63 protein-coding genes (2 of these 63 cut by a window edge) are annotated in these 54,446 nt (G+C 72.5%); 13 read left to right on the plus strand and 50 right to left on the minus strand.

The annotated features are described in order from the left end of the window. Together ACYVKX_RS17040 and ACYVKX_RS17045 are read right to left on the minus strand one after the other, a co-directional pair. A protein-coding gene (locus ACYVKX_RS17040) for an ABC transporter ATP-binding protein (RefSeq protein WP_460834869.1) crosses the window boundary here: on the minus strand, positions 1 to 319 show its 5' portion. The gene continues 845 nt to the left of window position 1, outside the view; only the first 319 of its 1,164 coding nucleotides appear in the window; the start codon lies at positions 317 to 319; its stop codon lies off the left edge, out of view. Continuing rightward, positions 303 to 1,496 (minus strand): polyamine ABC transporter substrate-binding protein, encoded by a 1,194-nt coding sequence (locus tag ACYVKX_RS17045; protein ID WP_460834870.1) that lies wholly within the window; start codon positions 1,494 to 1,496, stop codon positions 303 to 305. The genes ACYVKX_RS17040 and ACYVKX_RS17045 overlap by 17 nt, the downstream gene beginning before the upstream one ends. 163 nt (positions 1,497 to 1,659) lie before the next feature. On the opposite strand from ACYVKX_RS17045, the gene ACYVKX_RS17050 reads away from it, so the two are divergent. Both ACYVKX_RS17050 and ACYVKX_RS17055 read left to right on the plus strand, forming a co-directional pair. Next, on the plus strand, positions 1,660 to 2,133 hold the full coding sequence (locus ACYVKX_RS17050; RefSeq protein ID WP_460834871.1) for an Lrp/AsnC family transcriptional regulator: 474 nt from the start codon (positions 1,660 to 1,662) through the stop codon (positions 2,131 to 2,133). Next, complete coding sequence (locus ACYVKX_RS17055) at positions 2,118 to 3,518, plus strand: NAD(P)/FAD-dependent oxidoreductase (protein WP_460834872.1); 1,401 nt, start codon at positions 2,118 to 2,120, stop codon at positions 3,516 to 3,518. Before ACYVKX_RS17050 ends, ACYVKX_RS17055 begins: the two co-directional genes overlap by 16 nt. On the opposite strand, the gene ACYVKX_RS17060 is transcribed toward ACYVKX_RS17055, so the two are convergent. Continuing rightward, a complete protein-coding gene (locus ACYVKX_RS17060; RefSeq protein ID WP_460834873.1) occupies positions 3,519 to 4,967 on the minus strand; it encodes a M1 family metallopeptidase in 1,449 nt (482 codons plus the stop codon). A gap of 164 nt (positions 4,968 to 5,131) precedes the next feature. Between ACYVKX_RS17060 and ACYVKX_RS17065 the strand changes: the two genes are divergently transcribed. The 3 genes from ACYVKX_RS17065 to ACYVKX_RS17075 are packed head-to-tail and all read left to right on the plus strand — an operon-like array spanning position 5,132 to position 8,534. After that, positions 5,132 to 5,998 carry a serine protein kinase RIO gene (locus tag ACYVKX_RS17065; protein WP_460834874.1) on the plus strand — a complete coding sequence of 289 codons (867 nt, stop codon included), beginning with the start codon at positions 5,132 to 5,134 and terminating at the stop codon, positions 5,996 to 5,998. Between the two features lie 10 nt (positions 5,999 to 6,008). After that, complete coding sequence (locus ACYVKX_RS17070) at positions 6,009 to 6,872, plus strand: LOG family protein (RefSeq protein WP_460834875.1); 864 nt, start codon at positions 6,009 to 6,011, stop codon at positions 6,870 to 6,872. Between the two features lie 27 nt (positions 6,873 to 6,899). Next, positions 6,900 to 8,534: a TIGR03767 family metallophosphoesterase gene (locus ACYVKX_RS17075; protein ID WP_460834876.1), complete on the plus strand. Its 1,635-nt coding sequence runs from the start codon at positions 6,900 to 6,902 to the stop codon at positions 8,532 to 8,534. A gap of 5 nt (positions 8,535 to 8,539) precedes the next feature. Here the strand turns inward: ACYVKX_RS17075 and ACYVKX_RS17080 are convergent, their stop codons facing one another. The 4 genes from ACYVKX_RS17080 to ACYVKX_RS17095 are packed head-to-tail and all read right to left on the minus strand — an operon-like array spanning position 8,540 to position 11,005. Continuing rightward, positions 8,540 to 9,286, minus strand: a complete 747-nt coding sequence (locus ACYVKX_RS17080; RefSeq protein ID WP_460834877.1) for a hypothetical protein — start codon at positions 9,284 to 9,286, stop codon at positions 8,540 to 8,542. Next, on the minus strand, positions 9,286 to 10,458 hold the full coding sequence (locus ACYVKX_RS17085; RefSeq protein WP_460834878.1) for a hypothetical protein: 1,173 nt from the start codon (positions 10,456 to 10,458) through the stop codon (positions 9,286 to 9,288). Before ACYVKX_RS17085 ends, ACYVKX_RS17080 begins: the two co-directional genes overlap by 1 nt. Beyond that, on the minus strand, positions 10,458 to 10,739 hold the full coding sequence (locus ACYVKX_RS17090; RefSeq protein ID WP_460834879.1) for a hypothetical protein: 282 nt from the start codon (positions 10,737 to 10,739) through the stop codon (positions 10,458 to 10,460). Before ACYVKX_RS17090 ends, ACYVKX_RS17085 begins: the two co-directional genes overlap by 1 nt. Continuing rightward, positions 10,736 to 11,005, minus strand: coding sequence for an SAV_915 family protein (locus tag ACYVKX_RS17095; RefSeq protein ID WP_460834880.1), 270 nt, complete (start codon positions 11,003 to 11,005; stop codon positions 10,736 to 10,738). The genes ACYVKX_RS17090 and ACYVKX_RS17095 overlap by 4 nt, the downstream gene beginning before the upstream one ends. Positions 11,006 to 11,071: 66 nt before the next feature. Between ACYVKX_RS17095 and ACYVKX_RS17100 the strand changes: the two genes are divergently transcribed. Together ACYVKX_RS17100 and ACYVKX_RS17105 are read left to right on the plus strand one after the other, a co-directional pair. Then, positions 11,072 to 11,695 (plus strand): GyrI-like domain-containing protein, encoded by a 624-nt coding sequence (locus tag ACYVKX_RS17100; protein ID WP_460834881.1) that lies wholly within the window; start codon positions 11,072 to 11,074, stop codon positions 11,693 to 11,695. A 79-nt stretch (positions 11,696 to 11,774) separates the two neighbouring features. Continuing rightward, complete coding sequence (locus ACYVKX_RS17105) at positions 11,775 to 12,005, plus strand: AbrB/MazE/SpoVT family DNA-binding domain-containing protein (protein WP_460834882.1); 231 nt, start codon at positions 11,775 to 11,777, stop codon at positions 12,003 to 12,005. Between the two features lie 188 nt (positions 12,006 to 12,193). Here ACYVKX_RS17105 and ACYVKX_RS17110 read toward each other — a convergent pair whose 3' ends face one another. The 8 genes from ACYVKX_RS17110 to rpsB form a co-directional block, all read right to left on the minus strand. After that, positions 12,194 to 12,427 (minus strand): addiction module protein, encoded by a 234-nt coding sequence (locus tag ACYVKX_RS17110; protein WP_460834883.1) that lies wholly within the window; start codon positions 12,425 to 12,427, stop codon positions 12,194 to 12,196. 52 nt (positions 12,428 to 12,479) lie between these two features. Further along, positions 12,480 to 13,628 (minus strand): dual-specificity RNA methyltransferase RlmN, encoded by a 1,149-nt coding sequence (gene rlmN, locus ACYVKX_RS17115; RefSeq protein ID WP_460834884.1) that lies wholly within the window; start codon positions 13,626 to 13,628, stop codon positions 12,480 to 12,482. A gap of 34 nt (positions 13,629 to 13,662) precedes the next feature. Then, on the minus strand, positions 13,663 to 14,028 hold the full coding sequence (locus ACYVKX_RS17120) for a hypothetical protein (protein ID WP_460834885.1): 366 nt from the start codon (positions 14,026 to 14,028) through the stop codon (positions 13,663 to 13,665). A gap of 76 nt (positions 14,029 to 14,104) precedes the next feature. Continuing rightward, positions 14,105 to 14,959: a phosphatidate cytidylyltransferase gene (locus ACYVKX_RS17125; RefSeq protein WP_460834886.1), complete on the minus strand. Its 855-nt coding sequence runs from the start codon at positions 14,957 to 14,959 to the stop codon at positions 14,105 to 14,107. Between the two features lie 13 nt (positions 14,960 to 14,972). After that, on the minus strand, positions 14,973 to 15,527 hold the full coding sequence (gene frr / locus ACYVKX_RS17130) for a ribosome recycling factor (protein WP_460834962.1): 555 nt from the start codon (positions 15,525 to 15,527) through the stop codon (positions 14,973 to 14,975). A 41-nt stretch (positions 15,528 to 15,568) separates the two neighbouring features. After that, positions 15,569 to 16,282: a UMP kinase gene (pyrH, locus tag ACYVKX_RS17135; RefSeq protein WP_460834887.1), complete on the minus strand. Its 714-nt coding sequence runs from the start codon at positions 16,280 to 16,282 to the stop codon at positions 15,569 to 15,571. 117 nt (positions 16,283 to 16,399) lie between these two features. After that, positions 16,400 to 17,209, minus strand: a complete 810-nt coding sequence (gene tsf, locus ACYVKX_RS17140; RefSeq protein WP_460834888.1) for a translation elongation factor Ts — start codon at positions 17,207 to 17,209, stop codon at positions 16,400 to 16,402. 45 nt (positions 17,210 to 17,254) lie between these two features. Continuing rightward, positions 17,255 to 18,184: a 30S ribosomal protein S2 gene (rpsB, locus tag ACYVKX_RS17145; RefSeq protein WP_460834889.1), complete on the minus strand. Its 930-nt coding sequence runs from the start codon at positions 18,182 to 18,184 to the stop codon at positions 17,255 to 17,257. Between the two features lie 388 nt (positions 18,185 to 18,572). On the opposite strand from rpsB, the gene ACYVKX_RS17150 reads away from it, so the two are divergent. From ACYVKX_RS17150 to ACYVKX_RS17160, 3 genes are read left to right on the plus strand one after another with little or no spacing between them, the layout of a single operon-like run. After that, positions 18,573 to 19,166, plus strand: coding sequence for a M23 family metallopeptidase (locus ACYVKX_RS17150; RefSeq protein ID WP_460834890.1), 594 nt, complete (start codon positions 18,573 to 18,575; stop codon positions 19,164 to 19,166). Positions 19,167 to 19,174: 8 nt separating this feature from the next. Then, positions 19,175 to 19,465 (plus strand): type II toxin-antitoxin system Phd/YefM family antitoxin, encoded by a 291-nt coding sequence (locus ACYVKX_RS17155; protein ID WP_460834891.1) that lies wholly within the window; start codon positions 19,175 to 19,177, stop codon positions 19,463 to 19,465. After that, complete coding sequence (locus ACYVKX_RS17160) at positions 19,462 to 19,848, plus strand: type II toxin-antitoxin system VapC family toxin (protein ID WP_460834892.1); 387 nt, start codon at positions 19,462 to 19,464, stop codon at positions 19,846 to 19,848. Before ACYVKX_RS17155 ends, ACYVKX_RS17160 begins: the two co-directional genes overlap by 4 nt. 8 nt (positions 19,849 to 19,856) lie before the next feature. Here ACYVKX_RS17160 and ACYVKX_RS17165 read toward each other — a convergent pair whose 3' ends face one another. The 16 genes from ACYVKX_RS17165 to rpsP form a co-directional block, all read right to left on the minus strand. Then, positions 19,857 to 20,756, minus strand: a complete 900-nt coding sequence (locus ACYVKX_RS17165; RefSeq protein WP_460834963.1) for a tyrosine recombinase XerC — start codon at positions 20,754 to 20,756, stop codon at positions 19,857 to 19,859. A 46-nt stretch (positions 20,757 to 20,802) separates the two neighbouring features. Further along, positions 20,803 to 21,918: a DNA-processing protein DprA gene (gene dprA, locus ACYVKX_RS17170; RefSeq protein ID WP_460834893.1), complete on the minus strand. Its 1,116-nt coding sequence runs from the start codon at positions 21,916 to 21,918 to the stop codon at positions 20,803 to 20,805. Continuing rightward, entirely contained in the window at positions 21,915 to 23,501 is a 1,587-nt protein-coding gene (locus ACYVKX_RS17175) for a YifB family Mg chelatase-like AAA ATPase (protein ID WP_460834894.1), read from the minus strand. Before ACYVKX_RS17175 ends, dprA begins: the two co-directional genes overlap by 4 nt. Beyond that, positions 23,501 to 23,875 (minus strand): YraN family protein, encoded by a 375-nt coding sequence (locus ACYVKX_RS17180; protein ID WP_460834895.1) that lies wholly within the window; start codon positions 23,873 to 23,875, stop codon positions 23,501 to 23,503. The genes ACYVKX_RS17175 and ACYVKX_RS17180 overlap by 1 nt, the downstream gene beginning before the upstream one ends. Positions 23,876 to 24,002: 127 nt before the next feature. Next, positions 24,003 to 24,401, minus strand: coding sequence for a type II toxin-antitoxin system VapC family toxin (locus ACYVKX_RS17185; RefSeq protein ID WP_460834896.1), 399 nt, complete (start codon positions 24,399 to 24,401; stop codon positions 24,003 to 24,005). Continuing rightward, a complete protein-coding gene (locus tag ACYVKX_RS17190) occupies positions 24,388 to 24,618 on the minus strand; it encodes a FitA-like ribbon-helix-helix domain-containing protein (RefSeq protein WP_460834897.1) in 231 nt (76 codons plus the stop codon). Before ACYVKX_RS17190 ends, ACYVKX_RS17185 begins: the two co-directional genes overlap by 14 nt. Positions 24,619 to 24,670: 52 nt before the next feature. After that, positions 24,671 to 26,152 (minus strand): pilus assembly protein TadG-related protein, encoded by a 1,482-nt coding sequence (locus tag ACYVKX_RS17195; protein ID WP_460834898.1) that lies wholly within the window; start codon positions 26,150 to 26,152, stop codon positions 24,671 to 24,673. Beyond that, complete coding sequence (locus ACYVKX_RS17200; RefSeq protein ID WP_460834899.1) at positions 26,152 to 26,607, minus strand: TadE/TadG family type IV pilus assembly protein; 456 nt, start codon at positions 26,605 to 26,607, stop codon at positions 26,152 to 26,154. The genes ACYVKX_RS17195 and ACYVKX_RS17200 overlap by 1 nt, the downstream gene beginning before the upstream one ends. A 72-nt stretch (positions 26,608 to 26,679) precedes the next feature. Continuing rightward, a complete protein-coding gene (locus ACYVKX_RS17205; protein WP_460834900.1) occupies positions 26,680 to 26,988 on the minus strand; it encodes a DUF2469 domain-containing protein in 309 nt (102 codons plus the stop codon). Next, positions 26,985 to 27,662 (minus strand): ribonuclease HII, encoded by a 678-nt coding sequence (locus ACYVKX_RS17210; RefSeq protein WP_460834901.1) that lies wholly within the window; start codon positions 27,660 to 27,662, stop codon positions 26,985 to 26,987. The genes ACYVKX_RS17205 and ACYVKX_RS17210 overlap by 4 nt, the downstream gene beginning before the upstream one ends. A gap of 19 nt (positions 27,663 to 27,681) precedes the next feature. Then, positions 27,682 to 28,500 carry a signal peptidase I gene (gene lepB, locus ACYVKX_RS17215; RefSeq protein ID WP_460834902.1) on the minus strand — a complete coding sequence of 273 codons (819 nt, stop codon included), beginning with the start codon at positions 28,498 to 28,500 and terminating at the stop codon, positions 27,682 to 27,684. A gap of 35 nt (positions 28,501 to 28,535) precedes the next feature. Next, complete coding sequence (gene rplS / locus ACYVKX_RS17220; RefSeq protein WP_460834903.1) at positions 28,536 to 28,886, minus strand: 50S ribosomal protein L19; 351 nt, start codon at positions 28,884 to 28,886, stop codon at positions 28,536 to 28,538. Positions 28,887 to 29,078: 192 nt separating this feature from the next. Continuing rightward, positions 29,079 to 30,254: a tRNA (guanosine(37)-N1)-methyltransferase TrmD gene (trmD, locus tag ACYVKX_RS17225; RefSeq protein ID WP_460834904.1), complete on the minus strand. Its 1,176-nt coding sequence runs from the start codon at positions 30,252 to 30,254 to the stop codon at positions 29,079 to 29,081. After that, positions 30,251 to 30,793, minus strand: a complete 543-nt coding sequence (rimM, locus tag ACYVKX_RS17230; protein WP_460834905.1) for a ribosome maturation factor RimM — start codon at positions 30,791 to 30,793, stop codon at positions 30,251 to 30,253. Before rimM ends, trmD begins: the two co-directional genes overlap by 4 nt. Before the next feature lie 79 nt (positions 30,794 to 30,872). Next, positions 30,873 to 31,115, minus strand: coding sequence for an RNA-binding protein (locus tag ACYVKX_RS17235; RefSeq protein WP_460834906.1), 243 nt, complete (start codon positions 31,113 to 31,115; stop codon positions 30,873 to 30,875). A 5-nt stretch (positions 31,116 to 31,120) separates the two neighbouring features. After that, on the minus strand, positions 31,121 to 31,663 hold the full coding sequence (rpsP, locus tag ACYVKX_RS17240; RefSeq protein ID WP_460834907.1) for a 30S ribosomal protein S16: 543 nt from the start codon (positions 31,661 to 31,663) through the stop codon (positions 31,121 to 31,123). 182 nt (positions 31,664 to 31,845) lie between these two features. On the opposite strand from rpsP, the gene ACYVKX_RS17245 reads away from it, so the two are divergent. Beyond that, positions 31,846 to 32,439: a hypothetical protein gene (locus ACYVKX_RS17245; protein ID WP_460834908.1), complete on the plus strand. Its 594-nt coding sequence runs from the start codon at positions 31,846 to 31,848 to the stop codon at positions 32,437 to 32,439. On the opposite strand, the gene ACYVKX_RS17250 is transcribed toward ACYVKX_RS17245, so the two are convergent. The 8 genes from ACYVKX_RS17250 to ACYVKX_RS17285 all read right to left on the minus strand — a co-directional run bounded on the left by ACYVKX_RS17250 (position 32,436) and on the right by ACYVKX_RS17285 (position 40,819). Next, positions 32,436 to 33,506: an amidohydrolase family protein gene (locus ACYVKX_RS17250; RefSeq protein WP_460834909.1), complete on the minus strand. Its 1,071-nt coding sequence runs from the start codon at positions 33,504 to 33,506 to the stop codon at positions 32,436 to 32,438. The genes ACYVKX_RS17245 and ACYVKX_RS17250 overlap by 4 nt on opposite strands. A gap of 92 nt (positions 33,507 to 33,598) precedes the next feature. Next, positions 33,599 to 33,745 (minus strand): hypothetical protein, encoded by a 147-nt coding sequence (locus tag ACYVKX_RS17255; protein ID WP_460834910.1) that lies wholly within the window; start codon positions 33,743 to 33,745, stop codon positions 33,599 to 33,601. Then, positions 33,742 to 35,325: a signal recognition particle protein gene (gene ffh, locus ACYVKX_RS17260; protein WP_460834911.1), complete on the minus strand. Its 1,584-nt coding sequence runs from the start codon at positions 35,323 to 35,325 to the stop codon at positions 33,742 to 33,744. Before ffh ends, ACYVKX_RS17255 begins: the two co-directional genes overlap by 4 nt. A 41-nt stretch (positions 35,326 to 35,366) precedes the next feature. After that, positions 35,367 to 37,601, minus strand: coding sequence for a [protein-PII] uridylyltransferase (locus tag ACYVKX_RS17265; RefSeq protein WP_460834964.1), 2,235 nt, complete (start codon positions 37,599 to 37,601; stop codon positions 35,367 to 35,369). Between the two features lie 79 nt (positions 37,602 to 37,680). Then, on the minus strand, positions 37,681 to 38,019 hold the full coding sequence (locus ACYVKX_RS17270; RefSeq protein ID WP_459968830.1) for a P-II family nitrogen regulator: 339 nt from the start codon (positions 38,017 to 38,019) through the stop codon (positions 37,681 to 37,683). Continuing rightward, positions 38,016 to 39,332, minus strand: coding sequence for an ammonium transporter (locus tag ACYVKX_RS17275; protein ID WP_460834912.1), 1,317 nt, complete (start codon positions 39,330 to 39,332; stop codon positions 38,016 to 38,018). The genes ACYVKX_RS17270 and ACYVKX_RS17275 overlap by 4 nt, the downstream gene beginning before the upstream one ends. A gap of 179 nt (positions 39,333 to 39,511) precedes the next feature. Then, entirely contained in the window at positions 39,512 to 40,606 is a 1,095-nt protein-coding gene (gene ftsY, locus ACYVKX_RS17280; RefSeq protein ID WP_460834913.1) for a signal recognition particle-docking protein FtsY, read from the minus strand. Between the two features lie 24 nt (positions 40,607 to 40,630). Next, positions 40,631 to 40,819, minus strand: coding sequence for a hypothetical protein (locus ACYVKX_RS17285; protein ID WP_460834914.1), 189 nt, complete (start codon positions 40,817 to 40,819; stop codon positions 40,631 to 40,633). A gap of 244 nt (positions 40,820 to 41,063) precedes the next feature. On the opposite strand from ACYVKX_RS17285, the gene ACYVKX_RS17290 reads away from it, so the two are divergent. Continuing rightward, on the plus strand, positions 41,064 to 41,411 hold the full coding sequence (locus tag ACYVKX_RS17290; protein ID WP_460834915.1) for a type II toxin-antitoxin system HicB family antitoxin: 348 nt from the start codon (positions 41,064 to 41,066) through the stop codon (positions 41,409 to 41,411). A gap of 30 nt (positions 41,412 to 41,441) precedes the next feature. Here the strand turns inward: ACYVKX_RS17290 and smc are convergent, their stop codons facing one another. Continuing rightward, a complete protein-coding gene (gene smc, locus ACYVKX_RS17295; protein WP_460834916.1) occupies positions 41,442 to 45,026 on the minus strand; it encodes a chromosome segregation protein SMC in 3,585 nt (1,194 codons plus the stop codon). 289 nt (positions 45,027 to 45,315) lie between these two features. Beyond that, positions 45,316 to 46,575: an MFS transporter gene (locus tag ACYVKX_RS17300; RefSeq protein WP_460834917.1), complete on the minus strand. Its 1,260-nt coding sequence runs from the start codon at positions 46,573 to 46,575 to the stop codon at positions 45,316 to 45,318. A 191-nt stretch (positions 46,576 to 46,766) separates the two neighbouring features. On the opposite strand from ACYVKX_RS17300, the gene ACYVKX_RS17305 reads away from it, so the two are divergent. Beyond that, positions 46,767 to 47,183 carry a DUF2147 domain-containing protein gene (locus tag ACYVKX_RS17305; protein ID WP_460834918.1) on the plus strand — a complete coding sequence of 139 codons (417 nt, stop codon included), beginning with the start codon at positions 46,767 to 46,769 and terminating at the stop codon, positions 47,181 to 47,183. Positions 47,184 to 47,219: 36 nt separating this feature from the next. Here ACYVKX_RS17305 and ACYVKX_RS17310 read toward each other — a convergent pair whose 3' ends face one another. The 9 genes from ACYVKX_RS17310 to ACYVKX_RS17350 form a co-directional block, all read right to left on the minus strand. After that, positions 47,220 to 47,426, minus strand: a complete 207-nt coding sequence (locus ACYVKX_RS17310; protein WP_460834919.1) for a hypothetical protein — start codon at positions 47,424 to 47,426, stop codon at positions 47,220 to 47,222. Between the two features lie 121 nt (positions 47,427 to 47,547). Beyond that, positions 47,548 to 48,495 carry a bifunctional DNA-formamidopyrimidine glycosylase/DNA-(apurinic or apyrimidinic site) lyase gene (mutM, locus tag ACYVKX_RS17315; protein ID WP_460834920.1) on the minus strand — a complete coding sequence of 316 codons (948 nt, stop codon included), beginning with the start codon at positions 48,493 to 48,495 and terminating at the stop codon, positions 47,548 to 47,550. 17 nt (positions 48,496 to 48,512) lie between these two features. Next, positions 48,513 to 49,343, minus strand: a complete 831-nt coding sequence (rnc, locus tag ACYVKX_RS17320) for a ribonuclease III (RefSeq protein WP_460834921.1) — start codon at positions 49,341 to 49,343, stop codon at positions 48,513 to 48,515. Then, on the minus strand, positions 49,264 to 49,449 hold the full coding sequence (gene rpmF, locus ACYVKX_RS17325; protein ID WP_181644900.1) for a 50S ribosomal protein L32: 186 nt from the start codon (positions 49,447 to 49,449) through the stop codon (positions 49,264 to 49,266). Before rpmF ends, rnc begins: the two co-directional genes overlap by 80 nt. 9 nt (positions 49,450 to 49,458) lie before the next feature. Beyond that, entirely contained in the window at positions 49,459 to 50,007 is a 549-nt protein-coding gene (locus ACYVKX_RS17330; RefSeq protein ID WP_460834922.1) for a YceD family protein, read from the minus strand. Positions 50,008 to 50,112: 105 nt separating this feature from the next. After that, on the minus strand, positions 50,113 to 50,586 hold the full coding sequence (coaD, locus tag ACYVKX_RS17335; RefSeq protein WP_460834923.1) for a pantetheine-phosphate adenylyltransferase: 474 nt from the start codon (positions 50,584 to 50,586) through the stop codon (positions 50,113 to 50,115). Next, the gene (gene rsmD / locus ACYVKX_RS17340; RefSeq protein ID WP_460834924.1) at positions 50,583 to 51,158 is read right to left on the minus strand and encodes a 16S rRNA (guanine(966)-N(2))-methyltransferase RsmD; all 576 of its coding nucleotides are present in this window, start codon (positions 51,156 to 51,158) and stop codon (positions 50,583 to 50,585) included. The genes coaD and rsmD overlap by 4 nt, the downstream gene beginning before the upstream one ends. A 7-nt stretch (positions 51,159 to 51,165) precedes the next feature. Beyond that, the gene (locus ACYVKX_RS17345; protein ID WP_460834925.1) at positions 51,166 to 53,406 is read right to left on the minus strand and encodes an ATP-dependent DNA helicase RecG; all 2,241 of its coding nucleotides are present in this window, start codon (positions 53,404 to 53,406) and stop codon (positions 51,166 to 51,168) included. Positions 53,407 to 53,416: 10 nt separating this feature from the next. Continuing rightward, positions 53,417 to 54,446, minus strand: partial view of a DAK2 domain-containing protein gene (locus ACYVKX_RS17350; protein ID WP_460834926.1) — the 3' portion only. Its footprint extends 632 nt past the window's final position; the window shows 1,030 of its 1,662 coding nt (coding positions 633-1,662); its start codon lies off the right edge, out of view; it ends in the stop codon at positions 53,417 to 53,419.

Consider the following 54,446-nt stretch of genomic DNA (forward strand, 5'->3'; position numbering starts at 1 on the left):
GGTGCGGGAAGAGCGCGTAGTTCTGGAAGACCGTGTTGACCGGCCGCCGGTAGGGCTTGGCGTAGGTGATGTCCTGCCCGGCCAGCGTGATCGAGCCGCGGGTCGGGGTCTCCAGGCCCGCGACCATCCGCAGCGTGGTCGTCTTGCCGCAGCCCGAGGGCCCGAGCAGCGCGAAGAACGCACCGCGGGGTACGTCGAGGTCGAGGTCGTCGACGGCCGTGAAGGCACCGAAGGACTTGGTGACGTGGCGCAGTCGCAGCCCGTCGAACGAGTCGTCGCTCGTGGGCGCCTGCTCGGCGAGGTCAGCCGGCGATGACATCGTTGAACTCTCCTTCGTACTGCTGGGACTGCTGGTCGGACAGGGGCATGAAGTCGAAGGAGTCGGCGAGGGCCTCCTCGTCGGGGAAGATCAGCTTGTTGTCGACCAGCGACGGGTCGATCTTCTCCATCTCCTCCTTGGCCCCCTCGACCGGGCAGATGTAGTTGACCCAGGCCGCGAGCTTCGCCGCGACGGCCGGCTCGTAGAAGTAGTCGATCCACTTCTCGGCGTTCGCCTGGTGGGTGGCGAGGTTGGGCACCATCATGTTGTCGGCCCAGAGGGACAGCCCCTCCTCGGGCGTGACGAACTTGATGTCCGGGTTGTCGAACTGCGCCTGGATCACGTCGCCCGACCACGCCTCGCAGGCCACGATGTTGCCGGCCGCGAGGTCCTGGATGTACTCGTTGCCGGTGAAGGAGCGCACCTGCCCGCTCGCGACCACCTGCCGGAGCCGCTCGAGGGCCTGGCCCCACTGGTCCTCGGTGAACTCGTCGGGGTTCGCGCCGACGACGCGGAGCATGAACGCCATCGTGTCGCGCATCTCGCTGAGCAGCGTCATCCGGCCCTTGAGGTCCTCCCGGGTCAGCAACTCCTCGAAGCTGCGCACCTCGTCGACCTTGGCGGCGTTGTAGGCGATGCCCGTCAGGCCCGCCTGCCAGGGGGCGCTGTAGGTGCGCTCGGGGTCCCACTGCCGGCCGCGCAGCGCCTTGATCAGGTTCTTGTGGAGGTTGGGCACCGACTTCGCCGCCAGCGGCTGGATCCAGCCGAGCCCGATCATCCGGGCGGCCATCCAGTCGGTCATCATGATCAGGTCGCGGTCGATCGGCTGGCAGGCGCCCATCTGGTTCTTCACCTTGGCGAAGAACTCCGCGTTGTCGTTGATGTCGTCGGTGTAGTCGACGGTGATGCCGGTGCGGTCCTGGAAGACCGAGATCGTCGACGTCGCCTTCTTGCGCGGGTCGATGTAGGCCGGCCAGTTGGAGACGATCAGCTCCTTCTGGCTGGCCGACACGTCGGTCGCCCGGCACTCCGCCGGGTTGACCTTCGCCGCCGCCACGTCGAAGAGCGGCAGCTTCAGCGCGGCCAGGCTCGCCCCCGCGAACGCGACGGCGCCGCCACCCCTGAGCAGGCTGCGGCGGGAGAGCCCCGAGCGGTGAACGGGCGAGTCCGGCGGCATGCGGCTCCTCTCGGGCGGTCCAACGCGACCATCGGATGGTGCCACGCGATGGGGCCACCGACAAGCGAAACCGTCGAGAAGAAACATTCCCGCAACGAAATCCCTCGTCCGACCCGCGTCGAAGCCTTTGACCCCGGCGGCGCGGTGCGGGACCATGCCGCCCATGAACCGGAAGTCGGGGCGCCCCGCGTTCCAGCTCGACGAGGTGTCCAAGGCGATCATCGAGCAGCTCCAGCAGGACGGCCGGAGGTCGTACGCCGCCATCGGCAAGGTCGTCGGGCTCTCCGAGGCCGCGGTCCGCCAGCGCGTGCAGCGGCTGATCGAGAGCGGCGTGATGCAGGTCGTCGCGGTCACCGACCCGCTGGAGATGGGCTTCGCCCGCCAGGCGATGGTCGGCATCCGGGTCACCGGGCCGCTGGAGTCCGTGGCCGACCGGCTCGCCGAGCTCGACGAGGTCGACTACGTCGTGGTCACGGCCGGCTCCTACGACCTGCTGGCCGAGGTCGTCTGCGAGAGCGACGAGCACCTGCTCGAGCTGATCTCCGGCCGGATCCGCGCGATCGACGGCGTGGTCGCGACCGAGACCTTCATGTACCTCAGCCTGCGCAAGCAGACCTACTCGTGGGGTGTGCGCTGATCTTCGACCGCGACCCGCACTGGGAGCGGCTCTCCCTCTGGCACGACACCGTCGACACCAGCTGGGAGCCGCGTCCGGCCCTGCCCGGCGACGTCGACGCCGACGTCGCGATCGTCGGCGCGGGCTTCACCGGGCTCTGGACGGCGTACTACCTCGCCGAGGCCGACCCCGCGCTGCGGATCGTGGTGCTCGAGGCCGAGACCGCGGGGTACGGCGCCTCCGGCCGCAACGGCGGCTGGTGCTCGGCCCTCTTCCCGGCGTCGCTGTCGACGCTCGCGGGGATGGGCGGCCGCGACGCGGCGCTGGCCCAGCACCGGGCGATGCGCGCGACCGTCGACGAGGTCGTGCGGGCCGCGGCCGCCGAGGGCATCGACGCCGACGTCGCCAAGGGCGGCACGATCTCGCTGGCCCGCAGCCGCGCGCAGTGGCGGCGGGCGAGGGCCGAGGTCGCCGCGGCCCGGACGTGGGACCGCGGCGAGGACGACCTGCGGCTGCTGGACAGGAGGGAGGCGACGGCGGTCCTCGACGGCAGCCGGACCGTCGGGGCGACGTACACCCCCGACTGCGCCGCGGTCCACCCGGCCCGGCTGGTGCGCGGGCTGGCCGACGCGGTCGAGCGCCGCGGCGTCACCGTCCACGAGCGGACCCGGGTGCGGTCGATCCAGCCCGGCCGGGCGCACACCGGCGACGGCGACGTCCGCGCCGACGTCGTCGTCCGCGCGACCGAGGGCTACACCCCGTCGCTGCGCGGGGAGGACCGCACGCTCGTCCCGGTCTACTCGCTGATCATCGCGACCGAGCCGCTGCCCGAGGAGACCTGGGCCGAGATCGGCCTCACCCGGCGCGAGACGTTCAGCGACCACCGGCACCTGATCGTCTACGGGCAGCGCACCGCCGACGACCGGCTGGTCTTCGGCGGCCGCGGGGCGCCGTACCACTTCGGCTCGCGGATCAAGCCGGAGTTCGACCGCGACCAGGCGGTGTTCGCCCGGCTCTATGCCACGCTCGTCGACCTGTTCCCGGTGCTCGAGGGCACCCGGGTCACCCACGCGTGGGGCGGCGCGCTCGGCGTCCCGCGCGACTGGTGCGCGTCGGTCGGGCTCGATCGCGAGACCGGCCTGGCGTGGGCCGGCGGGTACGTCGGCGACGGCGTCGCCACCACCAACCTGGCCGGCCGCACGCTCCGTGATCTCGTGCTCGGCCGCGAGACCGAGCTGACCGCGCTCCCCTGGGTCGGGCACCGCTCGCCCCGCTGGGAGCCGGAGCCGTGGCGCTGGCTGGGCATCAACACCGGGCTGCGCGCGATGACGCTCGCGGACGCCGAGGAGTCGCTGACCCGGCTGCCGAGCGTGGTGGCGAAGGCGGTGTCACCGCTCCTGGGCTGATCAGCCCAGCCCGTTGGCCGCGGTGTCGGCGGGCTTCGCCCTCGTGCGCAGCCAGGTGTCGAAGAACGCGCCGAGCTCGAGGCCGGTGACGTCCTCGGCCAGCGCCTCGAACTGCCCGGTGTTGCCGGTCGTGCCGGCGCGGTCGGTGGCCCAGCGGCCGAGCAGGTCGAGGAAGACCTGGTCGTCGCCGATCACGTTGCGCAGCGCCTGCAGCGTCATCGCGCCGCGGTTGTAGACGAACGGCGCGAAGATGCTGCCGACGCACTGGCGGTTGTCCGGGCACGGCTCGGCGACCTGGTTGTCCCAGAAGTCGTTGCCGGCGCCGTAGAACTCGTACATCCGGCGCAGCCACGCGTCGCCGGTCTCGCCGCCCCGCGTCTCGGTGTAGTAGCTCTCGAAGAACGACGCGAACCCCTCGTTGAGCCAGATGTCGCGCCAGCTCTCGAGGCTGACCGAGTCGCCGAACCACTGGTGCGCCTGCTCGTGCACGACCGTCACCGGGTCGAGGCTGTACGGCGAGTACGTCGGTCGCGTCTGGTTCTCCAGCGCGAAGCCGGGGTCGAGGCTGGTGGCGAGGCCACCGGTCGTCGAGAACGGGTAGGGCACGTCGAGCACGCCGGCGATCCAGGTCGCGAGGTCGGCGGAGTCCCGGAGCAGGCGCATCGCCTTCTCGCGCCGGTCCGCGGGCAGCCGCTTCGACACCGCGACCAGCCAGGGCAGGCCGGCCTCGCTCGTGCCCTTCGCCACCCGGAAGTCGCCGGCGGCGAAGAACGCCAGGTAGGGCACCATCGGCTCCTTCGGTCGCCAGGTCGTGGTGGCGAGGCCGCCCTGCACCTCGCGTCCGGCGAGCTCGCCGTTGGCGATCACCTGCTTGTCCTTCGGGGCCGTGATGCTGATCGAGATGCGCGCCCGGTCGCGCGGGTGGTCGTTGGCCGGGAACCACCAGGGCGCCATGTGCGGCTGGTTCATCGCGACGACCTCCTCGTCGCTCGCCAGCCAGTTGCTCTCGCCGGCGTACGTGTAGCGACCGGGCCGTCCGGCGTACCGGACGACGAGCCGGAGCCGCTCCCCCGCGGCGACGCGGCGGTCGATCGCCAGCTCGTGGTAGCGGCGTTGGTCGAAGCGGACGTCCTTCCCGCCGACCCGCACCGACCTCACCGGCAGCAGGAAGTCCAGGTTGAAGCCGGACAGCGTCTCGGTCGCGACCAGCGTGATCCGGGTCCAGCCGGACAGGCGGCCGTTGCCGAAGGAGTAGCGGTCGTGCACGTCGTAGCGGAGCACGTCGATGCCGCCGTTGCCGTCGAGCGGGAAGTACGGATCGCCGATGCCGGCGGAGCCGCGCTCGGGCGCGACCTGCGCCTCGGCGGGCGCGGCGACGGCCAGCGAAGAAGCCAGCGAGGAGGCCAGGGAGGAGGCCAGCGCGAGGGCAAGCAGGCGGCGTCGGATCACGCGAGCACCCTAATCCAGTTGCGGCCCGTCGGCCGGGCGCCTCAGAGTGGGCGCAGCGGCCCGGATCGCCCGGGTGCTCCCGAGAGGAGGCGTGACATGTCGACGACCGTCCTTGGCCTGTCCGCAGACCACACCCTCCTCTCACTCCCGGAGCACCCCTACCGATGTCCGACACGCACGACTTCCCTGAAATCGACCCTTCCTTCGTCTTCGACTTCCAGGCCTACGACGACGTCGAGGACGGCCAGCGCTGGTCGACCTGGCTGAGCGTCGAGCCGCTCTGCCGCGGCCCGGAGCCGCGACCGGACTGGGTCGTCACCTCCCAGGCCGCGATCGACACCGATCTCGGCGTCCTCAAGACCGGCAAGGAGGCCGACGCGTTCCTCCTCGAGCGCGCGGTCCCCGGCAGCCCTCCACCCGACCAGGGCGGCGACGGCGAGTCCGTCGTCATGGTGGCCAAGCGCTACCGGGGCGAGGACCACCGCGACTTCCACCGGTCCTCGTCCTACACCGCCGGCCGCACGATGCGGAACACCCGCGACACCCGCGCCCTGCAGAAGAAGTCCGCGCACGGGCGCGCGGTCGCCGCCGGCCAGTGGGCGCTCGCCGAGTGGGGCGCCCTGGTGCGCTGCCACGAGCTCGGGCTCGCGGTCCCCTACCCCGTGCAGATCGACGGCACCGAGATCCTGATGGAGTGGATCACCCACGACGGCGAGACCGCGCCCCGGCTGGCCCAGGTCCGGCCCGACCGGGCGCTGCTGGCGTCGTACCTCGACCAGCTGCGCGACTTCCTCGCCGAGCTGGCCCGGCACAGGCTGGTGCACGGCGACCTGTCGCCGTACAACGTCCTCGCGGCCGGCGAGCGGCTGGTCGTCATCGACCTGCCGCAGATGGTCGACCTGGTCGGCAACCCTGCCGGGATGGACTTCCTCCTGCGCGACTGCGCCAACGTGTGCGGCTGGTTCCGGGCGCGCGGGCTCGAGGTCGACGAGCACGAGCTGTTCGGCGAGCTGATGGCGCACGCGTTCTAGAGTCACTCGCGTGAAGCCACGCGCGGTGCCCTCGTCCACCGAACCGGTCCGCACCTCGCTCTACACCGCCGGCGAGCTCTACGACACCGAGCGGTACGCCGACTCGCTCGACGCCCGGGCCTACGCGGACTCGCGCCGGCCGGTCACGCGGGAGGCGGCGCTGGCCCGGGCGCTGCACGACCACGCGATCGACCTCGCACTCGAGGCGTGGATCGGCGAGCGCCGGCTGGTCGGCGTGATGGGCGACCACCGGCTCGAGCGCGGCCATCCGGGCTACGCCGCGACCGCCCGGCTCGGTGCGTCGCTCGGCAGCCGCCACGTCGTCGCCACCGGCGGCGGCCCGGGCGCGATGGAGGCGGCCAACCTCGGGGCGCGGTACGCCGGACGGCCCACCGATCTCGACGACGCGCTCGCGATGCTGGCCGGCGTGCCGTCGTACCTGCCCGCGGTCGACGCGTGGGTGGGCCGGGCGTTCGAGGTCATGGCCCGGCACCCGGGCGGCGCGGACACCCTCGGGATCCCGACCTGGCACTACGGCCACGAGCCACCGAACCCGTTCGCCACCGCGATCGCGAAGTACTTCCGCAACTCCACCCGGGAGGCGATCCTGCTGGCGGTCTGCGACGCCGGGATCGTGTTCCTCCCCGGGCGCGCCGGCACCGTGCAGGAGATCTTCCAGGACGCCTGCGAGAACTACTACGCCGAGGAGTCGGCGGTCGCGCCGATGGTGCTCGTCGACGGTTCGTACTGGACCGAGGAGCTGCCCGGCTGGCCGCTCCTGCAGGCGTTGGCGCGGGGCACGGCGATGGAGCCGCACGTGCACCTGGTCGACTCCGTCGAGGAGGCCGCGGACCTGCTGGTTTCGGGGACGTGAACGGCCTGCGACGCCTAGATTGACGCGATGCAGATCTCTCGTCGCGACCTCGTCCGCTCCACCGCCGCCGTGGCCGGCGCCACCGCCGTGGGCGGCCTCGCCGGACCCGGGGTCGCCGCCGAGGGGGTCGCCGGTCCGGCGGGCCGCCGCGCGGCCGGCCCGACCACCCGCGCCGCCACCCTGGCGCGCGGTGCCGGGGGCGCCGGGGGATACCGGCCCGTCGTGGCCGGGGCGGGAGAGGGCTGGCTGGTCCGCTCCGACCTCGGCGCGAAGGCGAAGCCCGGCCGGGCCGGTCGGCGCCGTCCGCTGGTCGCGTTCGTCCAGGTCAGCGACGTCCACATCATCGACAGCGAGTCGCCGATGCGCGTGGAGAACGCCGACTCCTTCAGCAGCTCGGCCTACCGGCCACAGGAGTTCCTGACCCTCCACGTCGCGGAGTCGATGGTCCAGGGCATCAACGCCGTCGGCTCCGGTCCCGCCACCGGTCGCTCGATCGCCTTCACCCTCCAGACCGGCGACAACGCCGACAACGCGCAGTACAACGAGGTCCGGTGGAACATCGACGTCCTCGACGGCGGCACCATCCAGCCCGACTCGGGCGACCACACCCAGACCGAGAGCGTCGCCGACACCGACCCGCGGCTCTACGACACGCCGTTCTGGCACCCCGAGGGGACCCCGGAGGGGAAGGCCGACGACGCCCCGCGGGCGACGTACGGGTTCCCGACCATCCCCGGCCTCCTCGCGAAGGCCCGGGCGCCGTTCGAGGCCACCGGCCTGGCGATGCCGTGGTACAGCGTGATGGGCAACCACGACAAGCTGGTCCAGGGCAACAACCACCCCGACGCGTCCAGCCAGGCACGGGCGACCGGGTCGGTCAAGGCGGTGGGCCTGAAGAGGCGCGACGTCACGCCCGACCCCGACCGCCGGGAGCTCACGACGGCCGACATCGTGGCCGAGCACTTCGCCACCACGGGACTGCCCGTCGGGCACGGGTACACCGAGCAGAACCTCCAGGACGGCACGGCCTACTACACCTTCGACCGGGGCCGGGTCCGGTTCGTGGTCATGGACACCGTGAACCTCAACGGGAACTACACGGGCTCCCTCGACCGGACCCAGTTCGCCTGGATCAAGGACGTGCTGGCCACCTCGAGGCGCAAGCTGCTGGTCTTCTCCAGCCACCACCCGTCGTGGAGCATGACCAACGACCTGACCGGGGACATCGACCCCGGCAAGCGGATCCTCGGCCCGGCCCTGCTCGCGGAGCTGCTCAAGCACGACAACGTGATCGCCTGGGTCAACGGCCACACGCACGCGAACAACGTCCGCCCCCATGTGCGCGAGAACAAGAAGAAGACGCAGATCCTCAACGGGTTCTGGGAGATCAACACCGCGTCCCACATCGACTGGCCGCAGCAGGGCCGCATCATCGAGATCGCCAACAACGACGACGGGACGCTCTCGATCTTCACCACGATGCTCGACCACGCGGCACCGACGGCGTGGGAGGAGTCGCAGCTCGACAGCCCGCTCCAGCTGGCCGCCCTCTCGCGCGAGCTCTCGGCCAACGACCCCCAGGAGCGGGACCGCGATCGCCGCGGCGCACGCAACGCCCGGAACGTCGAGCTGCTGGTCCGGACGCCGAGGTTCCTGCGGTAGCGAAGCTAGCGCGCCCGACGGATCTCGGCGACGACGTCTGCCGTGCCCATCCGGGCGCGGAAGGCCGGGTCGGCCACGCAGCGGCCCACGACCGCGGCGACCACGACCGGCCGCTCGGCCAGGTAGCGACCGTCGACCGCGAGGACACCGACGGGTGCCGTCGGCTCGCGGCGCCACAGCCAGCGAGTGCGGGCGACGGGCTGCGGCGGTGGCCCGCTGAGCGTCAGGGCCAGGGGCTCGCCCGGCACCACGCCGGAGACGTGCTCCCACGGGACCGACCAGCTGACGGCCTCCTTGCGCTGCTCGATGCCGGCCGGCGTGAGGTAGAGCCCGCCCGCGGCGACGCGGCCGCGCAGGACGGCGACCAGGGGCGTCGCGGCGCCGACGGCGACGAGCAGCAGGATCACCCGGGTCGCGACCTGGTCCGCGACCACGCTGCAGACCAGCGCCCAGAGGCTGAACAGGACGGGCATGACCACCGACATGACCACGGGCACCGGGGAGCGCGGGAACGCGGTGGCGGGCGTCCCGGAGGGGGCGGTCGCGGTGGTCGGGCCGGGCCGGTGACCGACGTACCAGCTGTCGAAGCCCACGAGGACGAGCCCGCCCGCGGCGATGAGGAGCAGCAAGGTGCCGCCGGCGAACCCGAGCGTGCGGTCGCCGGCGTACCCGACGAGGCCCGCCCCGAGCAGGGCGAGGAGGACGTAGCCGAGGGCGTAGACCAGGTTGCGGCCGTTGCACGCGTCGTCCATCAGTCGAACAGCCCGCCGATGCCGTCGACGACCGCGCCGACGCCGTCGCCGATCGCCTCACCGGTGTCGGCGAGAGCGTCCACTCCGGAGTTGAACGCCTCCCCGACGTCGGGGCCGTTCTCGAAGAGCGAGTCGATCGCGCCCGAGGTGAAGATGCCGACGCCGGCACCGATGATCGCGCCGGCCGCCGTACCGACACCGGGGATCGGCACGAACGTGCCCACCACGGCCCCCGCACCGGCGCCCGCGGCGACCGAGGCGAGGAAGCCGCCCCCGCCGGAGGCGACGGCCTGGACCGGGTCCTCGCCGCTCGCGATGTCGAGGCCGATGCCGGCCACGGCCAGCGCGCCGCCCAGCTTGAGCGGGAAGGTCCTGCTCGACCGGGCCAGGTCGTCGGCGTTGCGGGCGACGTCGTCGGCGTTGCGGGCGACGTCGTCCCAGTAGTTGAGGTCGGCGTTGGTGAAGGCACCGGGATTGGCGCGGATCCGCTCGAGGTACTCCTGGGCCTGCCGGGCCAGGTACTCGCTGGTGCCGCGCAGCGCCGAGGAGTTGAACTCCATCGCCGCCCCGGCGAGACCACCGGCGATGTCGGCGGCGGTCAGCACCCAGTCCGGGCCCTCGAGTCCGGTGTACTCGTCTTGGACGGCCTGGGCCGCCGCGGTCAGCTCGGTGCGGACCGCCGCGGCGTCCGTGGCCGCGGTGTTGTACGCCTGGACCTTCGCCTGGTAGTCGTTCCAGGACGCGACCGCGCCCTCGTAGGCGTCCGCCGCGGCCGGTGAGACCGCGCCGGCCGGCGGCGGACCCGGGTTCGCGGGCCCCGGTCCGGGATCCTGGATCACGTACGCCGTCACCGTCAGCCCGGCCGTCTGGGCCGCGCCGCGGATGTCGGCCATCCGGTTCTGGAGGGTGCTCAGCCGGGAGGCGTAGGTCTCCAGGGAGCCGGCCACGGAGGTGATGCCGGCCTCGAGGGTGTCGACTCGTCCCACGGCGCTGCCGATCCGCGCCGTGAACGCCTCGCCGGCGGCGCCGTCCCAGTCGGAGGACGCCGTCGACCGCGCTCCGGCGAGCTTGTCCGCGCTGGAGCTGACCGCCTTCCCCAGGTCGCTGCGCAGCCAGCTGGCCGCCGACTCGACCGACGCCGGCGAGCCCTGGATCTCGGTGTCGATCGGCATCAGGGCGCCCCGGGGAGGGTGAGGCCCTGCTGGGCGGACAGGTCGGCGTTGAACAGCGACCCGCTCGCCGTACGCACGTTCTGGCTCGCCGCGGAGAGCCCCTCGCTCAGGCCGGCCGCGCTCTCGCTCACCCTGGCGATCATCGCGTTGATGGTCGCGGTGGCCTCGCCGCCGTCGACGCCGGCCGGGGCCGAGCCGGCGCACTCGTCGAGCCCCGCCCGCGCCGAGTCGAGGGCGCCTGCGATGGACTCTGCGGTCGCCCAGCTGAGGTCGATCGTCACGACGACACCGCCTCGGGCTGCGGCCGCTTGTCGAGGAACAGGAGGTCGTACGGCGCCGCGTCGTGGGCGCGCTGGAGGTCCTCGACGGTGAGCAGCACCCACGGCGCGTCGGCCCGGTAGAACTCGGCGAGCCGGTCGAGCGCGGAGTAGACGAACACCGCGATCCGGCCGTCGCTGGTGGGGTGCATCGCGAGCCGGGCCTCGCCGCCCTCGGCGAGCTCGGTCGTCGGGGCGTAGACGACAGGGGGGAACCGGGGTGTGCTCACGGTGCCAGGCTGCCCCGGCAGGCGGCCGCGAAACGCGCGGCCCCGTGGGGCACCTACCATCGGCGGGTGAAGCTCGACTTCAAGAGGTCGCTCGACGCCTACCGCGCCCGCGCCGGCGAGTTCAGGGTCGTACGCGTCCCGCCACTTCCCTTCCTGATGGTCGACGGGCACGGCGACCCGAACGTCGCCCCCGCGTACGCCGACGCGCTCGCGACGGTGTACCCCGTCGCGTACCGGCTGAAGTTCGCCAGCAAGCACGAGCTCGGGCGCGACTACGTCGTGCCTCCGCTGGAGGCGCTGTGGTGGGCCGACGACATGGACGCGTTCACCTCGGCGCGGGACAAGTCCGCGTGGGACTGGACGGTGATGCTCATGGTCCCCGACTGGATCACCTCGCAGATGCTGGACACCGCGATCAGCAAGGTCGCGGCGAAGGGGCCCCCGGCGGCTCTCGACAGGCTGCGGCTCGACCGCCTCGACGAGGGCACGTCGGTGCAGACCCTGCACGTCGGGCCGTACGACGCGGAGGCCGCGACGCTCGCCGAGCTCCACCACCGGTTCCTCCCGGACAACGGCCTGCGGATGACCGGCAGGCACCACGAGATCTACCTCAGCGACCCGCGCCGGACGGCCCCGTCCCGGCTCCGGACGATCCTCCGGCAGCCGGTGGAGCGGGTGGCCTCCGAGTGACCTACCGGGCCGGCCGACTGGACCGCCACGTCGGCCGTGTCAGGTATCCTGCGTAATACGCGACACGGAGGGATCGCCGATGAGACTCAACAGCAAGGGCCAGGTCACGATCCCTGCGGCACTTCGCCACAAGCACGGCTTCGCCGAGGGCGACGAGGTGGACGTCGTGGAGGACGGGACCACACTGCGCATCGTGCACCGCAGTCCGGGGACCACCCGAGGCGGGCGTGTCGTCGAGCGCCTCCGCGGTTCCGCCCCGAAGGGCGGTCCGAGCACGGATGAGTTGATGGAACTGCTGCGTGGCGACTGACCAGGCCACCTTGGTCGACTCCAACGTCCTCCTCGATCTGGCCACCGGCGATCCGACCTGGTCGGACTGGGCCGTCGCATACAGGGCCTGCTCGAACTCGTCACCAAGCCCAGGCTGTTCGCCGTTGAGGTAGTCAACCTCGGCGAGGAACTCAGCGCGGGCCTCAGGGTGGAACCCCGGGTCAGCGGTCACGCTCCGCGTACAGCCCGTCGAGCAGCGAGTTCGGCCTTGATCTCCGACAGCGGGATCGTCTCGACCCGACCACTCACGATGTCGTCCATGCGGCTGCTGATCTCGTCGTTCCACGCCGGGTCTGCCGCCGGGCTCCCCTGCCGACGAGCCGCAAGCTCGCGCACCAACTCGTCCTGCACGGTCTCTGGCAGACCAAGGACTGCATCCAGGACCTCAGCGGGAACGGTCATGGGTCCAATCCTACGCGGAGCGCCGAAGTCTGCCGGACCATCAAGACCACGATCAGCTCTCAGAAGCAGCCAGCTGTCCACAGGCCGCATCGATGTCAGAACCACGCGTGTCCCGCACGGTGGTGCTGATTCCACGCTCGACCAGCCGCCGTACGAACTCGTCCATGTCGGCATCCTCCGACCGGGTGAAGCGGCTTCCCGGGACCTCGTTCAGCGGGATCAGGTTCACGTGCACCCAGCCCCATCGGCTCCGCCGATCATCGGACACGGCGCCGCGCGCGAGGAGTACGTCGGCGAGCAGATCGGCGCGCCATGCCTGGTCGTTGATGCCACGCATCATGGCGTACTCGATCGAGACCCGGCGCTTGGTCCTGGCGGCGTAGTTCCACGCCGCGTCGACCGTCTCCGCGACCGAGAAGCGGGTGTTGATCGGGACCAGCTCGTTGCGCAGCTCGTCGTCGGGCGCGTGCAGGCTGAGGGCGAGGGTGACCGGGATGCCCTCGTCGGCCAGATGGAGCATCCGCGGCACCAGGCCGACCGTCGACACGGTGACGCCACGGGCGCTCATGCCCAGGCCGTCCGGGGTCGGGTCGGTCAGGCGGCGTACGGCGCCGACGACCGCCCGGTAGTTGGCCAGCGGCTCGCCCATGCCCATGAAGACGACGTTCGAGACGCGGCCCGGGCCGCCGGGGACCTCGCCGCGGCTCAGTGTGCGGGCGGCGGCGACGACCTGCTCGACGATCTCGGCGGTCGACATGTTGCGCTGGAGGCCGCCCTGGCCGGTGGCGCAGAACGGGCAGGCCATGCCGCAGCCGGCCTGGCTGGACACGCACACGGTGGCGCGGTCGGGGTAGCGCATCAACACCGATTCGACGAGCGCGCCGTCGAAGAGCCTCCAGAGCGTCTTGCGGGTGGTGCCGCGGTCGGCCTCCATGGTCCGCAGCGGCGTCATCAGCTCGGGCAGCAGGCCGGAGACGAGCTCGTCGCGCTGCGCCGCCGGGAGGTCGGTCATCTCCGCCGGATCGTCGACCAGGCGGGCGAAGTAGTGAGTCGAGAGCTGCCTGGCACGGAAGCCCGGCAGCCCGAGCTCCTCCAGGCGCGCCCTGCGCTCGTCCGGGGTGAGGTCGGCGAGATGCCGCGGGGGCCTCTTGCGGCCGCGGGGCTCGTCGAGGACGAGGGGCAGGTGGGTGCGCTCGGACATCGGGCCCAGTGTCCCACCGGGACCGGTGGAACCTCTAACTCTGGCGCGTGACCAGGTACCAGAGCACGATCGCCGCGACCCCGCCGACGACGATCGCGGTGGTCACCATCCCGATCAGCAGGTAGAGCCCGAACCGGCGGGTCCGCGGCCAGATCACCAGCCCGATGGGGACCACGAGGGTGACCAGCACGAACGGGAAGTACCGCTCGGCGCGGTCGTAGGAGAAGAGCAGCCCGAGGATGCCGGCGAACAGCGCCGGCACCAGGATGAGGAACGCCAGCCCGGTGAAGAACCCGGTGAGGGCGGTGAACGTCGGGTGGTCGCGGTGCCACCAGTCCGGCTGGCGCTGCTCCGGACCTCCGGGCGCCGCCGACTCGGCGTTCTCCTGATCAGTCGTCACCCGTCGATGCTATGTGCCGGTGCAGGTCGTCCGCCTCTCACGGGGCAATACGCCGCCCTCAGGCGGACGACCCACATCAGTACACGAGGTAGTGGAGCAGCAGCCAGATCGGCGCGATGGTCGCGAGCAGCGAGTCCAGCCGGTCCATCAGGCCACCGTGGCCCGGGATCACCTGGCTCATGTCCTTGATGCCGAGGTCGCGCTTGATGACCGACTCGCACAGGTCGCCGAGGGTCGCCATGACCACGGCGATCAGGCCGAGCAGCAGGCCGACCCACCAGTCGCCGTCGAGGAGGTAGACGACCAGCGCCCAGCCGGCGGCCAGGCAGCAGACCACGGACCCCGCGAAGCCCTCCCAGGACTTCTTGGGGGAGACGACCGGGGCCATCGGGTGCCGCCCGAACAGCACGCCGGCGACGTACCCCCCGATGTCGGAGGCGATGGTCACCAGGATGAACGTGACGATGCCCTGCACGCCCGGGTCGTCGAGGCCCGCGCCGGTGACGCCCTCCCCCTCCGCGAGCAGCAGCGCCACGAAGGAGCCGAGGAACGGGATGTAGATCAGGCTGAAGACCGACGCGGTGGCGTCCTGGACGTAGCCGTCGACGCCGCGGCGCAGCAGCCACAGCATGGTGACGAGCGCGGTGACGGCGGTGGCGGTGACGAGGGCGGGCGCGCCCCAGAAGTACGCCACCGCGACCATCACCACGCCGCCGACCATCAGCGGCTGCTCGGGCAGGTCGATGCCCCTGGCCAAGAAGCCACGTCCGAGCTCCCAGATCGCGACCACCACGGCGACCGCGACGATGATCATGAACGCCGTCTTCCAGAACAGCAGCGACAGCGCGATCGCGCCCAGCAGCGCGAATGCGCTCGCGAAGGCAGCGCGCAGGTCACGGCCGGCGCGGCCGTGGTCCTTGACCTCGGACATGGCGTCGAGCGGCTCAGACCTCGAGCAGCTCGGACTCCTTGTTCTTCAGCATCTCGTCGATGGCATCGGTGTGCTTCTTGGTCATGGCGTCGAGACGCTTCTCGGCGCCGGTGACGTCGTCCTGGCCGACCTCGCCGTCCGATCCGAGCTTCTCCAGGTGCTGCTTGGCGCTACGGCGCAAATTGCGCACGGCGACGCGACCGTCCTCGGCCTTCGCCTTCGCGACCTTGATGTACTCCTTGCGGCGCTCCTCGGTCAGCTCCGGGAACACGCAGCGGATCACCTTGCCGTCGTCGGCCGGGTTCACGCCCAGGTCGGACTCGCGGATCGCCTTCTCGATGTTCTGCATCGCGCCCTGGTCGTACGGCGAGATCAGGATGATCCGCGCCTCCGGGGCGGTGAACGAGGCGAGCTGCTGCAGCGGCGTCGGCGAGCCGTAGTAGTCGACGACGATCTTGTTGAACATGCTCGGGTGCGCCCGGCCGGCCCGGATCGCCGCGAACTCCTCGCGCGTCGCCTCGACCGACTTGTCCATCTTCGTGTCGGCCTCGTTGAGGATGTCGTTGATCACGGCGTCTCCTGAATCGTTGCAGTTGCTGCAGGGGCCGGTCAGCCGGCGCTGACGAGCGTCCCAATCTTCTCACCCTGGACGACGCGCAGGATGTTGCCCTCGGGCTCCATGCCGAACACGACCATGGGCAGCTTGTTCTCGCCGCACAGCGCGAACGCCGTCTGGTCCATGATCCGCAGGCCCCGGGCGATCGCCTCGCCGTAGGTGAGCTCGTCGAACTTCGTGGCGGTCGGGTCGGCGTGCGGGTCGGCGGTGTAGACGCCGTCCACGCCGTTCTTGGCGACCAGGACGACGTCACACTTGCTCTCGAGCGCCCGCTGCACGGCCACCGTGTCGGTGGAGAAGAACGGCATGCCCATGCCGGCACCGAAGATCACGACGCGGCCCTTCTCCATGTGCCGGATCGCCCGCCGCGGGATGTAGGGCTCGGCCACCTGGCCCATCGTGATCGCGGTCTGGACCCGTGTCTCGACACCCAGCTTCTCGAGGAAGTCCTGGAGCGCCAGGCAGTTCATGACGATGCCCAGCATGCCCATGTAGTCCGCGCGCACACGGTCCATGCCGCGCTGCTGGAGCTCGGCACCGCGGAAGAAGTTGCCACCGCCGGTCACGACCGCGATCTGCACCCCGGCCCGGGCGACCGCGGCGATCTCGCGCGCCACCGTCTGGACGACGTCGGGGTCGACGCCGACCTTGCCGCCGCCGAAGACCTCGCCCGAGAGCTTGAGCAGGACTCGCTTGTAACCGGTCACGGGCGGCTCCTTCGGGTGGCGGTGCGGAGGTGGAGATGCGAGGAGGCCGGTCCGATGATCAGGGTTGCTGTCATCGCACCGGCCTCCTCGTCGTACGTGTGGCTGAAACCTAGTCCATCAGGCGCCGACCTCGAAGCGGGCGAAGCGCGAGACCGAGGTGTCGGCCGCGTCGAGAACCTGCCGCACGGACTTCTTGGCCTCGAAGACCGACTCCTGGTCGAGCAGGACGATCTCCTTGAAGAACGCGCCGATGCGGCCCTCGACGATCCTGGCGACGGCCGCCTCGGGCTTGCCCTCCTCGAGGGTCTTCTTGGTCAGCACGTCCTTCTCGGCCGCCACGATGTCGGCCGGGACCTCGTCGCTGGTGAGGTACTGCGCCTTGAGCGCGGCCGCCTGCTGGGCGGCCTGCCTCGCGGCCGTCTCGTCGCCGGCGTACTCGACGAGGACGCCGAGGGTCGGCGGCAGGTCGGACGCCTTCTTGTGGAGGTAGACCGTGGTGGTGCCGTCGAAGTACGCGACCTCGCCGAGCTCGATCTTCTCGCCGATGGTGCGGGCGAGCTCCTCGACGGTCTCACCGACCGTCTTGTCGCCGAGCGAGACGGCCTTGAGCGCCTCGGCGTCGCCGACCTCGTTGGCGTCGGCCGCGTCCGCGATCTGCTGGGCCGCGGCGATGAACGCCTCGTTCTTCGCGACGAAGTCGGTCTCGGCCTTGAGGCTGATCAGGGCGCTGCCGGAGGCCGCGACCAGGCCGGCGGAGGCCTCGCGCTCGGCGGCGCGGGCAGCGGCCTTGGCCGCGCCCTTGACGCGGAGCAGCTCCACGGCCTTGTCGAAGTCGCCGTCGGCCTCGTCGAGCGCCTTCTTGCAGTCCATCATGCCGGCCTGCGTCAGCTCGCGGAGCTTCTTGACGTCGGCAGCGGTGTAAGCCATGTGTCTTCCTTCGGGTGCGTCTCGGGTGCGTCGGGTGGAGCGGGCTCAGGCCTGCTGGGCAGCGGCCTCGGCCGGGGCCTCGGCCGTCTCGACGGCGGCCTCGGTGGCCTCCGCAGCCTCGGTGGACGCACCGGTGGCCTCGGCGGCCGGGGCCTCCGCGGTGTCGTCGCCGCCGGTGGCCTCGACGGCGGCCTGCTCGGCGTCGCCGCCCAGCAGCTCGCGCTCCCACTCGGCCAGCGGCTCCTCGGCGCCCACGGCCTCGGCACCCTCGCTCGCCTTCGCGCCGGAGCGGGCGATCAGGCCGTCGGCGACGGCGTCGGCAACGACGCGGGTCAGCAGGCCGACGGCGCGGATCGCGTCGTCGTTGCCCGGGATCGGGAAGTCGACGAGGTCCGGGTCGCAGTTCGAGTCCAGGATGCCCACGATCGGGATGCGCAGCTTGCGCGCCTCCTCGACGGCAAGGTGCTCCTTGTTGGTGTCGACGATCCAGACCGCGGACGGGGTCCGGGTCATCTCGCGGATGCCGCCGAGCGACTTGTTGAGCTTGTCGCGCTCACGGCGCATCTGCAGCAGCTCCTTCTTGGTGCGGCTGCTGCCGGCGACGTCGTCGAAGTCGATCTCGTCGAGCTCCTTGAGGCGGTTGATCCGCTGGTGCACGGTCGAGAAGTTGGTGAGCATGCCGCCCAGCCAGCGCTGGTTGACGTAGGGCATGCCGACACGGGTGGCCTGCTCGGCGATCGCCTCCTGGGCCTGCTTCTTGGTGCCCACGAACATCACGGTGCCGCCCTTGGCGACGGTCTCCTTGATGAAGGCGTACGAGCGGTCGATGTAGGCCAGCGACTGCTGCAGGTCGATGATGTAGATGCCGTTGCGCTCGGTCATGATGAAGCGCTTCATCTTCGGGTTCCAGCGCCGGGTCTGGTGTCCGAAGTGCACGCCGCTCTCGAGAAGCTGGCGCATGGTCACGACTGCCATGTGGATCTCCTGTTCGCGGAGCACATGCCGTTGCCGCCGGCCTTGAGGCAGGTCCGGCCGAGATGTGCTCCTGTTGTTTTCAGTTGCCGCCTCCGGCGGGTGCCGTCGGCCCTGGCGCCTGCGCGCGACCCGACCGGCCAATGGCCGGACCGAGGGTCGCGCCCACGGGTGCTCGGGTCCTCGGAGGTCCAGGGCCCGTCGCGGTCTGCGAGCGCGCGAAGTCAATCCGTACGGATTGCTCCGGCCAGAGTAGTCCACGGGGCGCGGGCCGGCGAATCGGCGGACCGACAGCCCGCCACCCGTCCACAAGCGACGGCTCCGGCCGGTCTCTCCCCAGCCTGCCGGCGGAGGTACGCCGGCTGTCCCCTCCCCGGCGCAGGCTCGCTCCATGACCACCCGACTCGCCGTACTCCTCGCGCTCCTCGGCGTGCTCGTGGGCGCGCTCCTCGCGCCCGCCCCCGCCCGTGCCGACGGCACCGATCCGGTGGGCGTGTGGCCGCTGCTCCCCGAGCCCGAGGTCACCCGCGACTTCGACCCGCCCGACGACCCCTGGGGCGCCGGCCATCGCGGCGTCGACCTGCGCGGCTCGCCCGGCCAGCCGGTCCGCACCGCCCTGCCCGGCCGGGTCACCTGGGCCGGCACGCTCGCCGGCCGCGGCGTGGTCGTCGTCGACCACGGCGACACCCGCACCACCTACGAGCCGGTCACCGCCACCGTCGGGGTCGGCGCGAGCGTGGCCGCGGGCGACCGGATCGGCCGGCTCGCGACGGCCGGGTCGCACTGCCCGCCGACCGCCTGCCTCCATTGGGGTTGGCTCGAGGGCGATGCCTACCTGGACCCGCTCCGCCTGGTCGGCGCCGGCCCGGTGCGGCTGCTGCCGCTGTGGCGGGATTCGCCGGTGCGACCCCGGGCCGGGCCGGTCCTGCCGTACGCCGGCTGGCAGCCATTGCTACGCTTGCTACACCTGGTGAGCACGGCATGAGGCACAGCATGAGAGGCACGGTGATCTCACCGATGGAGCGCATTCCGCATCGTCGGCTACGCAACGACAGCTCGGAGATCCTGCGCCGCGTCGCGGAGGGCGAGTCCTTCGAGATCACCAACAACGGCGAGGTCGTGGCCGTCCTGAGCCCTCCGACCCCCGCCGTGACGTGGAACCTCCGCATCGTCAAGCCCGCCGTGCGCAAGGGCGGGTGGTCGAAGCTGAGGCCCGCGAAGCTGCCGCCCGGATCGCCCACGTTGAGCGAGACCCTCGACGAGCTTCGTGAGGAGCGGCTGTGAAGATCTACCTCGACTCCTCAGCGGCGACGAAGCTCGTCGTGGACGAGCCCGAGAGCACCGCGCTCCTCGCCTACCTCGCCGCGCGCGAGTCGGCCGAGCTCGTGTCGTCGATCCTGCTCGAGACCGAGCTCAGGCGTGCCGCACGGCGGCGAGGCGTCGCCGAGGAGCACGTCACCGCCGTGATCGACAGGGTCAATCTCGCCGATGCGTCGCGCGCGGTCTTCAAGGTCGCCGCGACCGTCGGGCCGGCGTCGCTGCGTAGCCTCGACGCCGTCCATCTGGCCACCGCACTGCGAGAGGACGTCGACGTGCTGGTCGCCTTCGACCATCGGCTGCAGAACGCCGCCAGGGAGGCCGGGCTGACCATCACCGCGCCAGCCTGAGTCCAAGCTCAAGCTCGCGGATGCGCCTGCTGGTAGGCCCGCCGCAACCGGTCCGTGGTGACGTGGGTGTAGAGCTGGGTGGTCGCCAGCGAGGCGTGGCCGAGCAGTTCCTGCACCGAGCGCAGGTCGGCACCGCCTTCGAGCAGGTGCGTCGCGGCCGTGTGCCGGAGGCCGTGCGGGCCGATGTCGGGCGCGCCGGGTACCTCCGCGATCCGCCGGTGCACCATCGTCCGGACCGCGCGCTGGTCGATCCGCTTGCCTCGGGCCCCGAGGAACACGGCCGGCCCGCTGTCCGGGCCGGCCAGCAGCGGCCGGCCCTGCCGGAGCCAGAAGTCGAGAGCGCGCGCGGCCGGGCGGCCGAACGGCACCGTGCGCTCCTTGCGCCCCTTGCCGAGGACCCGGATCACGTTGCGCTCCCGGTCGACGTCGTCGATGTCGAGGCCGGCCAGCTCACCGACCCTGACGCCGGTCGCGTAGAGCAGCTCCAGCATCGCGACGTCGCGCAGCCCGACCGGGCTGCCGTCGTCGGCGTGCCCGGTGGCCGCCTGGATCAGCGAGCTCGCCTCGTCGGCGCGCAGCACGGGCGGCAGCGACTTGTGCGCCTTCGGGGAGCCCAGGCTCGCGCCCACGTCCTGCGGCGTCCGGCCGGTGCGGGCCAGCCACGCGGTGAACACCCGCGCGGCCGTGGCCCGCCGCGCGATGGTCGAGCGCGACCTGCCGAGGGTCTGCTGCTTGGCCAGCCAGCTGCGCAGGGTGCGCAGGTCGAGCGACCGCACCTCGGAGTGCCCGAGACGCGCGGCGTGGTCGAGCAGGCCGCCGACGTCGGCGACGTACGCGCGGACCGTGTGCGGGGTCAGGTCGCGCTCGGCGGCGAGGTGCCGCTCGTACTCGCCGAGCACCCGCGCCATCGCCTCCGGCAGCACGTCCTCGGTCACCGTTCGAGTCTAGGAAGCATCACCCCTCTCCTCCGTGAGCCGGCGCGGCGAGCCGCCAGCCGCCGCCGTCCTCGCGGACCATGCCGAGGTCGAACAGCTTCGTGAGGGTGTCGCGGACCTCACGCGGCCCGATCCCGGCGGTGCGCGCGATTGACTCCGCCCCGGCCCCGGTCACGACGGGGACCGCGTCGAGCACCCGGAGCTGACGATGGCTGAGCCGGTCGCGCCGCCGCTCGGCCCCGCGAGGCTCCTCGGCGAGGTCCTGCCCGGGCGAGCCGACCTCCTCCAGCACCTCGGCGCCGGAGGTCACCAGCGTCGCCGCGCCGGAGCGGACCAGCTCGTGCACGCCCTGGGACGATGCGCTGGTGACCGGGCCGGGGACGCCCATGACCACCCGGTTGAGCCGGCCGGCCCAGTTGGCGGTGTTGAGCGCGCCGCTGCGGATCGCCGCCTCGACGACGACCGTGCCGGTCGCGAGGGCGGCGATGAGCCGGTTGCGGGCGAGGAACCGGATGCGCATCGGAGCACCGCCCGGCGGCGTCTCGGAGACCACGGCTCCGGTGGCGGCGAGGTGCTCGATCAGCTGGCGATGGTGGGACGGGTAGACCCGGTCGGCCCCGCAGGCGAGCACGGTGACGGTCGGTCCGCCGCCGGCGATCGCGCCGCGATGCGCGGCGTGGTCGATGCCGAAGGCACCCCCGGAGACGACCGGTCGCCCGGCGCGAACCGTCTCGGCGGCGATGTCCGCGGCGACCTCCGCGCCGTAGGTGGTCGCCGAGCGCGCGCCGACGATCGCGACCGAGTCGGCGAGCGCGTCGAGGCGGACCGGCCCGCGCACCCAGAGCCCGACGGGTACGCCGCCGCGCTGCTGCAGCGACGGAGCGGAGGTCAGGTCGGCGAGCTGGCTGGGCCACTCCTCGTCGGCGGGGGTCACGAACCGGAGGCCCGCGCGCCCCGCGTCGGCGAGCACCCGCTCCGGTTCGAGATCGCGGAACCGCGGCGCCAGCGCAGGTGCTGCGCGGAGCTGGTCGAGCACCGTCTCCGCCCCGAGGTCGCCGACGAGCGCGAGCATGCGGTCCTCGCCGGGTTCACCCACCACGGAGAGCGCCACCCGAGCGAGACGGTCCGCGCTCATCCGGCCCGCTCCAGCATCGTCAGCAGCAGCGGATCCCCGACGCGCAGCCGGAGGGCGGTCTCGACCTCGGCCAGACCCGGACGGTCGAGACCGCGCAGGTCGGCGACGGTCCAGGCGAGCCGGTGGACGCGGGTGGCGCCTCGTCGGCTGAGCTTGCCCTTGTACAACTGCTCGTCCACCGCCGCCTGCCCGGACTTGGTCAGCGCCCATCGGTCCCGGAGCACCGGACCGGGAGCCTGGCCGTTGAGGCGCCAGCCCTCGGCGGCGTACCGCTCCGCCTGTCGCCGCCGGGCCGCCTCGACGCGGGCGCGCACGTCGGCCGACGACTCGGGGCGCTCGAAGTCGAGCTGCTGGTCGTGTCGCTTGAGGGGCGGCAGGTGTCGCACGATGTCGACGCGGTCGGCCACCGGCCCGGTGACCTTGTTGCGGTAGTCGCGGCGCTGAGTCTCTCGGCAGGTGCAGCGGTTGTGCTCGGCCTGGACGCTGAAGTCGCCGCACGGGCACGGGTTGCAGGCGAGGACGACCATCCCGCGAGCCGGCAACGTCACGGACTCGTCGCGCCGCGCGATCGTCACCTCGCCGCTCTCCAGCGGCTGCCGCAGCGCCTCGATCACGTCGGACTTGAACAGCGGGAACTCGTCGAGGAACAGCACCCCGGAGTGGGCCCGGCTCACCTCGCCCGGCCGGACGACGCCGAGGCCGCCGCCGATCAGGCTGGCCTTGCTGGCGTCGTGGTGGGGCGCGGAGAACGGCGGCCGGGTGAGCATGCCGCGGGCCGGGTCGAGGGTGCCGGCCAGCGAGTGGATCGCGCTGAGCTCGAGCGACTCGGCCCGGGTGAGGTCGGGCAGGATGCCCGGGATCCGCTCGGCGAGGCTGGTCTTACCGGACCCCTTCGGGCCGGACAGCAGCAGGTGATGGCCGCCGGCGGCGGCGACCTCGACGGCGAAGCGGGCGTCGGCCACGCCGAGCAGGTCGGCGAGGTCGAGCTCCTCGAGCCGCTCCTGACCGCGCCACGCGAGCAGGGTGGCGCCGGAGTCGGGTGCGACCGGTGGCGCCTCGGGGACCTCCTCGTCGCGGAGCACGGCGACGACCTGGCCCAGCGATCGGACGCCGATCACGCTCATGTCGGGCACCATCGCCGCCTCGGCGGCCTGCGGCTCGGGGACGAACACCGCGCGGATCCCCCGCTCGGCCGCCGCCAGCACCATCGGCAGCACCCCGGTCACCGAGCGGAGGTTGCCGTCCAGCGTCAGCTCGCCGATGAACGCCGTGGGCTCGAACGACCCGGCCGACACGGTGCCCGCTGCGGCGAGCACCGAGACCGCGATGGCCAGGTCGAAGTGGGTGCCGCGCTTGAGCAGGTCCGCGGGCGAGAGCAGGATCGTGATGCGGCGAGTGGCGGGCCAGTCCAGTCCGCTGTTGACGATCGCCATCCGGCAGCGGTCGCGGGCCTCGTTGATGGTGGTGTCGGCCCGGCCGACGAGGGTCACACCGACCTGTCCGGGCGAGACGTCGGTCTGCACGTCGATCAGGTGCCCGACGGCGCCGTGCAGGGAGACGGTGTGGGCGGTCGCGAAGGGCATCAGCCGATCCCCCGCACATGGTCGAGCAGCGAGGCCCCGCGGCGCGGCCGGACGATGCCGACCAGGTCGATGCGGATGTCGCGGACGGCGACCCCGCGCTCCTCGACCCACCGGATAGCCAGCCGGCGCAGCCGGGCGACCTTGATGTCGGTGACCGCCTCGTGCGGCGTGCCGTAGCGGACGCTGCTGCGGGTCTTCACCTCGCACACGACCAGCACGTCGCCGTCGCGGAGCACGAGGTCGATCTCGCCCGCCTCGCAGCGCCAGTTGCGGTCCAGCAGGACCATGCCCTGCCCGATCAGGTGGCGCTCGGCGAGGCGTTCGCCGTACTCCCCGAGCTTCTGCCTGATCAGCGCTGCCGTCGACTTCGTCATGTCCTCGACCTCCTGCGCGCCAGCGTCCCCGGCGGCGGGGACAGGCCGCCCGCGACCGGAGGTCGCCTGTGGGCGGCAGTGCTGGAGGGACACGCTGTGGACGGAAACCGGCCCCACCGGCCCGGCATCAGGTCGAGCGCAGCACCTCGACGTCGCACCGCGGGCCGCTCGCTCGCGCCAGCCGCGCATCGGCGGTGACGAGCGGTACGTCGAGGTGCTCGGCCAGTGCGACGTACGCGGCGTCGTAGGGGGTCAGGTTGCCGCGCAGCTCCCAGCAGCGGGGCACGAGCCGCCGGTGGCCGACCCGCTCCAGCGGGAGGTCGATGAGATCGACGAGCGCCGCTGCCGCGTGCTCGTCCGAGACCGCTCCCTTGCGCACGAGTCCGCGGATCACCGAGGTGACCTCGAGGTCGATCAACTCGGGGGCCAGCAGTCGCTCTCCGGCCAACCGGGTGCGCGCGATCCGACCGCTGGCGCCACCGTCGGCCAGTGCCGGCGCGAGGACGCTCGCGTCAACGATGATCACGATCCGCCCGCACCAGGGCGACCGCCTCGTCGAAGCCGACCTCGGCCGTCGACCGGCGACCGGCCCGAGCGAGCACCTCGTCGACCGTCGGCCTGCTCGCCTCCTCGATCAGCCGCGACCGGAGGTACTCCTGCAGCGACTGGTGCGCGTCCGCGGCACGCCGGCGCAGCACCCGATGGGTCTCCTCCGGTACGTCCTTGATCTGCACGCTCGGCATGGCGCCATTATGGCGCCATGCCGGACCTCGGACAAGGTCTCGACAAGCTCGATCAGTCGATGAGGGAGGGGTTGAGGCACTGCGCGGTGCGGACGCCGTACATGTCTGCGCTCGCGAGCCGGAGACCCAGCGTCGCCGCGGTGGCCCGCACGGCCCCGGTGAGCACATCCAGCGCGGTGTTGACCAGCGGGACGACCACGGGCCGGAGCAGGCCCGGGATGCTCAGCCCGGCCGGGAGGCTCGCCGCGTCGAGGCGCGGCGGAAGGATCGTGCCGGCACCCGGCGACGACTCCCGGGGAGTGTCGTACCCGTCCGGCAACGACACGACGTACGGGCCGCCCGCCCCCTGGGCGGGCGCGGTGCCGGGCAGGTCGACCGTCCCGAACGCCGAGTCGAGCTTGATCGAGAGCACGGCGAGCGTGGGTGCGGCCAGCTCCACGTTCAGCCCGGTCGCCTCGCCGTCGGTGCAGTCCACGCTGGACACGGCGCCGCTGGCGCGGGCGACCTCCAGCGACGCGGTCAGGTCCGCGCCCACGGGCGGCAGGACGCTCGCGCGCAGCTCGAGCCGGACCTGGGCGGTCTCGGCCGTCGCGCCACCGCAGGCGATCCGCGGTGGCTCGATGACGCGGAGGTCGGCACTCACACCGACGAGGTCTCCGACCGCTCCGGCGACCGGCACGGCGATCGCGTTGTCGCCGTTCGCGACATACGCCGCCCCGGTCACCAGGCTGAGCGCGTCCACCGTGGCCGCGAGCGCGGCGGCACCGGCGGGGCCGACGGCGAGCAGGTCGCCGACGGCGACGGGGTCGAGGCCGACGGCGCCCGAGGCCAGGCCGACCAGCGAGGTGCGGACGACGCTCGCGGCGGAGCCCTCGCCGCTGTCGTCGAGCGAGTCGGCGACCGCGAGGTAGAACTCGCGGAGGCTGACCCGGGTGCTCAGGAGCTCGTCGACCGTGCCGGCCGAGAGCTGCGCGGCCAGGTCGGCCAGGACCACCGTGGCGGTGGCCAGCCCCCGGTACTCGACCGCCGACAGACTGACGCCGCTGCCGAGCAGGTCCTCCACCCGCAGCGCCGACGAACCGAGCTTGAGGCAGGCGTTGGGCGAGGCGAAGGCGGTCGCGTCGCGGGTCGCCGAGCCGGAGGCGGCGAGCCCGAACGCGAAGTCGACGCTGGTGCGGGCCTCGACCCGCACCGCGTTCGGTACGTCGCCGTCGCGGGCCGCCGTCGACCCGCCCGTCGTGGGGTCCACCACCCACAGGGTCGGGGTGACCGAGGACGTCTCACCGATCGTGGAGCCGTTGCGGTCCCGGCTCTGGTCGGCCAGGGCCTGCAGCGAGCCGATCTCGGCCACCGTGCGGCCGTCCAGCTCGCGGGCCAGGTCGAGCGCGACCACGTCGGCGAGCGCCTGCATGTCGGCGCGGGCGACGCGCTGGCTGCCGAGGTCGACCACGAGCGCGGCGGCTCCGAGCAGCACCACCATCAGCGCCGCGACGAACACGGCGACGGCTCCGCGCTCGTCGCGACGACCCCGCATCAGCTCACCCGGGCGACGGCGGTGTACCCGAGCTCGTCGGGCAGCACGAGGCCGAGCCCCGGCAGCGACGGGACGATCGGGTTCTCGCCGTAGGCGTAGCTCAGGGCGACCGTGACGCACTCCGCGTCGCCCTCGTCCTCGCACCTCGTAGGCGCGGAGACCGTGCAGGCGCCGACGGCGTTGCCGTCCCGGACCAGGCTCCCGCCCTCGCAGGTGACGCCGTACGGCAGCGCGTCATCGATCGCGGCGACCGCCGCGGCGTTCTTCTGCGCGTCGACCAGGGTCACGGCCGCCGCCCGGGCACCCTCCGCCGCGGCCTGCGACAGGCCCTGCCGGAGGCTGAGCATGAGGCCGTAGCTGATGATCCCGAACAGGATCAGCAGCAGGAGCGGTACGACGAGCGCGAACTCCACGGCCGCGGCACCCCGCTCATCACGGCGGACGCGCCCGGACATCCCTCCACCCATGCGACGGTCATACCCCTCGGCGAGGTGGGCCGATCCGCTGGTCTGGTCCAGAGACCCGCGTCAGGCCTTCGGCGGGTCGATGTCGGAGGGGCTGAGCTCCTCGACGTTCACGTCCTTGAAGGTGAGCACCTTGACGTTCTTGGCGAACCGCGCGGGGCGGTACATGTCCCACACCCACGCGTCGGTCATCGACACCTCGAAGAACACGTCGCCCGCCTCGGTGCGGGCCTTCACGTCGACCTGGTTGCACAGGTAGAAGCGCCGGTCGGTCTCGACGACGTACTTGAAGATCCCGACGACGTCGCGGTACTCCCGGTAGAGCGTCAGCTCCATCTCGGTCTCGTACTTCTCGAGGTCCTCCGCGCTCACGGCGTCGACTCTATCTCCGGCTCCAGCCCGGCAGCCCGGCGGACGTTCACGAACCGCATCCGGTGCACCGGCGACGGCCCGTGCTCGGCCAGCGCGGCCGCGTGGACGTCGGTGATGTAGCCCTTGTGCGTCTTGAAGTCGTACGCCGGCCAGGTGGCGTCGAGCTCGGTCATGATCCGGTCGCGGGTGACCTTCGCGAGCACCGAGGCGGCCGCGATGCAGGCCGCGACCCGGTCGCCCTTCCAGACCGCGAGGCCGGGGACACCGAGGCCGTCGACCGGGAAGCCGTCGGTCAGGACGTACGCCGGCGGCAGCTCGAGCAGCGCCACGGCCCGCCGCAGCGCCTCGACGTTGGCGACGTGCATGCCGAGCCGGTCGCACTCCTCGTGGGAGATCACGACGACCGACCAGGCCAGCGCCCGCTTGACGACCTGGTCGTAGCAGCGCTCGCGCGCCTTCTCGGTGAGCAGCTTGGAGTCGGCGAGGCCGGGCACGATGCCGGCCCTGCCGGCCGGCAGGATCGCGGCCCCGGCGACCAGCGGGCCGGCGCAGGCGCCGCGGCCGGCCTCGTCGACGCCGGCGATCGGCTCGATGCCGTTGCGACGCAGGGCGCGCTCGTAGCCGTACAGCCCGGCGTCCCTCCGGACGGTGGCACCGCGGGGCAGCACGCTCACGACCTGCTCGCCGACCTCGTCAGGACGCGTCCGGCACGTCCGCGAAGGTGTCCGGACGCTTCAGGAACGTGAAGCGGTCGCTCGGCCAGAGCAGGACGAACACCTTGCCCACGACGTCGTCGACGTCGACGTACGGGTTCTTGGTGCAGTCCTTCATGGTCTTCAGGCACATGTGGACCGTGGAGTCGGCGGAGTTGTTGCGGTTGTCGCCCATCACGAAGATGTTGCCCTCGGGCACCGGGCCGACCGTCCAGTCGCAGTTGCCGGTCATCGGCCCGTAGCACTTCGCGCCGCCGAGGCGGGCGTAGTCCTTCTCGTTGAGCGGCTGCCCGTTGACGAGGATCCGGCCCTTGGTGTCGCAGCACTTGATCACGTCGCCCGCGACGCCGATCACGCGCTTCACGAGGTGACCGCCGGACGGGTAGAGCCCGACCTTGGAGAGCAGGCTCGCGACGCCGTTGGTGGGGCCGGCGGACTCGGCGGCGTTCAGCCAGCCGCCCGGGTCCTTGAACACGACGACGTCGCCGCGCTCGGGGCCGCCGCCGAACCAGTAGGACACCTTCTGCACCAGGATCCGGTCGTTCTTGACCAGGCCCGGCTCCATCGACTGCGACGGGATGTAGAACGCCTGGACGAACAGCGCCTTGATGACGATCGCGAGCACGAGCGCGATGCCGAGCAGCAGGAGCGTCTCCTGCCAGACCGGCAGGTGCTTCCTCTTGCGCTTCCGGTCCTCCGCCGGACCCGGCTCGCCGGCAGCACCGTCCGGGAGGGATGACGGCGACACCGGCTCGTCGGGCTCGGCGACGCTGGCCGGGTCGCGGTCGTCGGTGCTCACGCGCAGAGGCTAGCTGGGGTGCCTGAAAGTTTCCCTCAGGCCTCGCGGCGCTCCTTGATCTTGGCCTTCTTGCCGCGGAGGTTGCGCAGGTAGTACAGCTTCGCCCGGCGGACGTCGCCGCGGGTGACGACCTCGATCTGCTCGAAGATCGGGGAGTGCAGCGGGAAGGTGCGCTCGACACCGACGCCGAAGGAGACCTTGCGGACGGTGAAGCTGCGGCCGACGCCGGAGCCGTGCACGCGGATCACGACGCCCTGGAAGACCTGGACGCGGGAGCGGTTGCCCTCGACGACCTTGACGTGGACCTTGACGGTGTCGCCGGCGCGGAAGTCCGGGACGTCGTCGCGCTTGATGGCGTTGCCGAGCTCGGCGATGACGTTGCTCATGGTCTCTCCTCGCGATTGCCACAGGTCAGCCGCGGTACAGGAACGGATGCTTTCAGTTGTGGACCAGCGGATGTGGCCGGCGGCGCCGGGATCCCCCTGTGGCAGGAGCCGGTGCGGTTCCCCTTCGGACGTGTCCTCCGGGCGATCCTTGTTTGGCCGACTGGACCGAGGAGCAAGTCTGCCACAGCGGGCTCAGGCCCGACGAATCCGCTTCTCCATGCGTACGACGCCCGGCTCGATCTCCCCGCGCAGCCGGTAGCCGGCCCTCTGGTAGAGCCGCCGGTTCCGCGCGCTCCCCGCCCCGGTGAACAGCGCGTACGTCGTCGCCCCCTCGGGCGCCAGCGCCTCGATCCGCTCCAACAGCGTGCGGCCCAGGCCGCGCCCGGCGACGTCCGGCGCGACCATCAGCCGGCCGATGTCCCAGTCGTCCCCGTCGAGCGAGGCGCGCACCGCGCCGACCAGCCGGCCCGCCGAGCGGGCCACGAGCACGGTGTCGCGCGCGATCCAGGCGCGCAGGTCGTCGTACGTCTCCAGCAGCGCGGGGATCTCGACGCCCGGGTTGTCCTGCTGCTCCTGGACCCAGCAGGCGCGCTGGAGCACGTACAGCTCCCCCGCGTCGGCGGGCTCGACCGGCCGGATCGCGACGTCGTCGAGCAGCGCCGCGGCCGGGAGCAGATCCGGCCGCCGCTCGGCGGTACGCCGGACGGCCTGGTCGTGCCGCCAGGACGCGATCGCCGCGTGGTCCCCCGACAGCAGCACCGGCGGCACCTCGCGGCCGCGCCACGAGGCGGGCTTGGTGTAGACGGGGTACTCGAGCAGGCCATCCTCGTGGGACTCCTCCACCAGCGACGCGGCGTTGCCCAGGAAGCCGGGCACCAGCCGCGCCACGGCCTCGATGATGGCCAGCGCGGCGACCTCGCCGCCGTTGAGCACGTAGTCGCCGAGCGAGATCTCGCGGACCTCGGCCCGGGTCGCGACGTCGTCGAGCACCCGCTGGTCGATGCCCTCGTAGCGGCCGCAGGCGAAGACGATCCGCTCCCGCGTGGCGAGCTCGCGCGCGACCGCCTGCGTGAACGGCCGCCCCGACGGCGTGGTGAAGACGACGGTGGGTCGCTCGTCGATCGAGCCCGTCGAGATCAGCGCGTCGAACGCCTCGCCCCACGGCTCCGGCCTCATCACCATGCCGGCGCCGCCGCCCGCCGGCGTGTCGTCGACGGTGCGGTGCCGGTCGTGGGTCCACTGCCGTAGGTCGTGCACGCGGACGTCGATGAGCCCCTTGTCCCGCGCCCTGCCCGCGAGCGAGAGCTCGAGCGGGGCGAGATAGTCGGGGAAGATCGTGACGACGTCGATCCGCATGCCGGTCCTCACCCGTCCAGGGGCGTGACGAGCCCCGGCCGGTCGGCGATCACGACCCGGCCGCCGGTCACATCGACCTCGGGCACCAGCGCCCTCACGAACGGCACCAGCGCCTCGCGCCGGTCGGGCGTGCGGATGACCAGGAGATCCTGCGCGCCACCGTGCACAAGGCCGGACACCTCGCCCAGGGCGGTGCCGTCGACGCCGTACGCCGCCAGTCCGACCAGCTGGTGGTCGTAGTACTCGTCGGGGTCCTCGGGCGACACGTCGGCGGGGATGTCCGCGTGCAGCAGGATGCCGCGGGCGGCCTCGGCGGCGGTGCGGTCCGAGAGCTCCTCGAACCGGACCAGCAGCACCGAGGTGTGCCACCTGCTGGAGGCGACGGTGAGGGTGCGGTGCGGGGTGCGCGAGCCGCGCGGCGGCTCGACGCGGAGCACCGACCCGGGCGCGAAGCGGCGCTCCGGCTCGTCGGTGCGCACGTCGACGGTCACGTCACCGCGGATGCCGTGCGGCTTGCCGATCCGGCCCACCAGCACCTCGATGGTCTCCAACTGCCTTCTCCCAGGGATGCGAATGGGTGCCGCCCCGTGCGGGGCGGCACCCATTCAAGCGCTGATCCTCAGCGGCCGCTCAGCGACGCCGGTCGGTGTCGACGAAGTCGACCCGGGCGCCGCCCCGGCCCGCGAGCGCGGAGACCACGGTGCGGAAGGCGGTCGCGGTGCGTCCGCCCCGGCCGATCACCTTGCCGAGGTCGTCGGGGTGCACCCGGACCTCGAGGATCGAGCCGCGGCGCAGCTGCTTGTCGCGCACGCTCACGTCGTCGGGGTTGTCGACGACACCGCGCACCAGGTGCTCGAGCGCCTCGGCGAGCATGGCGCTCAGGACTCCGCCTCGTCGGGGGCCTGCTCCGCCTCGACCTCGGCGGTCTCGGCCTGCTCGGCGGCGACCTCGGGGGTCTCGTCGGCGGGGACGGGAGCCGGGGCCTCCTCGGCGGGAGCCTCAGCAGCCGGGGTCTCCTCGGCCTTCTTCTCGCTCTTCTTCGCCGCCTTCTTGGTCACCGCCTCGCCCCTGGGCTCGGACTGGGCGTCCTTGAGCGCCTGGTTGAAGATCTCGAGCTTGTCCGGCTTCGGCCCGGCGACCTTGAGGGTGCCCTCGGCGCCGGTGTGGCCCTTGAACCTCTGCCAGTCGCCGGTGATCTTGAGGATCTTGGCGACGGCGTCCGACGGCTGTGCGCCGACGCCGAGCCAGTACTGCGCCCGCTCGGAGACGACGTCGATGTACGACGGGTCCTCCTTGGGGTGGTACTTGCCGATCTCCTCGATCACGCGGCCGTCGCGCTTCTTGCGCGAGTCGACGACGACGATGCGGTACTGCGGCACCCGGACCTTGCCCAGGCGCTTCAAGCGGATCTTGACGGCCACGTCTGTGGTGTCTCCTCGGAACTCGTGTGTGGGTGAAGGGCCTGCTCCAGGTGGGGAAAGCACCGGTCGGGACCTTCGATGGGCTCTGCCGCGTCCGGGTGAGAGGGTCCGGGCGCGCAGGACTCGGCGGCCAAGTCTGCCAGACCTCGCCGTCCGGGTCGAAATCGGGCAGAGTGAGGCCCGTGACGAGCACACCGGGGCCGTACGGCGCGTACTCGCCCGTGCCCCAGCCGCCGAGGAGGTACCGGCCGAGCGCCGGGTGGTTCGTGGCCGGGATCGCGCTGATCGTGGTCGCGGTCGTCGTCGCGGTCGGGATCTTCGTCTGGCTGCTGGCCGGCTTCCTCGACACCGACGCGACGGTGCGTGCCGACGGCGAGCCGCGGCAGGTCAGCGTCGGCACCGACGGCGACCGGATGCTCTGGCTCGACGACCAGACCACCTCGTGCCGGATCGTCGACGGCGAGACCGGCGCGAAGATCCCGGTCCGCACGGTCACCGGCTCGTTCGAGCGGTCCGACTCCAACGGCGATCTGGTGGGCCTCTACCGGTTCTCGCCGGGGTCCGGGAGCCTCGAGGTCACCTGCACCTCCTCCCTCGCGGGCATCGGCCCGGCGCCCGTGGTGCTGATCGGCCCGATGCCCCAGATCGGCAACTTCGTGGTCGGCATCCTGCTGGCGATCCTCATCCCCGGCCTGCTCGGCCTGGCCGGCCTGGTCATGCTGATCGTCACCGGCATCCTGTGGTCGGTGCGCGACCCGAGGCCGAAGGTCTCCTAGACGATCCGGCCCCGCAGCACGACGGCGGCCGGGCGGAGCAGCACGGAGAGGTCCACGAGCGGGTCGGCGTCGTACACGACGAAGTCGGCGGGCGCGCCCTCGTCGAGGCCGGCGTTCCAGCCGAGCCACTCGCGCGCCCGCCAGGAGGCGGCGCCGAGCGCGTAGTCGCGCGGCAGCCCGATGGACGCCATCGCGACGACCTCGCCGGCCAGGTTGCCGTGCCGGCTGATGCCGCCGCCGTCGGAGCCCGCGTAGAGCGGCACCCCGGCGTCGTACGCCGCCATGATCGTGTCGCGGCGGCGCACGTAGAGGTCGGTCATCGTGCTCGTGTACGCCGGGAACCTCTCGCGTCCGGCCGCGGCGTAGCCGGGGAACCTGTCGAGCTGCATGACCGTCGGCACCAGCGCGACCCCGCCGGCGACCATCGCCTCGATCTGGTCCTGGTGCAGGCCGGTGCCGTGCTCGACGCAGTCGATGCCGGCCTCGATCAGGCCGGTGAGCACCTCGTGGCCGAAGCAGTGCGCGGTCACCCGGGCGCCGTGCTCGTGCGCGACGCGGATCGCGTGGGCGAACGCGTCGGCCGGGAACGACGGCCGCAGGTCGCCGTCCTCGCGCGAGATCCAGTCGCCGACCAGCTTCACCCACCCGTCGCCGCGCTGCGCCTCCTGCGCGACCGTCGCGGAGAGCTCGGCCGGCTCGACCTCGTGGGCGTAGTTGCGGATGTAGCGCTTGGTGCGCGCGATGTGCCGCCCGGCGCGGATCAGCCGCGGCAGGTCCTCACGCTCCTGGATCCATGCGGTGTCGGCCGCCGAGCCGCAGTCGCGGATCAGCAGCGCCCCGGCGTCGCGGTCCTCGATCGCCTGCCGCTCGGTCGCCTCGTCGGAGATCGCGCCGTCGTCGTCCAGCCCGAGGTGGCAGTGCGCGTCGACCAGGCCCGGCACGATCCACCCGTCGACGGCCGTCTCGGCCCCCGCGACCGGCTCGTAGGTCACCGTGCCGTCCACGACGTACAGCGTGCGCGGCTCGGCGTCGGGCAGGACCGGTCCGGAGAACCTCAGCGCGGGCATGAGGTGGACGCTACCGGGGCGCGCATGTAACGCCGGGTTACCTCTTGTTCCCACCATGTTGCAGCACCATGGGAACAAGAGGTAACCCGGCGTTACAGCTGATCGAGCAGCCAGCCGGGACCCAGCCGCACCAGGTGCGGTGCGAGGAGCGGCGTCAGCGCCCGACGCTGGTCCTCGAACTCCGAGGTCCAGGCCGGGTCGTGCTCGACGAGGACGATGGGGTCGCGGCGGTGGCTCACTTCAGGTACTTCGAGAAGTCCTTCGGCAGGTTGAGCGCGGCGGCGGCCTGCTCGTAGTCGACGGGCTCGTCGGGGTTCGGGTTGCCGAACGGGTTGGCGGCGACCCTCTCCTTCTGCGCCGCGGCCTGCTGGGCGGCCTTGGCCGGGTTGCCGGAGACGCGCTTGCCCCCCTTGCCCTTCTTGGGCGGCTGCTTGGCCTTGGCGCGCTTGCCGCCCATGCCCGGCATCCCGGGCATCCCCGGCATGCCGGGGATCCCGCCGCCCTTGGCGAGCGACGTCATCATCTTGCGGGCCTCGAAGAACCGGTCGACGAGCTGGTTCACGTCGGAGACCTGCCGGCCGGAGCCGCGGGCGATGCGGGCGCGTCGGGAGCCGTCGATGAGCTTGGGGTTGGCCCGCTCGGCCGGCGTCATCGACTGGATGATCGCCTGGATCCGGTCGATCTCGCGCTCGTCGAAGTTCTCGAGCTGGTCGCGGAACTGCCCCATCCCGGGCAGCATCCCCATGATCTTCGACATCGAGCCGAGCTTGCGGACCTGCTGCATCTGCTCGAGGAAGTCGTCGAGGGTGAACTCGCCGCCCTGGCCGGTCAGCTTGGCCGCGGCCTTCGCCGCCTGCTCGGCGTCGAACGCCTTCTCGGCCTGCTCGATGAGCGTCATCACGTCGCCCATGTCGAGGATGCGCGAGGCCATCCGGTCGGGGTGGAACAGGTCGAAGTCGGTGAGCTTCTCGCCGTTGGAGGCAAACATCACCGGCTTGCCGGTCACCGACGCGATCGAGAGCGCGGCGCCGCCGCGGGCGTCGCCGTCGAGCTTGGTGAGTACGACGCCGTCGTACCCGACCCCGTTGAGGAACGCCTGCGCGGTGGTCACGGCGTCCTGGCCGATCATCGCGTCGACGACGAACAGCACCTCGTCGGGCTGCACCGCGTCGCGGATGTCGGCGGCCTGCTGCATCATCTCGGCGTCCACGCCGAGGCGGCCGGCGGTGTCGACGATGACGGTGTCGTGGAGAGTCCGCTTGGCCTCCTCGACCGACGCCCGCGCGACCGCGACCGGGTCGCCACCGTGCTCGACTCCCTGGGCGTTCCCGGGCTCGGGGGCGAAGACGGGCACGCCGGCCCGCTCGCCGTTCACCTGGAGCTGGTTGACCGCGTTCGGCCGCTGGAGGTCCGCGGCGACGAGCATCGGCGTGCGGCCCTGCTCCTTGAGCCACAGCGCCAGCTTGGCGGCCAGCGTCGTCTTGCCGGCGCCCTGGAGGCCGGCGAGCATGATGACGGTCGGGCCGGACTTGGCGTAGCGCAGCCGGCGGGTCTCGCCGCCGAGGATGGTGACGAGCTCCTCGTTGACGATCTTGACGACCTGCTGGGCCGGGTTCAGCGCCTGGCTGACCTCCTCTCCCCGCGCCCGCTCCTTGACCGCGGCCACGAACTCCTTGACGACGGGCAGCGCGACGTCGGCCTCGAGCAGCGCGATCCGGATCTCGCGTGCGGTGGCGTCGATGTCGGCCTCGGAGAGCCGGCCCTTGCCCCGGAGGTTCCTGAAGGTGTCGGCGAGCCGGTCAGAGAGTGTGGCGAACAAGTCGTGGTCCTGTGCGGGATGAGGTCAGAGACGGCCCCAGCCTAGTCGGGCGGCGTCGACGGCCCCGAGAGCGCCGCCCGCACCGCGTGCGCCGCCTCGGCCGCGCGCTGGTCCGAGAGCACGCCGGCCGAGGACTCCTGGAGGTAGAACACGTCCACGGCCTGCGGGCCGAGCGTGTCGACGTGCGCCGAGCGCACCGCCACGTCGAGCGCGGCGAGCGCCGAGCACACCAGGTAGACGACGCCGGGCCGGTCCGCGGTCCGCACCTCGATCACGGTCGCCTGCTCCGACGCCTCCGGTCGTACGACGACCGCCGGCTCGAGCGCGGCGGCCGGCCCGCCCGGTCGCAGCCGCCGGGCCACGTCGACCCGGCCGTCCACGACGGCGCCGTACCGCTGGCGGAGGACGGCGGCGTCGAGGCCGGGCTCGCCGACCTCCCAGACGGAGACGGCGTACCGCTCCTGCGACCAGGCCCGGGCCGCCCGCACCGGGATCCGGTCGAGGCCGAAGGTCGCGGCCAGGTCGGCGAGCAGCCCGACCCGGTCGGGGGCCACGACGGTCACCCGGGTGCCGTCGACGGCCGGCTCGACCGCGATCGACACGCCCCCGGCCCGGACCTCCTTCGGCACCGAGACGTCCTCGGCCACGACCGGCGGCAACGAGGCGCCGGCGCCGAGCGCCGCCCGCGCCCGGCGGGCCAGGTCGCGCACCAGCCCGGCGCGCCAGGACGACCAGGCCTTGGGCGCGGTCGCCCGCGCATCGGCCTCGGACAGGGCGAGCAGCAGGTCCAGCGCCTCGACCGACCCGAGCCGGGAGGCGACCAAGTCGACGGTCGCGGGGTCGTCCGGGTCGCGGGTGGTCGCGGTCTCCGAGAGCAGCAGGTGCCAGCGCACCAGCCGGGCGATCAGGTCGATCGCCTCGGGGGCGAACCCCATCCGCCCGGCGATCTCCCGCGCGATCGGCTCCCCCGCGACGCTGTGCTCGGTCAGGCTGCCCTTGCCGATGTCGTGCAGCAGCGCCGCGACCATCAGCACGTCGGGGCGGGCGACGTGCCGGATCAGCGCGGACGCCTCCACGCAGGTCTCGACGACGTGCCGGTCGACCGTGAAACGATGGATCGCCGAGGCGTGCGGCAGCAGCCGGATCCGCTCCCACTCCGGCAGGCTCCCGTGCAGGGCGCCGGTCTCCTCCAGCGTCTCCCAGACCGGCAACAGGCCGCGACCTGAGGCGAGCAGCCGCACCAGCAGCCGGCGCGCCTCGGCCGGCCACGGCGTCGGCAGCGGCGCCGCCTCGCGGGCCAGGCGGGCGGCCGTCGCGGGCGCCAGCACCGCGTCGCGCTCGGCCGCCTCCGCGGCGGCCCGGAGCAGCAGCAGCGGGTCGGCGGCCGGCCGCGCCCGCGCGTCCAGCACGACCTCGCGCGCCGACAGCGCGATCCCGGGCGCGATGAAGTCCAGCCGCGGCCGCCGCGGGCCGCGGATCCGGGCCGGCTCGGCCAGCACGGCGTCCACGCGCCGCCAGGTCAGGTGCGAGAGGTGCGCGATCCGGCGGCCGAGCTCGCGCACGTGCACCTGCGCGGCCCGCGCGTCGGGCAGGTCGAGCCGGTGCGCGACCTCGCTCCACGTCTCCGGCGCGATCCGGTCGGTGGCCCGGCCGGCGACCCCCTGGACCACGTCCCGCACGTCGAGCAGCGCGAGCCGGCCGCGCTCGAGCTCGACATGCGGGACGTCGACCAGCCAGGTCGCGACCAGCGCCTTGAGCACGGTGGCGTCGCGCAGCCCGCCCTCGGCCTCCTTCACGTCCGGCACCGAGAGGTGGGCGAGCTCACCGAGCAGCTCGTGCCGGGCGCGCACCAGGTCGCGCAGCTCCGGCAGCCGGTCGCGGCTCCCCCGCCGCCAGTGGGCGAGCATCTCGGTGCGCAGCCGCAGCGTCAGCCCGGGGTCGCCGGCCAGGTGCCGGACGTCGAGCAGCCCGAGCGCGACCTTCAGGTCCGCGTCGGCCGCGGCGACCGTCTCGGGCATGGTCCGCACCGCGTGGTCGAGCTTGGTGCCGGAGTCCCAGAGCGGGTACCAGACCTGCTCGGCCACCGCCCGCACGTCGACGCCCTCGTCGGAGACGAGCACGACGTCGAGGTCGGAGTACGGCGCCAGCTCGCCGCGCCCGAAGCCTCCGACGGCCACCAGGGCGGCGCCGGCGTCGGGGCCGCCGCTCTCGGCGTAGGCCCGGGCGCAGAGCGTGTCGGCCGCGGCGGCGCGCGCGGCCCGGTCGTCGGCGGTCAGGACGCCACCTCCTCGCGCCGATCATGCCCCGGACAGCCCGCGGCCCGGCCCCTGCGTGAGGGGCCGGGCCGCGAGGGTGTCACAGAGCGGCTTCGTCCTTGTCGCCGGTGCGGACCCGGACCACGGTGTCGACCGGGCTCACCCACACCTTGCCGTCGCCGATCCGGCCGGTCTGCGCCGTCTTCACGACGATCCCCACCACGTCGTCCGCGTCGTCGTCGCCGACGACGATCTCGATCCGGATCTTGGGCACCAGCGCGATGTCGTACTCCGCGCCCCGGTAGACCTCCGTGTGCCCCTTCTGCCGGCCGTAGCCGCTGACCTCGCTGACGGTCATGCCCGTCACGCCGAAGGTCTCCAGCGCCTCGCGGACGTCCTCCCACTTGTGCGGCTTGATGACCGCGGTCACGAGCTTCATGCGTTCGCTCCTTCCGAAGCAGGGGCGGTGGCGGCACCGGCCAGTACGCCGGACTTGCCCCCGCCGCCGAGACTGCTGGTGTGCAGGTCGTAGGCGGTCTCGCCGTGGGCGGCCAGGTCGATGCCCTCGACCTCGTCATCCTCGCCGATCCGCAGGCCGATCGTGTACTTGATCGCCAGGCCGATGACCAGCGTGAGCATGCCGGAGTAGGCGATGGCGATGAGCACCCCCAGCGACTGGTCGCCGAGCGAGCCGAGGCCGCCGCCGTACAGGAGGCCGTCCACGCCGCCCGCACCGTCGGAGGTGGAGAAGACGCCGATCAGGACCGTGCCGACGATGCCGCCGACGAGGTGGACGCCCACGACGTCGAGCGAGTCGTCGTACCCGAGCCGGAACTTCAGGCCGACCGCCCAGGCGCAGACCGCGCCGGCGATGGCGCCGATCGCGACGGCACCCTCGATGTCGACCGCGCCGGCGGCCGGGGTGATGGCGACCAGGCCGGCCACGATGCCCGAGGCGGCGCCGAGCGAGGTGGCCTTCTTGTGGATCAGCTTCTCGATCGCCAGCCAGCCGAGGATCGCGGCCATCGTGGCGAGTGTGGTGTTGGCGAAGGTGCGGCCGGTCTCGGAGTAGAACTGGGCGAGGTTCTCCTCGTCGGTCGCGCCGCCGAAGACGATCGAGCCGACGTTGAAGCCGTACCAGCCGAGCCAGAGCATGCCGGCGCCGAGCATCGTGAGGGTCAGGTTGTGCGGGCGCATCTTGTCGCGCGGCCAGCCCAGCCGCTTGCCCAGCAGCAGGACGAGGACCAGCGCCGCGATGCCGGCGTTGATGTGGACCGCGGTGCCGCCGGCGTAGTCCTGGGCGCCGACCCGGCCGCAGATCAGCGAGTCGTCGGTGCAGCTGAAGACCATGTGCGACATCGGGAAGTAGACGATCAGCGCCCAGATCGGCACGAACGCGAGCCAGGCGGCGAACTTCATCCGCCCCTCGACCGCGCCGCTGATCAGCGCGACCGTGATGATCGCGAAGGTCATCTGGAACATCACCGAGATGTAGCCGTCGGTCGTGACGCCGTCGAGCCAGAACAGCTCGAACGGGTTGGCGAAGAACGTGCCCTCGCCGCCGAAGCCCATCGACCAGCCGACCGCGACGTACAGGATGCCGACGATCGCCGCGGCGATGAACGACATCATGATCATGTTGAGCACGGACTTCGACCGAGACATGCCGCCGTAGAAGAGCGCCAGCGCCGGCACGGTCATCATCAAGACCAACGCCGTCGCCACCAGCATGAAGGCGTAGTAGCCGTCCACAGAACCTCCAGGATCGCCATTCGGAGGACGGGCCGGCGCGGACTGCGCTGTCGAGGGCCGGGGGCCGTCTCATTGGCCCCGACCCTCGTCGGCGGAGGTTTCGACGCACGCGCCGACGTGTTGCGGTCAGGAAACGAGTTCCCCGGCTCTGTTACTTCGGTGTTACGCCGGCCGAGCGATCAGCCGAGGAGCGCGTCGACGAAGGCGCCCGGGTCGAACGGCGCCAGGTCGTCGGCGCCCTCCCCGAGGCCGACCAGCTTCACGGGTACGCCGAGCTCGCGCTGCACCGCGACGACGATGCCGCCCTTCGCGGAGCCGTCGAGCTTGGTGAGGACGATGCCGGTGACGTCGACGACCTCGCTGAAGACGCGCGCCTGGATCAGGCCGTTCTGGCCGGTGGTGGCGTCGAGGACGAGCAGCACCTCGGTGACCGGCGCCTGCTTCTCGATGACGCGCTTGACCTTGCCGAGCTCGTCCATCAGGCCGGCCTTGTTCTGCAGGCGGCCCGCGGTGTCGACGATGACGGTGTCGGCACCGGTGTCGACGCCCTCCCTGACCGCCTCGAACGCGACGCTCGCGGGGTCGGTGCCCTCGGGGCCGCGGACGACGGCGACGCCGACCCGCTCGCCCCAGGTGGCCAGCTGCTCGACGGCGGCGGCCCGGAACGTGTCGGCGGCGCCGAGCACGACCGAGCGGTCCTCGGCGACCAGGATCCGGGAGATCTTGCCGACGGTGGTGGTCTTGCCGGAGCCGTTGACGCCCACGACCAGCACGACGCCCGGCCTGCCGTCGGCGCCGCTGACCTGGAGGCGGCGGTCCATGCCGGGGTCGACCAGGCTCACCAGCTCCTCGCGGAGCACGGTGCGGGGGTCGTCGGAGGCACCCTCGACGCGGAGCCGGGTGCGCAGCCGCGCGACCAGCTCCTGGGTCGGCGCCACGCCGACGTCGGCGGTGAGCAGGGTGTCCTCGATGGACTCCCAGGTGTCCTCGTCGAGCCGGTCGCGCGAGAGCAGCGCGAGCAGGCCGCGGCCGAGACCGCCCTGCGAGCCGGCCAGCCGCTGGCGCAGCCGGACCAGGCGGGACGCCGTACCCTCCGGCCGCTCGAGGACGGGAGCGGCGGGCTCCGCGGGCGGCGCCTCGACCTCGGGCGCCGGCGCGGACGGTGCGGGTGCCTCCGCCGGCCCGGCCTTCGGCCGCCGCGCGACGACGAGGCCGGCAAGAGTCAGCACCGCGAGGACCGCGATGCCGATGATCAGGTAGAGCCAGTCACCCATGGCTCCATCCCACCACAGCGGGGTTCAGCGCTGCGGCTCGGAGTCCTCGTACTCCGGCTCCAGCAGCGGAGCCGCGTCGACCGCCCTGCTCATCGCGTCGCCGAGCCACGGCGCGGCCGGGACCTGCTCGCCGCGATGCGGGTAGGCGACGTAGAGGACCACCAGCCCGGCGATCGCGAGGATCACCAGCATGGAGATGACGACGAACAGCACGGCGGGGCCTCCCGGGATCGACTGCCCCCACCGTGTCACATACCTGGTGAACCGCCGGCGCGGACGCGCGGCACGAGACGACCACGTTCGCACCTCGAGGATCGGCGCCGGCGATCCTTGAACCGATGGTACTGCGGGCAGTACCATCCTGTCATGACGTCGGTTCCTGACCTCGTCGCCGCCAGACGAAGGCGTACCAGGTGCGTCAGGTGCTCAAGGCGATCGACAAGTTGGAGGCCACGTGATGCAGACCGGTACCCGTCTCGACGTCTCGCACTACACCTACCGCGTCTCGTGGTCGGCCGACGACAACGAGTACGTCGCTACCTGCGCCGAGTTCCCTTCGTTGTCGTGGTTGGCGGCGTCTCAACTCGAGGCGCTGCAAGGGCTCCAGCGGCTGCTCGAGGATGTCGTCGCCGACCTGGTCGACGCACAGGAGCAGGTGCCGGAGCCGTTCGCCGAGCGCACCTACTCCGGCAAGTTCAACCTGCGTGTCGGGGAGAGCCTGCATCGAGAGCTCGCGATCCACGCGGCCGAGGATGGTCTCAGCCTGAATCAGTACGTCGTCCGGAAGTTGACCGCGACCGCCTGACGGGACTTCGCTGCTCTTCTCGACCGGGGCCTACGCGGGCTGGTTCAAGACACGCGCGTCTCGATCGCGCAGGCGCTGGCTGATCACGGCGGAGACGCCGTCGCCGCGCATGGTCACGCCGTAGAGCGCGTCGCCGACCTCCATGGTCCGCTTCTGGTGGGTGATCACGAGCAGCTGGGAGTTCTCGCGCAGCTCCTCGTAGATCTCCAGCAGGCGGCCCAGGTTGGTGTCGTCGAGCGCCGCCTCGACCTCGTCGAGGATGTAGAACGGCGACGGGCGGGCCTTGAACAGCGCGACCAGGAACGCCACCGCGACCAGCGACCGCTCGCCGCCGGAGAGCAGCGAGAGGCGCTTGACCTTCTTGCCCGGCGGGCGGGCCTCGACCTCGACGCCGGTGGTGAGCATATCGTCGGGGTCGGTGAGCACCAGCCGGCCCTCGCCGCCCGGGAACAGCCGGGCGAACGTCTGCTCGAAGGCGCGCTCCACATCGGCGTACGCCTCGGTGAAGACCTGCTCCACGCGCTGGTCGACCTCGCGGACGATGTCGAGGAGGTCCTTGCGGGTCTTGCGGAGGTCCTCGAGCTGCTCGGAGAGGAACTGGTGGCGCTCCTCCATCGCGGAGAACTCCTCCAGCGCCAGCGGGTTGACCCGGCCGAGCTCGCGCAAGGCACGCTCGGCGATGCGCAGCCGCTTCTGCTGCTCCTCGCGGACGTACGGCGTGGGCTCCGGCTCGTCCTCGCCCTCCGGCACCTCGCCCTGCCCCTCGATCCGGATCTGCGGCACGAGCTGGTCGGGGCCGTACTCGGCCGTCAGCGAGTCGGCGTCGATGCCGAGCTCCTCGAGCGCCTTCTCCTCGAGCTGCTCGATGCGCATCCGCTGCTGAGTGCGGGCCATCTCGTCGCGGTGGACGGAGTTGACCAGCTCGTCGTGCTCCCTGCCGAGATCGCGGAGCGCGGTGCGGACGTCGCGGAGCTCCTGCTCGCGTCCCGCGCGGGACTGCTCGACCGCGGCGCGCGCCTGGGCGGCGCGGTCGATGGAGACCTCGAGCCGGCCGAGGACGTAGCCGACCGCCCGGCCGACTGCCTCGGCGGCCCGGCCCTCGCGGATCATCCGCTCGCGACGTGCCGCGGCCTTCGCGCGGGCCTCGCGCTCGGCGGCGGCGGCGCGCACCAGCGCGTCGGCTCGGCCGTGCAGCGCGCGCGCCCGCTCCTCCGACGTACGCAGGGCGAGGCGGGCGTCCATCTCGCCCTGACGGGCGGCGCGGGCCTCCTCGACGAGCCGCTCGCGGACGCTGGTGTCGGGCTCCTCCTCGGGCGCCTCCTCGGCGGTCGTGGCCCGGGCCTCCATGTCGGCGAGCCCGGCGACGGCCTGGGCGCGGGCCTCCTCGGCCCTCTCGATCGCCTGGGCGAGCCGCTCGGCCTCGCCGCGGGCGGCGCGGGCCTGGGAGCCGTACTGGCCGAGCTCCTCGGCGACCGCCGCCAGCGTGGCGTCGGACTCGTGCAGCTTGGCGAGCGCGACGTCGACGCGCTTCTGCGCCTCCAGCCGCTCGGCCTCCAGGCGGGACATCTCGAACCCGAGGCGCTCGGAGGACGCGATCGCCTCGGCGAGCTGCTCGGCGGCCTCGTCGACGGCCGCCTGGACCTCGATCAGGCTGGGCTGGCTCGACGAGCCGCCGGCCGCGTAGTGGGCGCCGAGGACGTCGCCCTCGCGGGTGACCGCGGTGACGTCGGGCAGGTCGCGCACCAGTGCGCGGGCGGCGACGAGGTCGGCGACGACCGCGACCCGGTCGAGCAGGCGGGTCAGCGCCGGGCGCAGCTCGGCCGGGCACTCGACGACGTCGACGGCGTACGTCGCCTCGCCCGGGAGCCCGGGCCAGTCGCGGCCGGTCGCGGGGCCGCCGCCGAGGAGCAGGCCGGCGCGGCCGAGGTCGTCGCCCTTGAGGTGGCCGATCGCGCGGACCGCCGCGTCGGCGTCGGCGACGGCGACCGCATCGGCCGCGGCACCGAGCGCCCGGGCGACCGCAGCCTCGTACCCGGTGCGCACGGTGAGCAGCGCGGCGACCGAGCCGAGCAGCCCGGACACCTCGTCGGAGGCGGCGAGCAGCGCGCCGGCGCCGTCTTTGCGGTTGAGGCCCATCTCGAGGGCGTCCTTGCGGGCCGCGAGCGCGGTGCGGTCGCGGTCGGACTGCAGCGCCTCGTCGCGGGCCTTGGCGAGCCGCTCCTCGATGTCGTCGAGCGCGGCCGTCGCGGCCTCGTGCTCGGCGTCCAGGCCCTCCTCGCCGGCGTCGAGGCCGGCGACCTTGGTCTCCAGGGCGGTGAAGTCGCGCTGCGCTCGCTCGGCGCGGGCCACGGCCTCCTCGCGCGCGAGGGTGAGCCGGCCGACCTCCTCGTCGGCCGCGGCCGCCCGGGACTTCATCGCGTTGACCTGGCCGTGCAGCCGGGCCAGGCCCTCGCGGCGGTCGGCGGCGGCACGCTGCAGGCTGGCGACCCTGCGGTCCTCCTCGGCGGCCGCGTCCTCCGCCGTACGACGGACGACGACCGCCGCCTCCAGCGCGGTGCGGTGGGCGTCGACCTCGGCGTCGATGCGCTGCTCCTGCTCACGGACCTGCGCGGCCTCGGCCTCCAGCGCCTCGGGATCGCGCCCGGTCCGCTCCTCGACCTCCGTGGTGGTGGCGGCGTTGCGGACCCGCTCGGCGGCCAGCGACTGGGTGCCGCGGAGCCGCTCGCGCAGCCCGGACAGCTGGAACCAGGTCTCCTGCGCCCGCGCCAGCGCCGGGAGGTCCTCGCGCAGCGCGGCCTCGAGGGCGCCCTCGGACTCGCGGGCCTGCGCCAGCCGCGCCTCGACCTGCTCGCGGCGCGCGACCAGGACCGACTCGTCGGCCATCTCCTGCTCGAGCGCGGTGCGCGCGGTGACCAGGTCGTCGGCCATCAGCCGGGCGCGAGCGTCGCGGACGTCGGCCTGGACGGTCTGCGCGCGGCGCGCGACCTCGGCCTGGCGGCCGAGCGGCTTGAGCTGGCGGCGGATCTCGCTGAGCAGGTCGCCCAGTCGGGTGAGGTTGCCCTCGGTGGAGTCGAGCTTGCGGAGCGCCTTCTCCTTGCGCTTGCGGTGCTTGAGTACTCCCGCGGCCTCCTCGATGAACCCGCGCCGGTCCTCCGGGGTCGCGTGCAGGATCGTGTCGAGCTGGCCCTGGCCGACGATCACGTGCATCTCACGGCCGATGCCGGAGTCGCTGAGCAGCTCCTGGACGTCGAGCAGACGGCAGGGCTGGGAGTTGATGGCGTACTCCGAGCCCCCGGAGCGGAACATGGTGCGGCTGATCGTCACCTCGGCGTACTCGATCGGCAGCGCGCCGTCGGCGTTGTCGATGGTCAAGACGACCTCGGCGCGGCCCAGCGGCGGGCGGCCGGAGGTGCCGGCGAAGATGACGTCCTCCATCTTGCCGCCGCGCAGCGACTTGGCGCCCTGCTCGCCCATCACCCAGGCGAGCGCGTCGACGACGTTCGACTTGCCGGAGCCGTTGGGACCCACGATGCAGGTGATGCCCGGCTCGAGCTGGAGCGTGGTCGAGGAGGCGAAGGACTTGAACCCCTTGAGGGTCAGGCTCTTCAGGTACAACGTCTGGCTCCCAGCTGATCGGTTCGGCTGATCGTTCGGCGGTCTCGTCGCTGAGGACGAAGGCTGCGTCGTCATCGCGATCATCGCAGCGGGTCTCGGGGGAAGCTCAGCGAGCCTCACGATACCCGGCGCCCTCCCCCACGTGTGGCATCCGCGACCCCGCCGAGTCGGCGCAAGTTGCCCGCCAGGAGGGCGCGAGTCGGCGCAACTTGCTCACGCTGTCCACAGGGCGCGGGCAAGACGCGCCGACTCGACCCTCTGCCACGGGCAAGACACGCCGAGTCGGCGATCAGGCGGGGACCGGCCCGGACGCCTCGTCGGCGTGGGCGATGTGGACCAACTGGCGCCAGATGAGCACGACGAACAGCGCCGAGCCGGCGAAGGCGAACCAGAACGGCGCGGTCACGCCCCACTGCCGGGCGATCACGCCGCCGATGCCGGAACCGATGACCAGGCCGCCGTAGACGCCGACGAGATTGACGCTGCCGACGCGGCCCTGGAGCTCCGCGGGTACGGCGCGCTGGCGGACCGTGAGCGACGTGGTGCCCCAGATGAAGGCGTGCGCGCCGAACACGAAGAAGATGCACATGGCCACCCAGGCGCGCGTGGTGATCGCCAGCGAGAGCATCGTGAACGTCTCGAAGACCAGCCCGATCCGCATCAGGTTGCCCAGGCTGACGTGCCGGGTGATCCACGGGTAGGACAGCGTGCCCAGCAGGCCGCCGACCGCGGAGACGGTCGTCAGCAGGCCGAACCCGACCGGCCCCATGCCCAGTCGCTGGGTCGCGTAGAGGACGAGCACCGACCAGGCGGCGCCGAAGGTGATGTTGAAGACGAAGATCGTCATCACGAGCGTGCGGACCGCGGCGTTGCGGAGCGTCCATCGGAACGCCTCGGCGATGTCGTGCCGCAGATGGGTCTCGGGAGCGATCTCGCGCCGGTGCGGCGGCAGCACCACCCGGGAGATCAGCACCGCCCCGAGCGCGACCACGGCGGCCTGGGCCGCGAACGGCACGGCGTGCCCGGCCGCGAACAGCGCCGCGCCGATCGGCGGGCCGGCGAGCTGGTTGACCGTGATGAAGCCGGTGGTGAGCCGGGAGTTGGCGACCGCCAGGTCGTCGCGGTGCACGAGCATGGGCATCAGCGTCGCGGCGGTGTTGTCGGCGAAGACCTCGGCCGTCCCGAGCAGGAACATCGCGAGCAGCACGATCCAGATCTCGACCAGGCCGGTCGCGACGACGAGGGTGAGCAGGGCGAGTACGGCGGCCCGCAGCAGGTTCACGGTCACGATGATCAGCCGGCGGTCGAGCCGGTCGGCCAGCGCGCCGGCGAGCAGGCCGAGGACCAGCGGCGGCAGCCACTGCAGCAGCGCCGCGCTCGCGACCAGGATCGGGTCGTGGGTCAGCGAGGCGACCAACAGTGGGCCGGCCGCGATCGCGATGCCATCGCCGAGGTTCGAGACCCACGACGACGCGAGCAGCCAGCGGAACCCGGTCCCGAAGCGGCGGGGCGCGACGATCTCGACGCCACGGTCCAGCGGTCTGCTCACAAGGGAGTGAGGCTATCGGCCGGCCCGCCGCTCCGGCACCTTGTTTGTGCGCCGTTTGTGCGCCCGCACGTCCTCGTCAGCGCTCCCGACCGAAGGGATTGACCACGCAGTCCGATGGGTAGTCCACGGCAACGGCCCGGCTCGGGCCTCGACAACGGTCCGATTCGGGCCTCGACAACGGGGAGGCATGGATGATCAGGAAGACTCTGGCGGCACTCGCGACGGTGGCCGTGGTGCTGGCGCCGACGGCGACCGCGACCGGTGCGGTGCCCGACACCGAGCGCGCGGCAGCGGGCATCACCGGCTCGTGGAAGGGCGGGGTGTACGGCGACGACGGCGGGCCGGCCGGCTACACGGCGAAGGTGAAGATCTTCAAGAAGGGCGGCAAGCTCGCGGGCAAGATCACCTACCCGAAGTACTGCTCGGGGAAGTGGACCTTCCAGGGCAAGAGGAACGGCTGGTTCACCTTCCGCGAGAAGATCACCCGCGGCTCAGCCTGCGTGAGCCCGGTCAGCGCGAAGGCCAAGCGGGTCGGCAAGAAGCTCAAGGTCGTCTGGCGTGAGCCGCAGACGGGTGACACCGCCAGCATGAAGGCGCGCCGCACCTGACCGGCCGCGCTCGGCGCGACCGCGTCGAGCGGCGGATCAGGCGGGCTGCATCTCCTGGAGGGAGGCGGCCTCGTCGAGGAGGGCGGCAGCCTGCGCGGTCGTCAGCCTGTCGTTCTCCTCGCTGAGGCGCAGGACCAGCGCCTCGAGCTCGCCCACGCGCGCACGCAGCCGGGAGTTCTCGGCTACGAGATGGGCGGGGGTCCGCAGGTCGCTGTTCATGTATCCGATCAGCGCCTTGGCCATGGAAGAGCCTTCCGGGTCGAGGGGTGGCCCGCGGGGACCGGGCCGTCTTCAAGAGTCCCACCCGCCGGGCCGTGGGTCAATCTCACGACGAGCGCGGGACCTGAGCCTGCGAAGGTCCCGGTCAGCGAGGAGGTCGAGGAGGCTCGGCTCGGTCCGGAACTTGCGACGGACCGAGCGAGCCGTCTCGAAGCCCAGCCGGAGTCACACGACGTCTCCTCGGCGCCGGCTGGCAGACCGGGCAGAAGTACGACGAGCGGTTCATGAACGCGACCCGCCGCATCGGCGTACCGCACCGCTCGCAGGGCTCACCCTCGCGGCCGTAGGCGTGCAGCGAGCGGTCGAAGTAGCCGGACTCGCCGTTCACGTTGACGTAGAGGGCGTCGAAGGACGTGCCGCCCTGCCCCAGCGCCGCCACCATCACCTCGCGGGCGTGGCCGAGCAGCTCGCGCACCTGGGCGGCGGCGAGCCGGTCGCCGGGGCGCTCGCCGTGGATCCGGGCGCGCCAGAGCGCCTCGTCGGCGTAGATGTTGCCGACGCCCGAGATCAGGCTCTGGTTGAGCAGCTGGCGCTTGATGCCCGACGTGCGCCTGCGGACCGTGCGGACGAACTCATCGTCGTCGAACGCCGGGTCGAGCGGGTCGCGGGCGATGTGCGCGATCTCCGGCGGCAGACCGGCACCGCCGTCGGAGACGGAGAGCCTGCCGAACATCCGCTGGTCGGCGAAGCGCATCTCCAGCGCCTGCCCCGAGCCGGTCGAGGGGTCGAGCGAGAACCGCACCCGCAGATGCCGTTCGTCGGGTACGCCGGGCGGCTGGACCAGGAACTGGCCGCTCATGCCCAGGTGGCCGAGGAGCGCGTCGCCGTTGTCGAGCGGCAGCCAGAGGTACTTGCCGCGACGGCGGACCGCCTCGATCCGGCGGCCGGTGAGCGCGGCGGCGAACCCGGCCGGGCCGCGGTGGTCGCGGCGCACCGGCCGCGGATGGAGGACGTCGACGCGGGTGATCCTCGCGCCGAGGACGTACCGCTCCAGGCCGGCCCGGACGACCTCGACCTCGGGCAGCTCGGGCACGCGTCAGCTCGGGGAGGTCAACTCTTGCGGGCGGAGTGCGCGGCCGCGCCGACGGCCGGGTCCTCGACGCCCAGGTCGCCGGCGATCTCGCCGTACGCGGTCTCGGCGGCGGCCTGCTCGGCCTCCTTCTTCGACCGGCCGACGCCGTTGCCGTAGAGGCCGTCGCCGACGCGCACCTGGGCGGTGAACGTCTTCATGTGGTCGGGGCCGTCGTCCTCGATGACGTACTCGGGGACGCCGAGACCGTGCTCGGCGGACAGCTCCTGCAGGGAGGTCTTCCAGTCCAGGCCCGCGCCGAGCGCGGAGGCGGCATCGATCAGCGGGTCGAAGAGCCGGTGGACGACCTCGGCGGAGGTGTCGAAGCCCCCACTGAGGTGGACGGCGCCGATGACGGCCTCGACGGTGTCGGAGAGGATCGACGCCTTGTTGCGGCCGCCGGTGGACTCCTCGCCGCGGCCCAGCTTCACGTGGGCGCCGACGCCGATGCCGCGGCCGACCTCGGCCAGCGCCCGGGCGTTGACGACGGCGGCGCGCAGCTTGGCCAGCCGGCCCTCGGAGAGGTCCGGGTGGGTGCGGTACAGCGTCTCGGTGACGACGACGCCGAGGACCGAGTCGCCGAGGAACTCCAGCCGCTCGTTGGTCGGCAGCCCGCCGTTCTCGTAGGCGTACGAGCGGTGGGTGAGGGCGCGCTCCAGCAACTCGGGGGCCAGGATCGGATCCCCGAGGGCTGCGCGGAGCTCGCCGTAGTCGGTCAGCGGTCCGGACCGGTCAGAGGACCTGACGACGGTCGGCGCGCGCGCCGTACTGGCCGCACTCGCCGCACGCGCGGTGCGGCAGGTGCTTGGCACCGCAGGCGGGGTTCGCGCAGGTCACCAGCTGGGGCGCGACGGCCTTCCAGGCCGAACGACGGTGACGCGTGTTGCTGCGCGACATCTTCCGCTTCGGGACAGCCACTGTTCTCTCCTACTTCCTGTGGTCGGACGGCCGACCTGCATCGAGTTCGTCGCCCTGCTGTAGTTCCTGCAGCCTTCTCCACCGCGGGTCGACCGGCTCCTCGTGCGCGTGATCCGGGTCGTCCCGGAGCCGGGCCCCGCACTCGGGGCACAGTCCCGGACAGTCGTCCGAGCACAAGGGCTGGAACGGCAGTGCGAGCACCACCGCGTCCCGCAGCAGCGGCTCGAGGTCGAGCAGGTCGCCCTCGAGCATGCTGACCTCGTCGTCCTCCCCGGAGGAGTAGTCCTGGTCGTCGTACGCGAACAGCTCCTGGAACCGCGCGTCGATCTGGTCGGCGATCGGCTCCAGGCACCGCGCGCACTCACCGGCGAGCCCCGCCGCAGCGGAGCCGGTGACCAGCACACCCTCCATGACCGCTTCCAGCCGCAGGTCGAGCTCGACCGGCGAGCCTTCCGGGACACGGAGGACTTCGATGCCCAGATCTGCCGGTGCCGGAACCGTCCGCTTCACCTGGTGCTGGGACCCCGGGCGGCGGCCGAGCTCGCGAGTATCGAGCACGAGCGGCGCTCTCGGGTCCAGGCTGCTCAGGGTTCTACTTCCGGATTCAGACACAAACAGATCGTCGGGAATCGTACCGGTCGGCCGTCGACACGGCCAAATGCGTCAGGACAGCCGCTCGAGGAGCCGGGCGTGCACGGCGGGCGGGACGAGGGCCGAGACGTCGCCGCCGAGCGAGGCGACCTCCTTGACCAGGCTCGAGGAGACGTAGCCCCACGAAGCGTTGGTGGTGAGGAACACCGTCTCGACGCCGGTCAGGTGGGCGTTCATCTGCGCCATCGGGAGCTCGTACTCGTAGTCGTTGCCGCCGCGCAGGCCCTTGACGATCGCGGAGGCGTCGATCTCGCGGCAGAAGTCGACGATCAGCCCGTCGAAGCCCCGCACGGTCACGTTCGGCAGGTCCGCGCAGACCTCGCGCAGCATCTCCAGCCGCTCGTCGGGCTGGAAGAGGCGGGACTTGGAGATGTTGGTCCCGGTCGCGACGACGAGCTCGTCGAAGATCGCGGCGGCCCGCCGGATGATGTCGAGGTGGCCGTTCGTCACCGGGTCGAACGATCCGGGGCACACCGCTCGGGTCATGCCGTGGAGGGTACCGCCGCCTGCGCGTACCAGAGCGCGGTCTCGCCGTAACGCCGGTCACGCGTGTCCGTGAAGCCGTCGGGCCACGCCGGCTCGGGGCTGCGGGCGGACCGCTCGACGACCACCAGGGCGCCCGGGACCAGCCAGCCGTTGCCGGTCAGCGCGGCGAGGTCGGCGGCGACGGCCTCGTCCGCGAGCGGGTACGGCGGGTCGAGGAACGCGACGTCGTACGGCGCCGTCGGGGCGCGCCGCAGGGTCGTGGCGACCGCGGCGGCCACGACGTCGGCCCTCGCGAAGCCCAGCATCCGGGCGTTCGCGGAGATCAGCCCGGCGGTACGGCGGTCGGACTCGACGAGCGTGGCGACGCCGGCGCCGCGGGACCACGCCTCCAGGCCGACGGCCCCGGAGCCGGCGTACAGGTCGAGGAAGCGGAGCCCGTGCAGCGAGCCGCACCACGACTCGATCGCGGAGAACAGCGCCTCGCGGACCCGGTCGCTGGTCGGGCGGGTGGCGGCGCCGCGCGGGGTGGCGATCCGGCGGCCGCCCGCCACTCCCCCGATGATGCGGGTCATGCGGTGCTCATGACTTCTCCAGGAAGTCGGCCTGGACCGACGCCTCCACCCGGGCGACCTCGGCGGCCAGCAGGGGCGCGGTCGCCAGGTCGGCGTCCGCGTCGAGGAGCGCGTGGGCGGCCTCGCGGGCCAGCACGATGGTCTTCTCGTCGCGGAGCACCCGCAGGTTCTGCAGCCCGGACCGGTAGCCCGACTGCGACTTCCCGAGGACGTCGCCCTCGCGGCGCTGCTCGAGGTCGACCCGGCTGAGCTCGAAGCCGTCGGTGGTGGCGGCCACGGCGTCGAGCCGCTCGCGCGCCGGGGTGTCGGCCTCGGCGTGCGAGACCAGCAGGCACAGGCCCGGCAGGCCGCCCCGGCCGACCCGGCCGCGCAGCTGGTGGAGCTGGGAGACGCCGAACCGGTCGGCGTCGAGCAGCACCATCGCGGTGGCGTTCGCGACGTCGACGCCGACCTCGATGACGGTGGTCGAGACCAGCACGTCGATCTCGCCGGCGGCGAAGGCCCGCATGACCCGGTCCTTGTCGTCCGGCGGCATCCGGCCGTGCAGCCTCTCCACGCGCAGCCCCGCGAGCGGGCCCTCGGCCAGCTGGACGGCGACCTCCTCGACCGCGGCCAGTCCGCCGGCCGGGCTCGCTGCCGTCAGCTCCTCGCCGTCCTCGTCGAGGTCGACCTGATCGGTCTCCCCCTGCTCCTGCTCGTCGCCGGTGATGCGCGGGCACACGACGTACGCCTGGTGGCCCTTGCCGACCTCCTCGCGCACCCGCTCCCAGACCCGGTCGAACCAGGAGGGCTGCTCGGCGAGGGGTACGACGGTGGTCTGGATCGGCGCGCGGCCGGCCGGGAGCTCGGTCAGCGTCGAGGTCTCGAGGTCGCCGAAGACGGTCATCGCGACGGTGCGCGGGATCGGGGTCGCGGTCATCACGAGCACGTGCGGCGGCGTACCGGCCTTGTCGGTGAGCGCGGCGCGCTGCTCGACGCCGAAGCGGTGCTGCTCGTCGACCACGACCAGGCCGAGGTCGGCGAAGAGGACCTTCTCCTCCAGCAGCGCGTGGGTGCCGATCACGATGCCGGCCTCGCCGGACGCCATCCGCGACATCGGCCCGGTGCGCTGCGCCTTGGTCATCGACCCGGTGAGCAGCTCGACGTTGGTCGCCTCGGCGGCGCCGCCGAGCATCCCGCCCGCGGCGAGGTCGCCGAGCAGCGCGGTGATCGAGCGGTGGTGCTGCTGGGCGAGCACCTCGGTCGGGGCGAGCAGCGCCGCCTGCCCCCCGGAGTCGACGACGCGGAGCATCGCCCGCAGCGCGACCAGGGTCTTGCCGGAGCCGACCTCGCCCTGGAGCAGCCGGTTCATCGGGTGCGGCTGGGCCAGGTCGCGGTCGATCTCGGCACCGACCTCGCGCTGCCCGGCGGTGAGCTCGAACGGCAGCCGGGCGTCGAACGCCGCCAGCAGCCCGTCGTCGGCGCCGGTGCGGGCACGTGCGCCGAGCGCGCGCACGGCGCGCCGCCGGCGGGCGAGCACGAGCTGGTTGACCAGCGCCTCCTCGAAGCGGAACCGCCGCTGGGCGGTCGTGACCTGGCCGTAGTCGCTCGGATTGTGGATCCGCTCGAGCGCGGTCCGCGCGTCGAGCAGGTCGTACTCCCGGCGTACCGGCTCCGGGATCACCTCGGGCACGTCCTCGAGCACCGTGAGCGCGAACGCGACCGCGCGCTGGAGGTCCCAGGAGTCGACGCCCCTGGTGAGCGGGTAGATCGGGTAGAGCTCGCCGATGGCGTCCAGCGAGAGCTGGGCCGCGTCCTCGTCCGCGGAGCCGAAGAGCACCACCTGCGGATGGGTGAGCTGCCACTCCCCGCGGAAGCTGCTGACCTTGCCGACGAAGATGCCGCGCCGGCCCGCGGGCATCCGAGTGGACTGCTGCCACTCCCCCAGGCTCTTGTTCTTCGCGAACATCGAGATGCGGAACGACGGTCCGTCGGTGCGCACCGTGACGTCGACGCGGTACGCCGTGCGGTGGGTGCGGCGGTCCTGGTAGGTGTTCAGCCGGCTGCTGGCGATCTGGCCGACGACGGTGAGCATGTCGCCCTCGTTGAGCTCCTCGACGCGGGTGAGCTCGCCGGTCTTGACGTAGCGGCGCGGGAAGTGGTGGAGCAGGTCGCCGACCGTGCGCAGCCCGATCCGGTCCTCGATCGCGGCACGCTTCTTCTTGTGGTCGCCGAGCACGGCGACCACCGGGGTGTCGAGATCGATCACCTTGGTCCCCTCACTCCACGGACATGAGCAGCGGGTACCGCTCCTGCCCACCGTCGTACACCACGACGTCGACAGCCGGGTGGCGCTCCTCCACCCAGGCGGCGCAGCGGGTGGCCAGCACGCCCTCCTCGTCGTCCGCGCCGGCGACGACCGTGACCAGCTCGCCACCACCGCCGAGGAGCCGGTCGAGCACGTCGGTGGCGACCGCGAACAGGTCTGCGCCGACCACGACGAAGTCGCCGGCGACCACGCCGAGCACGTCGCCGACCTCGCACGGCCCGGCCATCGTCATCGCCTGCCGGGCGGCGACGGTGACCGCGCCCTGGCGGGCGTGCCGCGCGGTGGCCGTCATCTCGAGCACGTCCTGGTCGAAGGCCCGGCCCGGCTCGTGCACGGCGATCGCGGCGAGCCCGGTGACCTGCGCGTGGGTCGGGATCACGGCGACCCGGATGCTCCCGTCGGAGTCGGCCTCCGCCGTACGCGCGGCGATCTGGGCGACCCGCACGGAGTCCGGGTCGTTGGGCAGCACGACGACCTCGGCCGCGCTGCAGGCGGTGATCGCCTCGAGGACCTGGCCCGTGGAGGGGCGCCGCCCGGGACCACCCGGTACGACGACCGCGCCGGCCTCCTCGAACAGCGCGGCCAGACCCGGGCCGGCCGCCACCGCGACCACGCGGCGCCCGGCGCGCGCGGTGCGCTGCCGCACCTCGGCCACCTGCTCGGCGAAGTGCGTGACCCTGATCCGGTAGGGCCGGCCGGCGGCGATGCCGGCCTCGACCGCGGCACCGACGTCGTCGACGTGGACGTGGACGTTCCAGAGCCCGTCGCCCCCGACCACGACGAGCGAGTCGCCGAGCGGGGCCAGTGCCTCGCGGAGCGCCGGGACCGCGTCGTCGGGGGCGTCGAGCAGGTACATCACCTCGTAGGAGGGACCCTCCGCGGTGAGGTCTCCTGATCCTGCCGCCTCGGCGACCGGGATCGGGATCGCATGCCTGCCGATCGGCGCGGTCACCGGCACCGGGCGGCGGCCGGTCAGCACG

It is taken from the genome of Nocardioides hungaricus, from assembly GCF_054782915.1.

Bases quoted from the DNA above. Each gene is read 5' to 3' on its own strand.
- ACYVKX_RS17190 (WP_460834897.1), bottom strand. From the start codon at position 24,618: ATGCCGAGCGTGCAGATCAAGGACGTACCGGAGGAGACCCATCGGGTG.
- rlmN (WP_460834884.1), bottom strand. From the start codon at position 13,628: ATGTCCGAGCGCACCCACCTGCCCCTCGTCCTCGACGAGCCCCGCGGC.
- ACYVKX_RS17310 (WP_460834919.1), bottom strand. From the start codon at position 47,426: ATGGCCAAGGCGCTGATCGGATACATGAACAGCGACCTGCGGACCCCC.
- coaD (WP_460834923.1), bottom strand. From the start codon at position 50,586: ATGACCCGAGCGGTGTGCCCCGGATCGTTCGACCCGGTGACGAACGGC.
- ACYVKX_RS17235 (WP_460834906.1), bottom strand. From the start codon at position 31,115: ATGCTCGCCGAGGCGCTCGAGCACCTGGTGCGCGGTGTCGTCGACAAC.
- ACYVKX_RS17065 (WP_460834874.1), top strand. From the start codon at position 5,132: ATGTCCGACACGCACGACTTCCCTGAAATCGACCCTTCCTTCGTCTTC.
- ACYVKX_RS17075 (WP_460834876.1), top strand. From the start codon at position 6,900: ATGCAGATCTCTCGTCGCGACCTCGTCCGCTCCACCGCCGCCGTGGCC.
- ACYVKX_RS17250 (WP_460834909.1), bottom strand. From the start codon at position 33,506: ATGCCCGCGCTGAGGTTCTCCGGACCGGTCCTGCCCGACGCCGAGCCG.
- ACYVKX_RS17050 (WP_460834871.1), top strand. From the start codon at position 1,660: ATGAACCGGAAGTCGGGGCGCCCCGCGTTCCAGCTCGACGAGGTGTCC.
- rpsB (WP_460834889.1), bottom strand. From the start codon at position 18,184: ATGGCAGTCGTGACCATGCGCCAGCTTCTCGAGAGCGGCGTGCACTTC.
- rsmD (WP_460834924.1), bottom strand. From the start codon at position 51,158: ATGACCCGCATCATCGGGGGAGTGGCGGGCGGCCGCCGGATCGCCACC.
- ACYVKX_RS17270 (WP_459968830.1), bottom strand. From the start codon at position 38,019: ATGAAGCTCGTGACCGCGGTCATCAAGCCGCACAAGTGGGAGGACGTC.
- ACYVKX_RS17045 (WP_460834870.1), bottom strand. From the start codon at position 1,496: ATGCCGCCGGACTCGCCCGTTCACCGCTCGGGGCTCTCCCGCCGCAGC.
- rplS (WP_460834903.1), bottom strand. From the start codon at position 28,886: ATGAGCAACGTCATCGCCGAGCTCGGCAACGCCATCAAGCGCGACGAC.
- dprA (WP_460834893.1), bottom strand. From the start codon at position 21,918: ATGAGCGCGGACCGTCTCGCTCGGGTGGCGCTCTCCGTGGTGGGTGAA.
- ACYVKX_RS17165 (WP_460834963.1), bottom strand. From the start codon at position 20,756: ATGGCGCGGGTGCTCGGCGAGTACGAGCGGCACCTCGCCGCCGAGCGC.
- ACYVKX_RS17200 (WP_460834899.1), bottom strand. From the start codon at position 26,607: ATGTCCGGGCGCGTCCGCCGTGATGAGCGGGGTGCCGCGGCCGTGGAG.
- ACYVKX_RS17290 (WP_460834915.1), top strand. From the start codon at position 41,064: ATGCAGACCGGTACCCGTCTCGACGTCTCGCACTACACCTACCGCGTC.
- ACYVKX_RS17180 (WP_460834895.1), bottom strand. From the start codon at position 23,875: ATGACGAAGTCGACGGCAGCGCTGATCAGGCAGAAGCTCGGGGAGTAC.
- ACYVKX_RS17195 (WP_460834898.1), bottom strand. From the start codon at position 26,152: ATGCGGGGTCGTCGCGACGAGCGCGGAGCCGTCGCCGTGTTCGTCGCG.
- tsf (WP_460834888.1), bottom strand. From the start codon at position 17,209: ATGGCTTACACCGCTGCCGACGTCAAGAAGCTCCGCGAGCTGACGCAG.
- ACYVKX_RS17110 (WP_460834883.1), bottom strand. From the start codon at position 12,427: ATGACCGTTCCCGCTGAGGTCCTGGATGCAGTCCTTGGTCTGCCAGAG.
- ACYVKX_RS17305 (WP_460834918.1), top strand. From the start codon at position 46,767: ATGATCAGGAAGACTCTGGCGGCACTCGCGACGGTGGCCGTGGTGCTG.
- ACYVKX_RS17080 (WP_460834877.1), bottom strand. From the start codon at position 9,286: ATGGACGACGCGTGCAACGGCCGCAACCTGGTCTACGCCCTCGGCTAC.
- ACYVKX_RS17150 (WP_460834890.1), top strand. From the start codon at position 18,573: ATGACCACCCGACTCGCCGTACTCCTCGCGCTCCTCGGCGTGCTCGTG.
- ACYVKX_RS17085 (WP_460834878.1), bottom strand. From the start codon at position 10,458: ATGCCGATCGACACCGAGATCCAGGGCTCGCCGGCGTCGGTCGAGTCG.
- ACYVKX_RS17125 (WP_460834886.1), bottom strand. From the start codon at position 14,959: ATGTCCGAGGTCAAGGACCACGGCCGCGCCGGCCGTGACCTGCGCGCT.
- ACYVKX_RS17105 (WP_460834882.1), top strand. From the start codon at position 11,775: ATGAGACTCAACAGCAAGGGCCAGGTCACGATCCCTGCGGCACTTCGC.
- ftsY (WP_460834913.1), bottom strand. From the start codon at position 40,606: ATGGGTGACTGGCTCTACCTGATCATCGGCATCGCGGTCCTCGCGGTG.
- ACYVKX_RS17175 (WP_460834894.1), bottom strand. From the start codon at position 23,501: ATGCCCTTCGCGACCGCCCACACCGTCTCCCTGCACGGCGCCGTCGGG.
- ACYVKX_RS17155 (WP_460834891.1), top strand. From the start codon at position 19,175: ATGAGAGGCACGGTGATCTCACCGATGGAGCGCATTCCGCATCGTCGG.